Origin of the sequence: Micromonospora sp. NPDC047738, from assembly GCF_040642675.1 — a bacterium.
Classification (GTDB): Bacteria; Actinomycetota; Actinomycetes; order Mycobacteriales; family Micromonosporaceae; genus Micromonospora.
In genome coordinates, this window is record NZ_JBEYSO010000009.1 from 157,375 (window position 1) to 212,421 (window position 55,047).

Annotated in this window: 57 protein-coding genes (2 of these 57 cut by a window edge); 30 read left to right on the forward strand and 27 right to left on the reverse strand. The window is 72.9% G+C overall.

What is annotated here, in order from left to right; translation table 11 throughout:
• The 4 genes in view from ABZ783_RS17275 to ABZ783_RS17290 are tightly spaced (at most 42 nt apart) and all read left to right on the forward strand, a layout consistent with a single transcriptional unit that may run on beyond the window.
• Positions 1-333: the 3' end of an ABC transporter permease gene (locus ABZ783_RS17275; protein WP_357438916.1), read on the forward strand. 648 nt of this gene lie to the left of the window's left edge; only the last 333 of its 981 coding nucleotides appear in the window; the start codon falls outside the window, past its left edge; its stop codon occupies positions 331-333.
• A gap of 3 nt (positions 334-336) precedes the next feature.
• Entirely contained in the window at positions 337-1,392 is a 1,056-nt protein-coding gene (locus ABZ783_RS17280; RefSeq protein ID WP_357438919.1) for an ABC transporter permease, read from the forward strand.
• On the forward strand, positions 1,389-2,396 hold the full coding sequence (locus ABZ783_RS17285; protein WP_357438922.1) for an ABC transporter ATP-binding protein: 1,008 nt from the start codon (positions 1,389-1,391) through the stop codon (positions 2,394-2,396). Before ABZ783_RS17280 ends, ABZ783_RS17285 begins: the two co-directional genes overlap by 4 nt.
• A gap of 42 nt (positions 2,397-2,438) precedes the next feature.
• Entirely contained in the window at positions 2,439-3,905 is a 1,467-nt protein-coding gene (locus tag ABZ783_RS17290; RefSeq protein WP_357438925.1) for a GH1 family beta-glucosidase, read from the forward strand.
• Positions 3,906-3,996: 91 nt separating this feature from the next.
• Here the strand turns inward: ABZ783_RS17290 and ABZ783_RS17295 are convergent, their stop codons facing one another.
• Positions 3,997-5,295 (reverse strand): ROK family transcriptional regulator, encoded by a 1,299-nt coding sequence (locus ABZ783_RS17295; protein WP_357438928.1) that lies wholly within the window; start codon positions 5,293-5,295, stop codon positions 3,997-3,999.
• Positions 5,296-5,391: 96 nt separating this feature from the next.
• Here ABZ783_RS17295 and ABZ783_RS17300 point away from each other — a divergent pair, with 96 nt between their 5' ends.
• Positions 5,392-6,747, forward strand: coding sequence for a glycosyl hydrolase family 18 protein (locus ABZ783_RS17300; protein ID WP_357438931.1), 1,356 nt, complete (start codon positions 5,392-5,394; stop codon positions 6,745-6,747).
• 165 nt (positions 6,748-6,912) lie between these two features.
• Here the strand turns inward: ABZ783_RS17300 and ABZ783_RS17305 are convergent, their stop codons facing one another.
• The 4 genes from ABZ783_RS17305 to ABZ783_RS17320 all read right to left on the reverse strand — a co-directional run bounded on the left by ABZ783_RS17305 (position 6,913) and on the right by ABZ783_RS17320 (position 9,929).
• Positions 6,913-7,794, reverse strand: coding sequence for an NAD(P)-dependent oxidoreductase (locus ABZ783_RS17305; protein ID WP_357438934.1), 882 nt, complete (start codon positions 7,792-7,794; stop codon positions 6,913-6,915).
• Between the two features lie 91 nt (positions 7,795-7,885).
• On the reverse strand, positions 7,886-8,575 hold the full coding sequence (locus ABZ783_RS17310) for a class I SAM-dependent methyltransferase (RefSeq protein WP_357439274.1): 690 nt from the start codon (positions 8,573-8,575) through the stop codon (positions 7,886-7,888).
• A 2-nt stretch (positions 8,576-8,577) separates the two neighbouring features.
• Positions 8,578-9,258 carry a DUF2064 domain-containing protein gene (locus ABZ783_RS17315; protein WP_357438936.1) on the reverse strand — a complete coding sequence of 227 codons (681 nt, stop codon included), beginning with the start codon at positions 9,256-9,258 and terminating at the stop codon, positions 8,578-8,580.
• Positions 9,255-9,929, reverse strand: coding sequence for a glycosyltransferase family 2 protein (locus tag ABZ783_RS17320; protein WP_357438938.1), 675 nt, complete (start codon positions 9,927-9,929; stop codon positions 9,255-9,257). The genes ABZ783_RS17315 and ABZ783_RS17320 overlap by 4 nt, the downstream gene beginning before the upstream one ends.
• A 146-nt stretch (positions 9,930-10,075) precedes the next feature.
• Between ABZ783_RS17320 and ABZ783_RS17325 the strand changes: the two genes are divergently transcribed.
• Positions 10,076-11,464, forward strand: coding sequence for a hypothetical protein (locus ABZ783_RS17325; protein WP_357438941.1), 1,389 nt, complete (start codon positions 10,076-10,078; stop codon positions 11,462-11,464).
• Positions 11,465-11,520: 56 nt separating this feature from the next.
• Here the strand turns inward: ABZ783_RS17325 and ABZ783_RS17330 are convergent, their stop codons facing one another.
• Positions 11,521-12,582 (reverse strand): NAD-dependent epimerase/dehydratase family protein, encoded by a 1,062-nt coding sequence (locus ABZ783_RS17330; protein WP_357438943.1) that lies wholly within the window; start codon positions 12,580-12,582, stop codon positions 11,521-11,523.
• A gap of 255 nt (positions 12,583-12,837) precedes the next feature.
• Between ABZ783_RS17330 and ABZ783_RS17335 the strand changes: the two genes are divergently transcribed.
• From ABZ783_RS17335 to ABZ783_RS17345, 3 genes are all read left to right on the forward strand, one after another.
• Entirely contained in the window at positions 12,838-14,175 is a 1,338-nt protein-coding gene (locus ABZ783_RS17335; RefSeq protein WP_357439277.1) for a molybdopterin-dependent oxidoreductase, read from the forward strand.
• On the forward strand, positions 14,168-14,641 hold the full coding sequence (locus ABZ783_RS17340; protein WP_357438945.1) for a hypothetical protein: 474 nt from the start codon (positions 14,168-14,170) through the stop codon (positions 14,639-14,641). Before ABZ783_RS17335 ends, ABZ783_RS17340 begins: the two co-directional genes overlap by 8 nt.
• A gap of 410 nt (positions 14,642-15,051) precedes the next feature.
• Positions 15,052-17,244: a S8 family serine peptidase gene (locus ABZ783_RS17345; RefSeq protein WP_357438947.1), complete on the forward strand. Its 2,193-nt coding sequence runs from the start codon at positions 15,052-15,054 to the stop codon at positions 17,242-17,244.
• Between the two features lie 150 nt (positions 17,245-17,394).
• Here the strand turns inward: ABZ783_RS17345 and ABZ783_RS17350 are convergent, their stop codons facing one another.
• Positions 17,395-18,144, reverse strand: coding sequence for an SDR family NAD(P)-dependent oxidoreductase (locus ABZ783_RS17350; RefSeq protein ID WP_357438949.1), 750 nt, complete (start codon positions 18,142-18,144; stop codon positions 17,395-17,397).
• Between the two features lie 391 nt (positions 18,145-18,535).
• Positions 18,536-19,087: a GNAT family N-acetyltransferase gene (locus ABZ783_RS17355; RefSeq protein ID WP_357438951.1), complete on the reverse strand. Its 552-nt coding sequence runs from the start codon at positions 19,085-19,087 to the stop codon at positions 18,536-18,538.
• Positions 19,088-19,163: 76 nt separating this feature from the next.
• On the opposite strand from ABZ783_RS17355, the gene ABZ783_RS17360 reads away from it, so the two are divergent.
• On the forward strand, positions 19,164-19,799 hold the full coding sequence (locus tag ABZ783_RS17360) for a TetR/AcrR family transcriptional regulator (protein WP_357438954.1): 636 nt from the start codon (positions 19,164-19,166) through the stop codon (positions 19,797-19,799).
• A gap of 111 nt (positions 19,800-19,910) precedes the next feature.
• Here the strand turns inward: ABZ783_RS17360 and ABZ783_RS17365 are convergent, their stop codons facing one another.
• The 5 genes from ABZ783_RS17365 to ABZ783_RS17385 form a co-directional block, all read right to left on the reverse strand.
• Entirely contained in the window at positions 19,911-21,326 is a 1,416-nt protein-coding gene (locus tag ABZ783_RS17365) for an alpha/beta fold hydrolase (protein ID WP_357438957.1), read from the reverse strand.
• A 46-nt stretch (positions 21,327-21,372) separates the two neighbouring features.
• A complete protein-coding gene (locus ABZ783_RS17370; protein WP_357438959.1) occupies positions 21,373-21,855 on the reverse strand; it encodes an SRPBCC family protein in 483 nt (160 codons plus the stop codon).
• Positions 21,852-22,187: a helix-turn-helix domain-containing protein gene (locus ABZ783_RS17375; RefSeq protein WP_073835152.1), complete on the reverse strand. Its 336-nt coding sequence runs from the start codon at positions 22,185-22,187 to the stop codon at positions 21,852-21,854. The genes ABZ783_RS17370 and ABZ783_RS17375 overlap by 4 nt, the downstream gene beginning before the upstream one ends.
• Positions 22,188-22,504: 317 nt before the next feature.
• Entirely contained in the window at positions 22,505-23,728 is a 1,224-nt protein-coding gene (locus ABZ783_RS17380; protein WP_357438962.1) for an LCP family protein, read from the reverse strand.
• Between the two features lie 151 nt (positions 23,729-23,879).
• A complete protein-coding gene (locus ABZ783_RS17385; protein WP_357438965.1) occupies positions 23,880-25,016 on the reverse strand; it encodes a CoA transferase in 1,137 nt (378 codons plus the stop codon).
• 199 nt (positions 25,017-25,215) lie between these two features.
• Between ABZ783_RS17385 and ABZ783_RS17390 the strand changes: the two genes are divergently transcribed.
• Positions 25,216-25,956, forward strand: a complete 741-nt coding sequence (locus ABZ783_RS17390) for a zf-HC2 domain-containing protein (RefSeq protein WP_357439280.1) — start codon at positions 25,216-25,218, stop codon at positions 25,954-25,956.
• Between the two features lie 100 nt (positions 25,957-26,056).
• On the opposite strand, the gene ABZ783_RS17395 is transcribed toward ABZ783_RS17390, so the two are convergent.
• Positions 26,057-26,623 carry a sigma-70 family RNA polymerase sigma factor gene (locus tag ABZ783_RS17395; protein WP_357438966.1) on the reverse strand — a complete coding sequence of 189 codons (567 nt, stop codon included), beginning with the start codon at positions 26,621-26,623 and terminating at the stop codon, positions 26,057-26,059.
• Between the two features lie 403 nt (positions 26,624-27,026).
• Between ABZ783_RS17395 and ABZ783_RS17400 the strand changes: the two genes are divergently transcribed.
• On the forward strand, positions 27,027-28,241 hold the full coding sequence (locus ABZ783_RS17400; protein ID WP_357438969.1) for a hypothetical protein: 1,215 nt from the start codon (positions 27,027-27,029) through the stop codon (positions 28,239-28,241).
• A gap of 48 nt (positions 28,242-28,289) precedes the next feature.
• Here ABZ783_RS17400 and ABZ783_RS17405 read toward each other — a convergent pair whose 3' ends face one another.
• A complete protein-coding gene (locus ABZ783_RS17405; protein WP_357438971.1) occupies positions 28,290-29,378 on the reverse strand; it encodes a PIN domain-containing protein in 1,089 nt (362 codons plus the stop codon).
• Between the two features lie 146 nt (positions 29,379-29,524).
• Here ABZ783_RS17405 and ABZ783_RS17410 point away from each other — a divergent pair, with 146 nt between their 5' ends.
• Complete coding sequence (locus tag ABZ783_RS17410) at positions 29,525-30,373, forward strand: SAM-dependent methyltransferase (protein ID WP_357438974.1); 849 nt, start codon at positions 29,525-29,527, stop codon at positions 30,371-30,373.
• 64 nt (positions 30,374-30,437) lie between these two features.
• Here the strand turns inward: ABZ783_RS17410 and ABZ783_RS17415 are convergent, their stop codons facing one another.
• Positions 30,438-30,848 (reverse strand): DUF6069 family protein, encoded by a 411-nt coding sequence (locus ABZ783_RS17415; protein WP_357438977.1) that lies wholly within the window; start codon positions 30,846-30,848, stop codon positions 30,438-30,440.
• A gap of 147 nt (positions 30,849-30,995) precedes the next feature.
• On the reverse strand, positions 30,996-31,265 hold the full coding sequence (locus ABZ783_RS17420) for a hypothetical protein (protein ID WP_357438979.1): 270 nt from the start codon (positions 31,263-31,265) through the stop codon (positions 30,996-30,998).
• Between the two features lie 100 nt (positions 31,266-31,365).
• On the opposite strand from ABZ783_RS17420, the gene ABZ783_RS17425 reads away from it, so the two are divergent.
• Positions 31,366-31,578: a hypothetical protein gene (locus tag ABZ783_RS17425; protein ID WP_357438981.1), complete on the forward strand. Its 213-nt coding sequence runs from the start codon at positions 31,366-31,368 to the stop codon at positions 31,576-31,578.
• A 37-nt stretch (positions 31,579-31,615) separates the two neighbouring features.
• Here the strand turns inward: ABZ783_RS17425 and ABZ783_RS17430 are convergent, their stop codons facing one another.
• Genes ABZ783_RS17430 through ABZ783_RS17440 form a run of 3 tightly spaced genes read right to left on the reverse strand, consistent with a single transcriptional unit; the run spans position 31,616 to position 34,168 of the window.
• Complete coding sequence (locus ABZ783_RS17430; protein ID WP_357438983.1) at positions 31,616-32,410, reverse strand: ABC-2 family transporter protein; 795 nt, start codon at positions 32,408-32,410, stop codon at positions 31,616-31,618.
• Complete coding sequence (locus tag ABZ783_RS17435; RefSeq protein ID WP_357438986.1) at positions 32,407-33,207, reverse strand: ABC-2 family transporter protein; 801 nt, start codon at positions 33,205-33,207, stop codon at positions 32,407-32,409. The genes ABZ783_RS17430 and ABZ783_RS17435 overlap by 4 nt, the downstream gene beginning before the upstream one ends.
• Complete coding sequence (locus ABZ783_RS17440; RefSeq protein ID WP_357438989.1) at positions 33,200-34,168, reverse strand: ATP-binding cassette domain-containing protein; 969 nt, start codon at positions 34,166-34,168, stop codon at positions 33,200-33,202. The genes ABZ783_RS17435 and ABZ783_RS17440 overlap by 8 nt, the downstream gene beginning before the upstream one ends.
• 209 nt (positions 34,169-34,377) lie before the next feature.
• On the opposite strand from ABZ783_RS17440, the gene ABZ783_RS17445 reads away from it, so the two are divergent.
• From ABZ783_RS17445 to hypE, 12 genes are all read left to right on the forward strand, one after another.
• Positions 34,378-35,790: a hypothetical protein gene (locus ABZ783_RS17445; RefSeq protein WP_357438991.1), complete on the forward strand. Its 1,413-nt coding sequence runs from the start codon at positions 34,378-34,380 to the stop codon at positions 35,788-35,790.
• Positions 35,787-36,371 (forward strand): hydrogenase maturation protease, encoded by a 585-nt coding sequence (locus tag ABZ783_RS17450; protein WP_357438993.1) that lies wholly within the window; start codon positions 35,787-35,789, stop codon positions 36,369-36,371. The genes ABZ783_RS17445 and ABZ783_RS17450 overlap by 4 nt, the downstream gene beginning before the upstream one ends.
• Positions 36,364-36,720, forward strand: a complete 357-nt coding sequence (locus tag ABZ783_RS17455; RefSeq protein WP_357438995.1) for a hydrogenase maturation nickel metallochaperone HypA — start codon at positions 36,364-36,366, stop codon at positions 36,718-36,720. Before ABZ783_RS17450 ends, ABZ783_RS17455 begins: the two co-directional genes overlap by 8 nt.
• Entirely contained in the window at positions 36,720-37,259 is a 540-nt protein-coding gene (locus tag ABZ783_RS17460; RefSeq protein WP_357438998.1) for a hemerythrin domain-containing protein, read from the forward strand. The genes ABZ783_RS17455 and ABZ783_RS17460 overlap by 1 nt, the downstream gene beginning before the upstream one ends.
• Positions 37,256-38,377, forward strand: coding sequence for a hydrogenase expression protein HypE (locus tag ABZ783_RS17465; protein ID WP_357439000.1), 1,122 nt, complete (start codon positions 37,256-37,258; stop codon positions 38,375-38,377). Before ABZ783_RS17460 ends, ABZ783_RS17465 begins: the two co-directional genes overlap by 4 nt.
• Positions 38,374-40,173 (forward strand): nickel-dependent hydrogenase large subunit, encoded by a 1,800-nt coding sequence (locus ABZ783_RS17470; protein ID WP_357439003.1) that lies wholly within the window; start codon positions 38,374-38,376, stop codon positions 40,171-40,173. The genes ABZ783_RS17465 and ABZ783_RS17470 overlap by 4 nt, the downstream gene beginning before the upstream one ends.
• Positions 40,166-40,771: a hypothetical protein gene (locus tag ABZ783_RS17475; RefSeq protein WP_357439006.1), complete on the forward strand. Its 606-nt coding sequence runs from the start codon at positions 40,166-40,168 to the stop codon at positions 40,769-40,771. The genes ABZ783_RS17470 and ABZ783_RS17475 overlap by 8 nt, the downstream gene beginning before the upstream one ends.
• Positions 40,768-41,379, forward strand: a complete 612-nt coding sequence (locus ABZ783_RS17480) for a DUF5947 family protein (RefSeq protein WP_357439008.1) — start codon at positions 40,768-40,770, stop codon at positions 41,377-41,379. The genes ABZ783_RS17475 and ABZ783_RS17480 overlap by 4 nt, the downstream gene beginning before the upstream one ends.
• Before the next feature lie 14 nt (positions 41,380-41,393).
• Positions 41,394-41,597, forward strand: a complete 204-nt coding sequence (locus ABZ783_RS17485; RefSeq protein ID WP_357439011.1) for a hypothetical protein — start codon at positions 41,394-41,396, stop codon at positions 41,595-41,597.
• A 157-nt stretch (positions 41,598-41,754) separates the two neighbouring features.
• Positions 41,755-42,027 carry a HypC/HybG/HupF family hydrogenase formation chaperone gene (locus ABZ783_RS17490; RefSeq protein WP_073835171.1) on the forward strand — a complete coding sequence of 91 codons (273 nt, stop codon included), beginning with the start codon at positions 41,755-41,757 and terminating at the stop codon, positions 42,025-42,027.
• A gap of 11 nt (positions 42,028-42,038) precedes the next feature.
• Positions 42,039-43,166: a hydrogenase formation protein HypD gene (gene hypD / locus ABZ783_RS17495; RefSeq protein ID WP_357439015.1), complete on the forward strand. Its 1,128-nt coding sequence runs from the start codon at positions 42,039-42,041 to the stop codon at positions 43,164-43,166.
• Positions 43,163-44,314, forward strand: coding sequence for a hydrogenase expression/formation protein HypE (hypE, locus tag ABZ783_RS17500; protein ID WP_357439018.1), 1,152 nt, complete (start codon positions 43,163-43,165; stop codon positions 44,312-44,314). Before hypD ends, hypE begins: the two co-directional genes overlap by 4 nt.
• Before the next feature lie 48 nt (positions 44,315-44,362).
• On the opposite strand, the gene hypF is transcribed toward hypE, so the two are convergent.
• The 6 genes from hypF to ABZ783_RS17530 form a co-directional block, all read right to left on the reverse strand.
• A complete protein-coding gene (hypF, locus tag ABZ783_RS17505; RefSeq protein WP_357439020.1) occupies positions 44,363-46,642 on the reverse strand; it encodes a carbamoyltransferase HypF in 2,280 nt (759 codons plus the stop codon).
• 9 nt (positions 46,643-46,651) lie between these two features.
• Positions 46,652-47,317: an SIS domain-containing protein gene (locus ABZ783_RS17510; RefSeq protein ID WP_357439022.1), complete on the reverse strand. Its 666-nt coding sequence runs from the start codon at positions 47,315-47,317 to the stop codon at positions 46,652-46,654.
• Positions 47,314-47,595 (reverse strand): HypC/HybG/HupF family hydrogenase formation chaperone, encoded by a 282-nt coding sequence (locus ABZ783_RS17515; RefSeq protein WP_357439025.1) that lies wholly within the window; start codon positions 47,593-47,595, stop codon positions 47,314-47,316. The genes ABZ783_RS17510 and ABZ783_RS17515 overlap by 4 nt, the downstream gene beginning before the upstream one ends.
• Positions 47,592-48,206 (reverse strand): SIS domain-containing protein, encoded by a 615-nt coding sequence (locus ABZ783_RS17520; protein WP_357439027.1) that lies wholly within the window; start codon positions 48,204-48,206, stop codon positions 47,592-47,594. Before ABZ783_RS17520 ends, ABZ783_RS17515 begins: the two co-directional genes overlap by 4 nt.
• 10 nt (positions 48,207-48,216) lie before the next feature.
• Positions 48,217-48,594 (reverse strand): helix-turn-helix transcriptional regulator, encoded by a 378-nt coding sequence (locus ABZ783_RS17525; protein ID WP_357439029.1) that lies wholly within the window; start codon positions 48,592-48,594, stop codon positions 48,217-48,219.
• Positions 48,595-48,765: 171 nt separating this feature from the next.
• Entirely contained in the window at positions 48,766-50,028 is a 1,263-nt protein-coding gene (locus ABZ783_RS17530; protein ID WP_357439031.1) for an Ig-like domain-containing protein, read from the reverse strand.
• Positions 50,029-50,553: 525 nt separating this feature from the next.
• Between ABZ783_RS17530 and ABZ783_RS17535 the strand changes: the two genes are divergently transcribed.
• A complete protein-coding gene (locus tag ABZ783_RS17535; RefSeq protein ID WP_357439033.1) occupies positions 50,554-51,801 on the forward strand; it encodes a D-alanyl-D-alanine carboxypeptidase in 1,248 nt (415 codons plus the stop codon).
• A gap of 146 nt (positions 51,802-51,947) precedes the next feature.
• Here the strand turns inward: ABZ783_RS17535 and ABZ783_RS17540 are convergent, their stop codons facing one another.
• Positions 51,948-53,006, reverse strand: a complete 1,059-nt coding sequence (locus ABZ783_RS17540) for a S8 family serine peptidase (protein WP_357439035.1) — start codon at positions 53,004-53,006, stop codon at positions 51,948-51,950.
• A 92-nt stretch (positions 53,007-53,098) separates the two neighbouring features.
• Between ABZ783_RS17540 and ABZ783_RS17545 the strand changes: the two genes are divergently transcribed.
• From ABZ783_RS17545 to ABZ783_RS17555, 3 genes are all read left to right on the forward strand, one after another.
• Positions 53,099-53,521: an acyl-CoA thioesterase gene (locus tag ABZ783_RS17545; RefSeq protein ID WP_357439038.1), complete on the forward strand. Its 423-nt coding sequence runs from the start codon at positions 53,099-53,101 to the stop codon at positions 53,519-53,521.
• A 609-nt stretch (positions 53,522-54,130) separates the two neighbouring features.
• A complete protein-coding gene (locus ABZ783_RS17550) occupies positions 54,131-54,568 on the forward strand; it encodes a PPC domain-containing DNA-binding protein (protein WP_357439041.1) in 438 nt (145 codons plus the stop codon).
• Positions 54,569-54,750: 182 nt separating this feature from the next.
• Positions 54,751-55,047: the 5' end (the start) of a divalent metal cation transporter gene (locus tag ABZ783_RS17555; protein ID WP_357439044.1), read on the forward strand. It continues 987 nt past the right edge of the window; the window shows 297 of its 1,284 coding nt (coding positions 1-297); its start codon is at positions 54,751-54,753; its stop codon lies beyond the right edge, outside the window.

Consider the following 55,047-nt stretch of genomic DNA (forward strand, 5'->3'; position numbering starts at 1 on the left):
ACCGTGTCGTCCGAGGACTACATCACGGTCGCCCACGCGAAGGGCCTGTCGGAACGCCGGGTGGCCCTGAGCTACGCCGCCCGCAACGCGCTGCTGCCCAACGTCTCGGGCTTCGCGCTGTCACTCGGGTTCATCGTCGGCGGCACCCTGCTCGTGGAGATCGTGTTCTCGTACCCGGGTCTCGGCTTCCAACTCTTCCAGGCCGTCGGCTACAAGGACTACCCACTGATGCAGGGGATCTTCCTGATCATCACGATCTCCGTGCTGGTGGCGAACCTCATCGCCGACGTCGCGTACCTGCTTCTCGACCCGCGGACCCGAAAGAGTGGCTGAACGATGACGATCTCACCGTCGAGTATCGAGCAGGTCATCCCCGGCCAGGGCGCGATGGCCCAGCCGTCGGCCGCGCCGGGCCGGACGAGGCGGCGCCGGTTCCGCTTCCTGACCAACGCCAAGACCGCGACCGGCGTGGTCGTCCTGGCCGGCTACGGCCTCTTCGCGATCATCGGGCCGTGGGTGGCCCCGTACGACCCGGACGGTCGCAGCGGCGACATCCTGCAGGCGCCGTCGGCCAGGCACTGGTTCGGCACCACGCATCTCGGGCAGGACATCTTCAGCCAGATCCTGGTCGGCACCCGCAGCGTCGTCCTCGTCGGTCTGTTCGCCGGCGTCCTGGCGACGATGCTGTCCATCGTCATCGGCGTGACGTCCGGCTACCTCGGCGGGTTGGCCGACGAGGCGGGCTCGGCGCTGTCCAACGTGTTCCTGGTGATCCCGGCGTTGCCGCTGATCATCATCGTGACGTCGATCGTCGACCAGGCCAGCGACACGTTGGTCGCGCTCATCATCGGTTGCACCTCGTGGGCGTGGGGCGCCCGGGTGCTGCGCGCCCAGACGCTGTCGCTGCGCCGCCGCGACTATGTCGAGGCGGCGCGGGCCACCGGCGAACGGACCTGGCGCATCATCCTGTTCGAGATCCTGCCCAACCTCACCGCGATCATCGCGTCCGGCTTCGTCGGCACGGTGATCTTCGCGGTGATGTCGGAGATCACGCTCGCGTTCATCGGCATCTCGTCGGTCTCCTCGTGGAACTGGGGCACGATCCTGTTCTGGGCGCAGGGCCAGCAGGCCCTCGCCCAGGGCGCCTGGTGGTGGTTCGTGCCGGCCGGGCTGGCCATCGCGCTGCTCGGCACCGCCCTCGCGCTGATCAACTTCGGCATCGACGAGTTCGTCAGCCCTCGGCTGCGCAGCGGCGGCCGGGCCCGGATCCGTACCGCCGACGGGCGCACGGCGCGGATGCGGGTGGGCTTCACCCCCGTCCTGGCGCCGACCGCAGCCGTCCCGGCCCCGCGCCGGCGGCCCGCCGCCGCGAACGAAAGAGGGCACCGATGAGCGAACCGGTCCTGGAGGTCCGCAAGCTCCGCGTCGACTACGGGCTCGGCGACGAGGCGGTACACGCCGTCCGCGACGTCGACCTGACCCTGCACCGGGGTGAGGTGCTGGGGCTGGCCGGGGAGAGCGGCAGCGGCAAGTCCACCCTGGCGTACGGGCTGACCCGGCTGCTGCCGCCACCCGGCGTGGTCAGCGGCGGGCAGGTGATCTACCACCCGCTCGAAGGCCCCCCGGTCGATGTGCTGACCCTGACCCCGGCGAAGCTGCGGCAGTTCCGCTGGGCGGAGACGTCCATCGTGTTCCAGGGCGCGATGAACTCGCTCAACCCGGTGCACCGGGTCTCCACCCAACTGCTCGACGTGATCAAGGCGCACGAGCCGAGAAGCACGGCGGCGGGCCGGCTGGCCCGGGCGCGGGAGCTGCTGCGCCTGGTCGGCATCTCCGCCGACCGGCTGGACAGCTACCCGCACCAGCTCTCCGGCGGGATGCGGCAACGGGTCATGATCGCCATGGCGCTGGCGCTGGAACCGCAGGTCGTCATCATGGACGAACCGACCACCGCGCTCGACGTGGTGATGCAGCGGCAGATCCTCGGCCAGCTCGCCGAGCTGCGGCAACGGCTGGGCTTCGCGGTGCTGTTCATCACCCACGATCTGTCGCTGCTGGTCGAGTTCTCCGACCGGATCGCCATCATGTACGGCGGCCGGATCGTCGAGGAGGCCCCCGCGGCCGAGCTGTACCGGCGGGCCCTGCACCCGTACACCGACGGGTTGCTGCACTCCTTCCCGGCGCTGCGCGGCCCCCGGCGCGAGCTGACCGGCATCCCGGGCTCCCCGCCGGACCTGCGCGCCATGCCGAGCGGATGCGCGTTCCACCCGCGCTGTCCGAAAGCGTTCGGCCCGTGCGACAAGGAGTTGCCGCCGCTTTGCCCGCCCGACGACGACCGCCCCGGGCGCGCCGTCGCCTGCTGGCTGCATCCCGCCGCCGAGCCGGTCCCCCGCTGACCGCCACCGCCCGACCGAACACCCGTGACCGCGAGGAGAACCATGGACACCGACCTCACCCGCCCGGCGACCACCGACGGCTCCAGGTCGCGGCGCGGCGTCAGACGCGCCGAGCTGGAACCGTCGCCCGGGCAGGCCGACCCGATCGACACCCTCCCGCCGACCTTCCGGTGGGGGGTGGCGACCTCGTCGTACCAGATCGAGGGGGCGGTGGCCGAGGACGGACGCACGCCGTCCATCTGGGACACCTTCTGCCGCGTTCCCGGGGCGGTGGCGGGCGGCGACACCGGCGACGTGGCCTGCGACCACTACCACCGGATGCCACAGGACGTCGGGCTCATCGCCGACCTGGAGCTGGACACGTACCGCTTCTCGGTGGCCTGGCCGCGGGTGCAGCCGGGCGGGCGCGGGCCGGCCAACCCGGACGGGCTGGCCTTCTACGACCGGCTGGTCGACGAGCTGCTCGGCCGGGGCATCGACCCGTGGGTGACCCTCTACCACTGGGACCTGCCGCAGGAGCTGGAGGACGCGGGCGGCTGGCCGCACCGGGACACCGCGTACCGGTTCGCCGACTACGCCGAGCTGGTCTTCGCCGAGCTCGGCGACCGGGTGAAGACCTGGACGACGCTGAACGAGCCGTGGTGCTCGGCGATGCTCGGCTACGCGTACGGCCAGCACGCCCCGGGCCGGCGGGACCTGGGCGACGGGATCGCCGCCGCCCACCACCTGCTGCTCGGCCACGGGCTGGCGGTGCGGCGCCTGCGGGCGGCCGCGACCGGCCCGATCGAGCTGGGCATCACGGTCAACCTGGCCACCGCCGACCCGGCCACCAACAACCCGGCCGACCGGGACGCGGCCCGGGCCTCCGACGGGCTGGGCAACCGGCTCTACCTGGACCCGCTGTTCCACGGGCGCTACCCGGCGGACGTGGTGGCGGACCTGGCCGCCGAGGGCGTCCGGCTCCCGATCGAGGACGGCGACCTGGCGGTCATCTCGTCCCCGATCGACGTGCTCGGCGTCAACTTCTACTTCGGGCAGCTCTTCTCCGGGGTGGACGAGCGGGGCCGGGAGCGGGACGACGAGGGCCGGCCGGTGCGGCGGGTGGTCCGGCGGGACCTGCCGCGTACCGCGATGGACTGGGAGATCGTGCCGGCGTCATTCACCGACCTGCTGGTGCGGCTGAGCCGGGACTACCCGGGCGTGCCGCTGGTGGTCACCGAGAACGGGGCGGCGTTCGACGACCGGCCGGACGCCGACGGGTTCGTGGCCGACGACGACCGGGTGGCGTACCTGGCCGAGCACCTGCGGGCGGTGGCCCGGGCGCGGCAGGCCGGGGCCGACGTGCGGGGCTACTTCGCCTGGTCGCTGCTGGACAACTTCGAGTGGGCGTACGGCTACGACAAGCGGTTCGGCATCGTCCGGGTGGACTACGACACCCAGCGGCGTACGCCGAAGCGCAGCGCGCACTGGTACCGCGACACGGTGCGGCGGGTGCGCGGGCAGCGCTGATCCACGGCCGGGGCGGCCGCGCGGGATCCTCCCGGGCGGCCGTCCGGCGCGCCCGGGCTGGCCGCCGGGCGTCGTCGCCGGCCCGGCGGGCTCAGCGGGTCCGGGTCCGCGGGCGCGGCGCCGGGCGCGCCGGGGTCACCCGGGCGGCCGGCTCGCGCGGCACGCCGCCGTCGCGCAGCAGCCGGGCCATCGGCAGGGTGGCCGCGCCCATCGCGACCGCGTCCGGTCCGAGCCGGCACAGCTCGATCGAGGCCTGGGCGTACGGCTGGCGAAGCGCGTGCCGCGCGGTGGCCGCGCGGATCTGCGGCAGGTAGCGCTCGCCGAGGGCCAGGCCGGCCCAGCCGCCGAGCACCACCCGCTCCGGGTTGAAGAGGTTGACCAGGGTGGCCACCCCGGCTCCGAGGTAGCCGACGGTCTCGTCGAGCACCTTCGCCGCCGTCCGGCCGGTGGACCGGAGCAACTCGCCGAAGGCGCTCTCCTCGTCGCCGCCGGCGGCTGGGCGGCCCCGGTTGGCCTGCCGGAACCGGTCGAGTACGCCCTCCGCCCCGACGTACGCCTCCAGGCAGCCGAGGTTGCCGCAGCGGCAGCGGCGCCCGCCGTACACGATGGTGGTGTGGCCCCACTCGCCGGCGCTGCTGTGCGCGCCGCGGTAGCCGACCCCGTCGGCGACCACGCAGGCCCCCACCCCGGAGCCGACCAGGGCGATGACGGCGTGCCGGACGCCGCGGCCGGCACCGAACCACATCTCGGCCTGGCCGAGGGTCTTCGCGCCGTTGTCGAGGTGGACCGGGACGTCGGTGCCGGCTCGCAGCATCGCGCCGAGCGGCACGCCGTCCCAGCCGAGCGTCTGGGCATGCACGACGGCGTCGGCGGTGCGCTCGACGGTCCCGGAGACGGCGACGCCGAGGCCGAGCACGGCGGCCGGGTCGACGCCGGCCTGCTCGATCACCGCGTCCAGGCCGTGCAGCAGGTGGGTGGCCACGTCCTGCGGATCGGGCTCGGCCGCGGCGATCGGGTACTCGGCCTTGGCCAGGGCGGTCATCGCCAGGTCGAAGAGCTCGACCTGCACCCGGGTCTCACCGACGTCGGCGCCGACCAGGTAGCCGTAGCCGGGGGCGACGCGCAGCAGCACCCGGGGACGGCCGCCGTCGGACTCGACCGACCCGGCCTCCTCGACGAGCCCCTCGGCGATCATCTCGCCGACCAGGTTGCTCACGCTGGCCAGGCTCAGCGCGGTGGTCTGGCCGAGCTCGTGGCGGCTGAGCGGGCCGTCCAGCCAGATCCGGGTGAGCAGCAGCGACCGGTTGGCACGGCGCATGTCGCGCACGGTGGTGCGTCTGGCGTCCACGTCCGCCGCCGTCCTCTCCCCGGTGCCGTCGTCGGGCGGCACCGTTCACGCCATGAACCAAGCGCCGACAGCGTACTGCGCATTTACATTTAACAAAGTTAACTGATAGCCTCCGAGGCATCGATGAGGAGGTATGTCATGCGACTTCGACGCGGGCTGACCGCCCTGCTCGGCGGCGCCGTACTGCTCGCCGCCACGGGCGCCCTGACGGCCACCACCGGCCTCGCCGCGACCGCCGGCCAGACCGCGCTGGCGACCTGCTCCGGCGTACCGGCCTGGGCCGAGGGCGTCACCTGGACCGCCGGCAGCCGGGCCACCTACACCGGCCGGCTCTACCAGGCGCTGCAGACGCACACCCCGCCGCCCGGCGCCGGCTGGACCCCGCCGGCCACCCCGGCGCTCTGGTCCGACCTCGGCGCCTGCGACGGCGCCCCGTCCCCCACGCCGACCACGTCGTCCCCCTCCCCCACGCCGAAACCCACCCCGACCCCCACGTCGACGCCGTCGCCCACCCCGTCGAGCCCGCCGCCGGGCGGCGACACCTGCGCGCTGAAGTCCCGGCCGGCCGGCAAGGTGCTCCAGGGCTACTGGGAGAGCTGGGACGGCGCGGCCAACGGCGTGCACCCCGGGCTCGGCTGGATACCGATCACCGACTCGCGCATCCGGACGCACGGCTACAACGTGGTCACCGCCGCCTTCCCGGTGATCCGCGCCGACGGCACCGTGCTGTGGGAGAACGGCATGGACGCCGGGGTCAAGGTGCCCACCCCCGCCGAGATGTGCCAGGCCAAGGCCGCCGGCCTGACCGTCCTGCTGTCCATCGGCGGCGCGACCGCCGGCATCGACCTCGGCTCGACCGCGGTCGCCGACCGGTTCGTCGCCACCGTCGTGCCGATCCTCAAGCGGTACAACTTCGACGGCATCGACATCGACATCGAGACCGGCTTGACCGGCAGCGGGAACATCAACCAGCTGTCGACCTCGCAGGCCAACCTGGTGCGGATCATCGACGGGGTGCTCGCCCAGATGCCCGCCGGGTTCGGCCTCACCATGGCCCCGGAGACCGCGTACGTCACCGGCGGCAGCGTGACCTACGGATCGATCTGGGGCGCGTACCTGCCGATCATCAAGCGCTACGTCGACAACGGCCGGCTCTGGTGGCTGAACATGCAGTACTACAACGGCAGCATGTACGGCTGCTCCGGCGACTCGTACTCCGCCGGCACCGTGCAGGGCTTCGTCGCGCAGACCAACTGCCTCAACACCGGACTGGTCGTGCAGGGCACCACCATCCGCGTCCCGTACGACCGGCAGGTCCCCGGCCTGCCGGCGCAGTCCGGCGCCGGTGGCGGGTACATGACCCCGTCGCTGGTGGGGCAGGCGTGGAACACCTACCAGGGCGGCCTCAAGGGGTTGATGACCTGGTCGATCAACTGGGACGGGTCGAAGGGCTGGACCTTCGGCGACAACGTCAAGGCCCTCCAGGGTCGCTGACCCGGGCCCGGTCACCGACGGGGCCCCGGCGGGGGCGGGCGGGGCCGACGGAACACCGACACCACTGGCCACGTACTGGCTCGGCGGGGTGCTGGCCGTGCTGCTCTGCGCCCGGCTCGGCCTGCGCGTGCTCGCCTCGCCGTAGGAGAGCGGGCCGGTCCCGGGTCAGGCCCGCCCGGTGGGCTGGGACAGCGCCCGGGTGACCACGGTCAGGTCCGCCGCACCGAGCCCCTGGCCCACGACGCGCTGCCACTCCGCGGCCAGGCACTCGGCGGCGAGGAACCGGCCCTCCTCGACCTCCCGCAACACCAGGTTCACGTCCTTGAGCGCCAGGGTGAGGGGGTACTGGGTCGTGTAGTCGTCCCGGCCGATCCGGTCCAGCTTCTCGCCGGCCCAGGGCGACAGCAGCGGGCTGCCACGCAGGGCGCCCAGCACGGTCTCGCGGTCCAGGGCGAGGGCGTCACCGAGCGCGACCGACGCGGCGAGCCCCTCGGCGACGAAGGCCAGCAGCAGGTTGTTCACCAACTTCAGCCGGGAACCGGCGCCGACCGGCCCGACCCAGACGGTCTGCTGCCCGACCGCGTCGAAGACCGGGGCGACCCGGTCGCGGACCTCCGCCGGCCCGGAGGCGAAGACGACCAGCTTCCCCTGCTCGGCCGGGCCGCGGCTGCCGGCCACCGGGGCATCCAGCAGCACGACGTCGGGACGCTCCGCCGTGACCTGCCGAGCGAACCGTTCGGTGTCGGTGACGCCGATGGTGCTCATCTGGGCCCAGACCGCGCCCTCGGCCATCGCGGCTAGCATCCCCTGGTCGAAGGCGATGGAACCGATGGCGTCGGCGTCGGTCACCATGGTCACCACGACGTCCGCCCCACCGGCCGCGTCGGCGGGGCTGGCGGCCACCTCCGCGCCCTGGTCGCCCAGCCGGCGGGCCGGCTCGGGGTGGCGGTTCCAGACGACCGTCGGCAGACCGGCCCGCAGCACGTTCCCGGCCATGGGCGCGCCCATCCCGCCGAGCCCGATCATCGCCACCCGTGGCTGCGCCATCCGTCCCCCGTTCCACCTCACCGGCAGCGTAGGTCAGCGCGGGCGGCCGTGGCTCCGAACGACGAGATCCGCACGCGACCGGCCTGACCCGTCACAACGGACGGACCAGTTCCCCGAACCAGCGTCGGCCCACCGCGAACGTGTCCCGGACGGCCAGCCCGGCGGCGTGCGCCGTGTCGTGCACCGCCACCGTGTCCAGCCGGGCCCAGCGGAACGCCCCGCTCCGGCACACCTTCCCCTGCGGTGAGCGGGAGGCCAGTCTGGCCTGCCCACGCCACAGGCCGGGCCCGGGGGGTTCCAGCTCGACGACGACTGAGCCGCCGGTCCGGATCAGCTCCCGGCACCGGCCGAGCAGGAGGCTCGGGTCGCCGCCGATGCCGATGTTGCCGTCGATGAGCAGGACGTGTGCCCAGCGTCCCTCGCCGGGCAGCGGCCCGAACACGTCCCGGTGGAGGGCGACGGCACCGCGCGCCCGGGTGAGCCGTACCGCGTGCGCGGAGACGTCGACCCCGACGGCGACGTGCCCGGCGCGGGCCAGGGCGAGGGTGAGCCGGCCCGGGCCGCAGCCGATGTCCAGGGTCGGGCCCGCGCACCGGGCGACCACCGCGGCGGTCGCCGGCTCCGGCGGACCGTGCCAGCGCCGGACCGGCAGCGCGTTGCGCCGACCGTCGTCCTGCACGAGCCAGTGCGCGCCGGGCTGCGCTTCGAGGGCGGCGGCGAAGACGTCCTCACCCCCGCCCGCCGCGGCCACCCACCGGCCGTCCGTGCCGAGGGCGTGCAGTGTCACCGGTACCCGCCGGGCACCAGCGTGGGGTGCAGCGCCGATACCTGGTACGCGAACCGGGTCTCCGGCGCCTCGGCGGCCACCGCGAGCGCGTCGGGCCAGGTGTCGACGTCGCGCAGCACCGGCAGGGTCAGCGTGCGCAGCCCGCGCCGGTCGAGGGCGGACCAGGTGCACTCGCCGGTCTCCGGGGTGGACATCGGCACCGCCCGCAGCGCGTCGGCCTGGCGCGGATCGCGCAACCCCAGCGCCCACCATCCGCCGTCCACCGCCCGCCCGAGCACCGCGTCGGCCAGGTCCAGCCGCTGGAACGCCCCGAGCAAATGCCCGGCGGTCACCTGCGGGGTGTCCATGCCAATCTGCAGCACCGGCCGTCCGGGCCAGGCCGCTGCCACGTCGGCGTGGGCGTTGGCGATCCGGTCGGCCAGGTCCCGACCTCGCTGCGGCAGCACCGTCCAGCCGATGAGCGCCGCGGTCAGGCCGGCGCCGTCCTCGCCGTCGGCGAGGCGTCCGCGTACGGCCAGGACCGGCGCCACCCCGGGCACGGCCCGGACGGCGTCGAGGGTGTCCCGGAGCGCGGCGGCGGCGATCCGGGCGGCCTGACCGGGGGTGGCCGGTGGGCAGAGCCGGGTCTTCACGGCCCCCGGCACGGGCGCCTTGGCCATCACCAGCAGCACCGTCACCGGGGTCCGCCCACGCTGCGCAGGACTCCGGCGAAGTCGCGGGTGGCGCGCAGCGTGCCGCGTACCGAGCCGGAGACCTTGGAGCGGGTGCCGGCGGCCCGTGGGCCGTAGCTGACGTCCAGCTCCTGGATCCGCCAGCCAGCGGCGGCTGCCCGGATCAGCAGTTCGAGGGGGTAACCGAAGGCCCGGTCGGTGACGCCCAGGGCGAGCAGCGCCTCGCGGCGGGCCACCCGGATCGGGCTGAGGTCGCGCAGCGGTACACCCCGGTGCCGCAGCAACGCCGCGATGAGCGCCGTGCCGGCGCGGGCGTGCCACGGCCAGGCTCCGGCGGAGACGGGCCGCCGCCGGCCCACGGTCAGGTCGGCGGCGCCGCCGGCCACCGGGGCGACCAGGGCGGGAAGTTCGGCGGGGTCGAAGGATCCGTCGGCGTCGAGCACGCAGACCAGGTCCGCCTCGGCGGCCACCAGCCCGGTGTGCACGGCGGCGCCGTAGCCTCGGCGGGGCTCGGGCACCACCCGGGCCCCGTGCCGGGCGGCGACCTCCGCCGAGCCGTCCCGGGAGCCGTTGTCCACCACGATCGCCCGGTAGCCGGGCGGCAGCGCGGTGAGCACGCCGGGCAGGGCGGCGGCCTCGTCGAGGCACGGCAGGACCACGTCGATCGGTGTGGACATACCGACGACGCTAGGCCGCCACCTGGGCCGCGGCAGGCAGATCGGACCTTACGGATCTGTTACCGGCGAAGCGATTCTTACCGGACGGTGACGATCCGACGGTTCGCCGGTCACCCGTCCCGGGAAGGCCGTACCGTCCGGTCGGCATGAGAACGACCACGAGGCGACCCGTCGCGCCCGGGCGGGCGCCGACCCGCTGGCGACGCGCCGACCTGACGGTGCTGGGCGTCGAGGCGGCGCTGGTCGTGCTGGCCGCCGCGGTCGGCGCGGTCCTCAACGCCCGCGGCGTGGGCCTGCACGCGGACGCCGCCCCGCTGTACGCGACCTGGCGGCCGCACCTCGGCTGGGGCACCCCGGCGGCGGTGCTGGTCGCGGCCGGGGTGGTCGGCGTCGGGGTGCGGTGGGCCGGTGCGGCGCGCTGGGGCCCGCTGCTCGGCCTCGCCTACCTGGCCTCGGTGGCGTGGACGCTGTCGCTGGCCCTGGTCGACGGCTGGTCGGCCGGGTTGACCGAACGGCTCACGCCGCAGGCGGAGTACCTGCACGAGGTGCCCGGGATCCGGGACGTCCCCGCCACGCTGGCCGGGTTCACGGGACGGATCCTGGACTTCCGGCCCGACTCCTGGTCGACCCACACCGCCGGGCACCCACCCGGCGCGCTACTGGTCTTCGTGGGGCTGGACCGGATCGGGCTCGGCGGGGGCACCGTTGCCGCACTGGCCTGCGTGCTGGTGGGCGCGAGCGTCACCGTCTCGGTGCCCGTGGCGCTGCGCTCGCTCGGCGCCGACGCCGCGGCCCGCGCGGTCCTGCCGTTCCTGGTGCTGCTGCCCGGGGCCGTGTGGGTGGGGGCGTCGGCGGACGGGCTGTTCGCCGGCGTGGTCGCGGCAGGTCTGGCGCTGCTGGCGGTACGCGGCCGGCTGGCCCCGGCCGTCGGTGGGCTGGTGCTGGGTTACGCGCTGTACCTGTCGTACGGCTTCGTGCTGGTCGGCTTGCTGGCGCTGGTGGTGCTGGCACTGCGTCCGGCGGACCGGATCGCCGCGCTGCTGTCCGCGGTCGCGGGAGTCGCCGGGGTGGTGGTGGCGTTCACGGCGGCGGGATTCTGGTGGTGGGACGGCTACCAGCGGGTGGTGGAGCGCTACTACCAGGGCTGGGCGGCCGACCGCCCCTACGGCTACTGGGTCTGGGCGAACCTGGCGGCGCTGGTGCTGTCCGCCGGCCCGGCGCTCGGGCCGGCGCTGCGCCGGGCGGTGCCGGCCGGAGTCGCGACGGTGCGGCGGCGCGGCCCGGGTGCCCGGCTCGTCGGGCCGGTGGCCGCCGCCGGGCCGACGGTGCTGCTGCCGGTGGCTGCGGCGGCGGTGGTGCTCGCGGCTGACCTGTCCGGGTTGAGCAAGGCCGAGGTGGAGCGGATCTGGCTGCCGTTCGCGGTATGGCTGCTGGTCGCCACCGCGCACCTGCCGCCGGCGACCCGCCGCTGGTGGCTGGCCGGGCAGGCGGCGACCGCGCTCGCGGTCAACCACCTGCTGTGGACGGTCTCCTGACCTGCCGCGGGGCCCGGCGTCGCCCGCGCTGCCGCCACGACGGGCAGCGCGGCGGGTCAGGCGTGCACGGCCGCCGGCTCGCGCAGCGGGTCGGTGGCGAAGGCGGTGACCCCGTCGGCGAAGCCGACCCGCGCGGTGTAGCCGAGCAGGTCGGCCGCCCGACGCGGATCGGCGACGACGTGCCGCACGTCGGCGGCGCGGGCGCCACCGACGACCAGCGGCGCCGGCCCGGCCATCGCGGCGGCCAGGGCCGCGGCCAGGTCACCGACCGTCCGCGGCTCGCCGGAACAGACGTTGACCGGCACCAGCGGCTGCGGCGGCGGCGTGGTGAGGGCCAGCAGGTTGGCCCGCGCCACGTCGGTGACGTGGACGAAGTCCCGCCGCTGCCGGCCGTCCTCCAGCACCCGCGGCGGCCGGCCGGCCGACAGCTCGGAGCGGAAGATCGAGGCCACCCCGGCGTACGGGGTGTCGCGGGGCATCCGGGGCCCGTAGACGTTGTGGTAGCGCAGGGCCCACACCCCGCCCCCGGTCTGCCGCGCCCAGGCGGCGGCCAGGTGCTCCTGGGCCAGCTTGGTGGCGGCGTACGTGCTGTGCGGCTCCAGCGGGGCGTCCTCGGGCACCAGGGCGGGGCTGAGGATGCCGCCGCACTGCGGGCAGGTCGGGTCGTAGCGGCCGGCGGCTAGGTCGGCGGGGCGGCGCGGGGCGGGTCGCACGGTGCCGTGCCGGGCGCACTCGTAACGGCCCTCGCCGTAGACGACCATGGAGCTGGCGAGCACCAGCCGGCGCACCCCGGCCCGGTGCATCGCGGCCAGCAGCACGGCGGTGGCGTAGTCGTTGTGGCTGGCGTACCCGGGGGCGTCCGACGGGTCGAGGCCGTGCCCGACCATCGCGGCCTGATGGCACACCGCGTCGACGCCGGGCAGCAGCCGGTCGAGCAGGTCGGGGTCGCGGACGTCGCCGACGATCGGGGCGTGCCGCCGGGACCACTCGGGCAGTTCGCCGCCGTGTGCCTGAGGCAGCAGCGCGTCCAGCGCCACCACCTCGTGCCCGTCGGCGGCGAGCAGGTCGGCGACCTGCGACCCGATGAAACCGGCCGCGCCGGTGACGAGTACCCGCATGCCGGTCAGGGTAGGTCGGTAGGCGGTCGCGGCGGGTCCGGTCGGCCAAGCCGTAAGGACCTGGCAACATCGCGGCCCGCGGGCCGGTAAGCGTTCCGTAATTCGGCAAACCGGGTCCGGCCGCCGAGGCCGCCCGTAGCCTGCCGGAGAGGGATCGGGTCGGCCGGCCGCCGCCGGGCGTCCCGGCGTCGGCAGTCGCGAGGAGGACCGGTGGGCGCGGAGAGCTCTCCCCCGGCCGGGGGTCCCCCGGCCGGGTTGGGGCGCGTGCCACCCGGCCGGCCGGCCTACGGTTTCCCCCGGCGGTGGTGGGCGTTCCTGGCCGAGCATCCCCCGCCCGGCGCGGCGACCGTGAACCGGCGGTGGCGCAGCCCGCTGCGCGGCCCGTGGCTCACCGCCATGTACGGGGTGGTCCTGCTCGTCGGTCTACCGCTGGTGTTCCTCACCGGGCTGCTGGACTACCTCGCCTACTCCCCGCAGTTCGGCCAGGCGTTCCCGCGTGACGTCGGGTGGCTGCGGCTGCCGCCGTTCGACTGGCCGACCCGCCCGTCCTGGCTGTTCCGGCTCACCCAGGGCCTGCACGTGGGGCTCGGGATCACGTTGATCCCGATCGTGCTGGCCAAGCTCTGGTCGGTGCTGCCGAAGCTGTTCGACTGGCCGCCGGCCCGGTCGGTGGCGCAGGTGCTGGAGCGGCTGTCCCTGCTCCTGCTGGTCGGCGGGATCCTCTTCGAGATCGTCACCGGCCTGCTCGACATCCAGTACGCGTACCTGTTCGGCTTCGACTTCTACACCGCCCACTACTTCGGCGCCTGGGTGTTCGTCGCCGCGCTGGTCGCGCACGTGGCGCTCAAGCTGCGGCGGATGCGCACCGCGCTGCGGTCCCGTTCGCTGCCCGAGGAGCTGATCACCTACCGCGCGGCGACCCGGCCCGAGCCGCCGGACCCGGACGAACTGGTGGCCGCCCGGCCCGGGCCGCCCACGATGAGCCGGCGCGGCGCGCTCGCCCTGGTCGGTGGGCTGTCGCTGCTGCTCGCCGCCCTCACCGTGGGGCAGCACCTCGACGGCCCGTGGCGGCGGACCGCGTTGTTGCTGCCCCGGGGGCGGCAGCCCGGGGCGGGCCGGACCGGCTTCCCGGTGAACCGGACCGCGGCCGCCGCCGGCGTCCGGGCCGCCGACACCGGGCCGGGCTGGCGGCTCACCCTGCGCGCCGGCGGGCGTACCGTCGCGGTGGACCGCGCCGGCCTGCTGGCCATGGCCCAGCACACGGTCACGCTGCCGATCGCCTGCGTGGAGGGCTGGTCGACCGTGCAGACCTGGACCGGGGTACGGCTGCGCGACCTGGCCGTCCTCGTCGGCGCGGACGGGATCGCCGCCGCGCACGTGCGGTCCCTGGAGAAGGCGGGGCTGTTCAAGCAGGCGACCCTGCAGGCCAACCAGGTCCTCGACGCGGACTCCGTGCTCGCCCTGCAGGTCAACGGCGTCGATCTCTCCCTCGACCACGGCTACCCGGCGCGGGTCATCGTCCCGGCCCTGCCCGGCGTGCACTGCACAAAGTGGGTGGCGGAGATCGAGTTCCGGAGCCGTACCGGTGGGTGACCTGGCGGCCCGGTTCCGGGCGGCGTACGGGGCGCCGGCCGGGCACCTGCTGCTGCTCGTCGGCGCCTTCGCGGTCGCCGGTTGGGTGGCGCTGCGGCTCGCCGCGGAACCGACCGCCGGCCGGATGCTGGTCTGGTTCGTCGGCGCGGCGATCGCACACGACTTCGTGCTGTTCCCGATCTACGGGCTGGCGGACCGCGTGCTGCAGCGCGCGCTCGGCACCCACGGCGTGCCGGCGTCGGGTCCCGCATTGCTGAACCACGTCCGGGTGCCGGCCCTCGCCTCGGGCCTGCTGTTCCTCGTCTACCTGCCCGGCATCCTGCGGTTGGGCCGGCCAACCTACCTGGCCGCGTCCGGGCAGGACCAGCGGCCGTTCCTGGCCCGCTGGCTGCTCGTCACGGCCGCCCTGTTCCTGGCCAGCGCCGTCGGTTACGTGCTGCGCCGGTGGTGGGCGCGGCGCCGCTGAATCGTCGGCCGTCGTCGGCGAATGGGACCGGTTGGCGCTGTTCATTGCCGAATCGGTTGCCTACTGCGATGACGCGAGGCGATGCGCAATCTGCGTGTGTCCGGGCTGCGGCATTTCGCTGACGGGCGATAACGGACCGAACCACAGCATTTTCGGTGTCCACTCGCAGCTCGCCGGTCGAATCGGGTGTCCTACGAGGTTTTGCCTGCTGGGCCTCGCCTCGATCCGGTTTGGCGAGCACGCCCGATGCCCGGGTGCGGGCCGGCCGGTCAGGGGTGGTTCGGCCTCCGGCGATTACCGCAGAGGTAGACGGAAATGTAGCCGCCAACGCCTTGCTCCGATATGGGCGGAGGGATACGATCCCGCCGAAACGATCTTGGAGAGGGGCTGAAGTGTCGACCGCGAAACGTATGAAAACGGGGCTGATCGCGGCGCTGACACCGATAGTGGTGCTCGGCGTCGTCGCTCAGCCGGCGCGGGCGGACGTGTCCGCGCCGCCGATCAAGACCTACGAAGGAGATCCCGGCCGGCTCGGCGACCCGGCGAGCTGGCGCACCGCTGAGTTCAACCGGGACGCCGGCCTGGTGTCGATGGGAGCGGAGTTCGCCTACGCCGCCGGTTACTCCGGCGCCGGGATGAACATCGGCGTCATCGACTCGGGCGTCTTCGCCGGGCACGTCCGGGAGCACGGCAGCCTGGAGACGAACTACGCCGTCGGGGACCGCTACTTCTCGGTGGAAGCCCAGGGTGGCGAGACCGGTCCGACGTCGGGGTTCTACAACCAGGCGTACAACGACAGCCACGGCACGCACGTCACCGGGACCATCGGGGCGAGCCGCGACGGTGTCGGCGAGACGCAACCGGGCGGACCTGCCGCCAACATGCACGGGGTCGCGTTCAACAGCAACGTGTACATGGGCAACACCCACAAGACGGACGGCGTGCTCTACGGTCTCCTGCCGGCGACCGCGACCGCCGCCCAGAAGCCGGACGACGCCTACCTCGCCAACGTCTACCGGGCCGTGAACGCCGCCGAGACGGCGAACGGCAAGCCCGTCAGGATCATCACCAGCAGCTGGGGCAGCCAGCCCAACACGGAGAACTACAACACGTACGACACGCCGCCCGGCAGCCCCGCGGGCTTCGGTCTGAACACGGCGTGGCGCCTCTGGTCCACCCCGGACGGCGTGGTCGACGCGAACGGCAGCAGCGTCCGCTGGCTGAACGGCGCCATCGACGCCGCGCGCACCGGCACGGTCATCCAGTTCACCGCAGGCAACAGCGGCTACGTGAACCCGTCGCCGCGCGGCGCCGCGCCGTACTTCCTGCCCGAACTGGAGGGCAGCTGGTACACCACCTCGGGGATCAACCCCACGGTGGGGCGCACGTTCAACCCGGACGGGTCCGTCCTGGTGCCGGGTCAGCAGACGTTCAACCAGTGCGGCGTCGCGAAGTGGTCCTGCGTGACGGCGCCGAGCAACGGGATCAACAGCACCACCGTGTCGGTCGTCAACGGGGTGCCGGAAGCCCGCTACGGGAGTTCGTCGGGAACGTCGATGGCCGGGCCGCACTCGGCGGCCGCGCTGTCGCTGATCATGCAGCGCTTCCCGTACCTGACCAACGAGCAGGCGCTGTACACGATGTTCACCACCGGCCGGCAGAACAACACGATCAGTGACGCCTCCGGCGTCGCCGTGCCGAACCCCACCCGGGGCCAGATCGTGCAGGTTCCGGACAGCCGCAACGGCTGGCACACGGTCAGCCTGCGGGAGGCCATGAAGGGCCCGGGCCAGTTCCTGGGGCCGTTCGTCGTCGACACGCAGGGACAGAGTGACGTGTGGTCGAACGACATCTCCGACGTCGCGATCCGGGCGCGCCAGCAGGAGGACGCCGCCGAGGCGGCCGCCTGGGCGGCGACCAAGGTCGCCAAGGGCTGGACGCAGGGTCTGCCCGCCGACGCGAGCGACGCCGACAAGTCGGACTACGCCATCGGGACCCGCCGCGAGCAGGCCCGCAACGCCCGCGCCTACGAGGGCAGCCTCACCAAGCGTGGCGAGGGCACCCTGTTCCTCACCGGCAACGAGACCTGGCACGGGACCAGCACGGTCCTCGGCGGCAAGCTCTCGGTCGTCGGCTCGCACGCGAGCTCGATCGACGTGCGCGGCGGGACGCTCGGCGGCAGCGGCAGCGTGGCGGCGGGCGTCACCGTCACCGGCGGCGTGCTGCGGCCCGGTCTCGCGGCCGACGAGGCGGCGCAGATCACCGATGCCGCCGTCGCCCCGGGCAACGTCCTGAACATCGGCGGGAACGTGACGATCGGCAACGAGGGTCGCGTCGCCGTCACCATCTCCGGCGACCACGACTACACCAGCGTTCGGGCCACGGGCGCTCTGGCGCTGGCCGGAAACCTGGACCTGGACGTGCGCGGCCCGCTCACCCCGGGCACCGTGCTGACGATCATGAGCGGCAGCTCGATCAGCGGCAGCTTCCACGCGCTGCCCGAGAACCGGGTCCTGAACGCCGGCGGTCACCTGTTCCGGGTGTCCTACAAGGACAGCAGCATGACCCTGACCGTCCTGCGCGCGTTGCCGACCGCGCAGTAGTCCGTGTTCATGTCGTCCCACGCGGAGCTGAGGGACTGACCGGGACAGGACGGTAGACCGTGGGCCGCGACGCCGGAAACGGCCTCGCGGCCCACGCCGTCGAACAGGGCATCGAGCACCCGCCGGGCGGTCAGCGCCCCGCCGGGCGGGTCAGATGCCACCGTCGACGTGCAGCGTCTCCCCGGTGATGTAGGAGGACTGGTCGCTCAGCAGGAAGGCGACCGCGTCGGCGACCTCCTCCGGCCGCCCGTAGCGCCGCAACGCGATGATCTGGCGGTGGCGTTCGACGTACGCCTGCCGCTCCGCCGAGGAGTCCCGTGCCGCTTCCTCGGTCTCGATGGTGCCCGGAGCCACCACGTTGACCCGGATGCCCTGCGGGCTCAGTTCCTTGGCCAGCGAACGCATCAGCCCGACGAGGCCGGCCTTCGCCGCGGTGTAGTGCGCCCGCAGCGGGATTCCGACCGTGGCCGCCCGGGACCCGATGGCCACCACCGACGTGCCCGCGGTCATCAGCGGCAGTGCCTTGTTGACGAGGAGGTACGCCGCGGTGAGCGTGGTGTCCACCACCCGGTGCCACTCCTGGGGCGTCAGCTCGGCGAACCGCACCGGGCTGATCACCCCCGCGTTGTGCACCAGACCGTGCAGCGTACGGTGGCCGCTCCCGGCCTCGTCGACGAGCCGCTCGACGTCCTCGACGTCGGTCACGTCGGCCCGGATCAGCCGGTGGCTGCCCGGCGTCTCCTTGAGTTGGTGGGCGAGCGCCTCGACGTGCTCACCCTCGGTCCGGTAGCAGGCGACCACGTTCGCCCCGGCGGCGGCCAGTCCGAGGGTGATGCCCCGACCGATGCCGCGGGCGCCTCCGGTGACGATGACATTCTTGCCGGCGAGTTGACCGATCATGGCTCTCCCTCTTCTCGCGCTGGGGCGACCGACCGAGCTGTTCCCGCGACTGTCCGACCGGGAACGGGAACCTTCAGCACCGGGTGGCCGACGCGCCGGACCGTCGGCTGCGGTCCGCTCGATGATCTGCGTGGTCAGGCGCGTGTCGGCCTCGGTCTGTGCAGTGAGGTGTCGCTCCGCGACCGCGTCGTCCAGACAGGACCATCGGTCTTCAGCTCGAACTGTCGGCTAGCGCGGCTCGGTGTCGTCCGGCTTGTCCCGATGTTCCCAGAACACAGATATGAATGCCAGACGGAAAGGGTTTCGGTACTTTGCGGCCCTCGTCCGGGAGCCCAGTTGGTGCCGAGAGCGGCAGGTCACCTCGCCACGAGCCGCGGCGGCAGATGCGTGCTCATGGCCGGTCACCCGCACCCGCGGCGCTGACGGCTGGCCGCTGCCGCAGGTCGAGCGTCCAGTTCTGGCCGACGAGGTCGTGGCCGAAGCTGTGGTGCCGCTCCTCACCGGTGAGGACGAAGCCGACGGCCGCATAGATTCTGCGTGCGGACACCAGCACGTCGTTGGTCCACAACGTGACCTGCCGGTAGCCGGCCGCGCGAGCGAAGGCGACGCACGTCTCGACCAGGCGGGTGCCGACGCCGAGGCCACGCGCGGCCTGGGTGACCAGCAGGATCCGCAGCTTGGCCACCCCGGGCTCGCCGTCGGCGACACAGAAGACACATCCCACGCGTGCGCCGTCGACCTCGGCGATCCAGGCCGCCTCCCGGCTCGGGTCGTGGTCCGTGGCGTAGTCGGCGACGATCCTGGCCACCAGCGCCTCGAAGTCGGTGTCCCAGCCGAACTGCTGGTCGTACACCTCGCCGTGGGCCATCACCACCCAGCCCAGGTCGCCGGGGCGGTCCGCCCGGCGCACCACGACTCGCGGCTGACGGTCCTGCTGCGACATGGGCCACCCTCCCGGCTCCCTGGCCAACGGCTCCCGCCACTGACACAACTGTTTCAGTAGCGGGTACGCTACCCCCATGTCGCAGGACCCGACAACGCCGTCCCCCCGGCAGATCGAGCTGTTGGAGGCCGCCTACCGGTACGTGCTCGAGCACGGCCTGGCCGACCTGTCACTGCGTCCGCTCGCCGCGGCCATCGGCTCAAGCCCCCGGGTGCTGATGTTCCTCTTCGGCAACAAGGACGGCCTGGTGCGGGCGCTGCTCGCGCGGGCCCGCACCGACGAGCTCGCGATCCTGGACCGCCTCGGACAGGCCAGCCATGGCGCGCCCATCGGGCTGGTCCCGGCGGTCGAGCAGGTCTGGGCGTGGCTCGCTGCCGAGGAGCATCGGCGGCTGCTGCGGCTCTGGGTCGAGGCGTACGCCCGCTCCCTCGTCGAGCCCGACGGCGCGTGGGCCGGGTTCGCCCGCGCGACCGTGCACGACTGGCTCGCCGTCCTGGCCGCCTGCCAACCACCGCCCGAGCGGAACAGCGAGGCGGGCGCCGTCCGCCGCACCCTGGCCCTGGCGGTGCTCCGCGGCGCTCTGCTCGACCTCCTCGCCACCGGTGACCGGCACCGGGTCACGGCCGCCGTCCGACACCATCTCGCCCTGTTGCCTCATCCGCGGGGATCTGGCGAGCACGGCGGCTCCCGATACTCGCAGAACAAGACATGAAGCCAGACCGAGGGGTTCTCGGTACCCGGCCACGCCGGGCGGCTGCTCGCCGCCCGGCATACGGGATTGCCGACTGATTCCACCGGCGGAGTCCCCAGTGGGCTTCCGCGGCTACCGCGTCGGCCGCATGGCGCGGGGCGGGACGAACGTGGTGAACGCCGGTGGCATGGATGCGTCGGTGAAGGTCCGTCCGAGGTCCAGCACCAGCTGGTATTGCTCACCGAGAGCCCTCGCCGTCTCGTTCGTCGTCCGCGGGCCGGTGTCCGGCCAGCGGCCGGTCTCGATCCGGGTGAAGAGGGTGCGCAGCATGGTGATCTCCTCGGCTGCGCTGAACGAGCAGTGCCCACCCCGGTCGACGTAGAGCTGCCGCAGCTTGCCGGGGTCGCCGGCGCGCCGGACCTGGTCGGCGTACCAGCGTTCCTGGTGGGGCGGCGCGCCACCGTCGCCCGTCGTGTGCATGGTGACCACCGGCACCGGGGTCCGCCCGGACGGGATGCCGACGCGGAGCAGGTAGTCGACCGCGGCCGGGTCGGCGGCGATCCGCGGGGCGCCGGCGAGCCGGTCCAGGTCGGCCCGCAGGTCGAGCCCCGCCGCCCGGTCGGCCTGCCGCACCTGAGGGTGCTGTGCCGACCGGACGAGTTGCTGGCGGTAGTCCACCCCGACGTTCGAGGACGGGTTGCCCCCGGCCCGGCGCTCGAGGTCCAGCCGTCCCGGCGGGCCGAAGCCGAGGCTGTACGCGTACTGCAGCCACTCGGCCTGGTTGCGGGTCCGCTCGACGGGGTCGGTGGGGCGTGGCTCGTGCGCCGAGTACCAGCCGGTGACGTTGTTCAGCGCGGCGGCCAGCGCGATCCTGGCCCGGCCCTGCTCGGTGCCGAGCGCCTGCTGGATGGCGTCGGTGAGGGCCTGCGCGTCGGCCGCCGGGTCGTTGGGGCGTACCAGGTCGATGTCCTGGCCGGGCGCGAGCAGGGTACGGACCGCGAAGAGCACGTCCAGCCCGGTGTTGAAGAGGGCCTGGGTGTCGTACGCGCCGCACATCGTCGCCACGCCGGCGAACCGCCGCGGGTGGCGCTCGGCGAGCTGGACGGCGATCCCCCCGCCCATCGACTGCCCGGTGGCGATCGTGCGCCGGGGCACCCCGACGTGGTCCTCGAACCAGTCCAGCAACGCGATCTGGTCGCGCAACCCGCGCTCCACCGCGTAGCCGAAGCCGCCGTCCGCGAACTGGGAGGCGGCCATGGCGTAGCCGTGGTCGAGCAGCCAGGCCTCGGTCTCGGACCGGTCCGGCGGCCGATTGGTCAGGCCGATGCCGAAGGACGGGAAGCCCTCCGGAAGGTACCCGTGGCTGTACAGCAGCAGGGTGCCGTTCCAGCGGTGCGGCAGTTCGATCCGGAAGTCGGCGCCGTCGATGGTGCCGGTGATGGTGCGCCGGCCGGGTTCCGTGGTGGCCGCCGCGGTGGCGACCGCCGGGGGCGCGGCCACGCCCACCGCGGCCACCAGGGCGGCGGTCAAGGTCAGTCGTCTCGTCACGCGGGTCATCGCACGCATGGGCCTGCTCCACTCCCCTCGTCCTGGCTCAGGCGTAGAGCGGGGCGCCGGTCTCCAGCAGGGACTTCAGGTCGCTGAGGACCTCCGCCCAGCCACCGCCGGCACCCTCGACGTCGCCGTTGACCTGCGCCATGGTCTGCGGCGCGCCGGCGAGTTCGTGGATCACGGTGAGGCACGTGACCCCGTCGTGCCGCTCGGCGATCTCGTACGTCAACCGGGTGGCCGGCTCGTCGAGCCAGGTGGGCCGCCAGGTCTGCACCAGCCGGACCGGCGGGTCCACCTCGATCACCTCACCCTCGACCGGCACCTCGGGCATGCCGGCCTGCTGGTGCTCCTTGATGGCGAAGGCACGGTAGCGGCCGCCGGGCCGCAGGTCGTAGTCGGCGATGCCCTGGTAGCCGTACCGCCGGGTCCACTCGGGCTTGGTGATGGCGTCCCAGACGGCCTGCGGCGTGGCCTTGATGTACACCCGGTAGACCTTGGTAGTCCCGGTCGTCGTCGTGGTGGTCATGTCCTGTCCTCCGGTTCGTCGCGTTCGAGCTCGGCCTTGAGGTCCAGCAGCGCCCTGGTGTGGCCTTCCGTGTACTTGTCGATCCACCGGTCGTGGATCAGCCGGATCGGCACCGGGTTGAGGAAGTGCAGCTTCTCCCGGCCCTGCCGCCTGGTGACCACGAGGCCGGCGTCCTCCAGCAGGCGCAGATGCTTCATGACCCCGAAGCGGGTCATCTCCAGCTCGGACTCCAACTGCGTCAGCGTCTGGCCGTCGCGCACGAAGAGGGAGTCGAGCAGGGCTCGTCGGGTCGGATCGGCGAGTGCCTTGAACACCAGGTCCTCGTCGTTCACGGGAATCAGAATAGGTGACCGAATGGTCACATGTCAACGCCCGCCATTTGCGACGATTGCCGCCGACGCGCGGCGGGCCGGCCGAACGCGACGAGTACGTCCGGCGGTGCGCCGGCTGACGCGCCGGCCGCCGCGGCGCGATCATCACCCGGTACGCCCCGGTCGCCGCGATCGTGAGCGACTTCTACTGGGATCTGTTCGGCACGGGCCGGGCCACCCCGTATCCCGCCGAGCGGCTGCGTGCGCCCTTGGCGTCCGTGCTGGCCGCCGGCCCCGCCGCGGGGTAAGGCCGGTCCGGCGCCGCCACCCGGAGACGCTCAGTGGGCGGACGCCGGCTGCCCGGAGTCGGCCACCCAGGTCGGGTGGGCCTGGACGAACGCCGCAACGGTGTCGTCCCGGAACGCGTGCAGCAGTTGCATGCTGGTCGGGCTGAGGATCTCGGCGCTGCCGACCCCCGGGACGGTACGGCTGTTGAAGGTGCCGTTGTTGGTCTTGATCGTGGTGATCGCGTCGGGGCGGACACTCCGCATGGCGAAGGCCCAGTCCTCCAGCGGGATGCCACCGTCGTCGACGGTCATGGCCTTGCCGACCGCCGACAGCAGGCCGGGCAGCTTGGTCGGTGAGTTCAGGCCCTTGGTGATGACCTGCTGCAGCACCGCCTTGACGAACTGCTGCTGGTGGCGCTGCCGGCCGTAGTCGAAGTCGTGGTTGGCCAGCAGGTCCCGCTGCCGGACGAAGTCGAGCGCCTGGGACGGGTTCAGGCAGTGGTTTCCCTTGGTGTAGACGTTCGGGGTGACCCCGGGGATGCGGTGGTTGACCGTGCCGTCCGGATTGATCTTGTACGGCGCCGCCGTCTTCCCGGTCGCGTCGTCCTTCCCCAGGTGGATCGAGGTGGTGGTCTCGTCGACGTACATGCAGACCTGGCCGAGCGTCTGGACGATGTCCTTGAACCCCTGGAAATCGATGATGGCGCCGGCGTCCGGGGTGATGCCGGTGACGTCACGCACGGTCAGCGCGAGCAGCTCGAAGCCGTGCGACAGCGCGGGCGCGCCGGTGAGTCCCCGACCGCCGAACGCGAAGGCCGCGTTGATCTTGTTCTGCCCGCCGGCGTACGACGTCGCGCCGTTGTCATAGGCCGGGATGGTCACCAGTGAGTCGCGCGGCAGCGAGACCATGTATGCCTGGCTGTGATCGGCCGGGATGTGCATCAGGATGATCGAGTCGGCGCGGGTGAGCTGGCTGGGATCCTGGTTCGGGCGGGCGTCGACGCCCACGAGCAGGATGTTCTTCGCTCCGGTGATGTTCTGGTGCTGGCGCGGTGCCGCGGCGGCGCCGAGCAGGTTCTGCTGGGTGATCTTGCTGGTCGCGGTGTGCAGGAGGAACAGGCTGCCGCCCAGCGCCACGCCGCTGAGCGTCATCAGGGTCGCGCCGACCGCCACGCACCAGCGGGCCCAGCGCGGCCAACGCCGACGGGCCGGACCCGCGGGCGGGACCGGCTCCACGGGTGTGCGGTTGTCGGAACGCGCGGCGGCGTGCGGCACGAGTGCCTCCTCCGGACGGGGGCCAAACCGGACCAAATGTAGGCGCCCGATGAACGCAGCGTCACCCCACCCGGCTGTGAATCGCCTGGGAAGTCCACGAGACTGGCGGCCCGGCGGGCCGGCACCGGGGTAGTACGGCGTGGCCGACCGGTCACCCGGCCAGCCAGGCGCGGATCTCGGCGTCGTGCTCGCCCGGCCCGGGCGGCGGGAGGTGGTAGCGCGGCGGGGTCGCGGAGAAGCCGATCGGATGGCGGACGCCGGGTACGCCGTCGACGGTGACCACCGGGTCGAGCCCGAGTTGCCGCGCCAGCGCGACGCCGCCGTCGACCGTGTTGATCGGCGTGCACGGCACGCCCGCCGCGCGTAGGTCCCGGAACCACTCGTCGCTGCTCCGCTGGAGCAGCCGCGCGACCAGCAGGGGGCGCAGCACGGCACGGTGGGCGGTGCGGTCCTGGTTGCGCCGGAAGCGGGGGTCGTCGGGCAGGTCGGGCAGGCCGAGGACCTGGCACAGGGTCCGGAACTGGCCGTCGTTGCCGGCGATCACGACGAGTTCGCCGTCGGCGGTCGGCAGCGGCTCGTACGGGAAGATGCTCGGGTGGGCGTTTCCCATCCGGGACGGCACGACGCCGGCGGCGACCTGGGCGCTGGCGTGGTTGACCAGGCCGGACAGCGCGGAGGAGAGCAGGTTCACCTCGACGTGCTGCCCGGTCCCGGCCTGCTCCCGGTGGTGCAGGGCGGCGAGGATCCCGACGGCCGCGTGCAGGCCGGCGATCACGTCGAACACCGCCACCCCGGCCTTGCAGGGCGGACCGTCCGGCTCTCCGGTGAGGCTCATCAGCCCGGACGCCGCCTGCACCATCAGGTCGTACCCGGGCAGGTCGGCGCCGGCTCCCGCGCCGAAGCCGCTGATCGAGGCGTAGACGATCCGGTCGTTGGCGGCCGCGACGCTGTCGTAGTCGAGGCCGAAGCGGCACAGCGCGCCGGGCCGGAAGTTCTGGATCATGACGTCGGCGCGGTGGGCCAGTCGCCGGGCGAGCACCAGGTCCTCGGCGTCGGTGAGGTCGAGGGTGATGGCGCGCTTGTTGCGGTTGACGCCGAGGTAGTAGGTGGAGACGCCCTCGCGGACCGGCGGCATCCAGGTCCGGGTGTCGTCACCGCCGGGTCCCTCGACCTTGACCACGTCGGCGCCGAGGTCGGCGAGGAGCATGGTCGCGTACGGCCCGGCGAGGATCCGCGAGAAGTCCGCGACAAGCACGCCACGCAGCGGTCCGGCCCGCTCCTCCCCCATCGCGTCCGCCCCTCCTCCGTCCCGCCCCGGGTCGGGGCAGCGCACCAGGAGGACAACGATGGCACATGATCGACGAGTGAGCCCGGCCCGGACCGGCCGACGGGGCCCGAGCCGTCGGGCTGCTGGCCGTCGGCGGGCGGGTCAACGCGGTCGCCGGGGGGTCGGGAACCAGGTGGGCACCGCCGACGACTATCTGTACATGGCGTGTGAGCAGTGGCGGGAGATCCTGTCGGCGCAGCTGGACGGTGAGGCGTCGGCGGCCGAGACCGCAGCGGCCGAGGGGCACCTGGAGTCCTGTGCCGGCTGCCGGGGGTGGTTCGAGGCGGCGGTGGCGGTGACCCGGCGCGCGCGTACCCACGTGGTGCCGCAGGTCCCCGACCTGGTCGACGCGGTGCTCGCGGCCGCTCCCCCGGCGCCGGCCCGGTCCGGCTGGCGGGAGCGCGTGACGCTCGGGCTGCGGGGCCTGCTGGGGCTGCTGGGGGCGGTGCAGCTGGTGCTCGGGATGGCGCAGGTCGGCCAGGACGCCGTCGTCGGCCACGTGCACGTCTCCGGCCAGCACCTGTGGCACGAGTCGGCGGCGTGGAACGTGGCGGTGGGCGCCGGATTCCTCTATGTGGCGCTGCGCCGGTCCGCGCCGGCCGGGCTGCTGCCGATGCTCAGCGCCTTCGTCGCCACGCTGGTGCTGCTGTCGGTGAACGATCTGATCACCGGGCAGGTGGCGGTGCAGCGGCTGATCAGCCACGGGTTCCTGCTCGTCGGCTGGGTGGTCATGATGCTGCTGTCCCGGTCCCGGTGGCGCTCGGGCGGCACGCCGCCGCGGCAGGGCCGGTCGTCGGGCTCGCGGTGGTCGCTGCGGCTGGAGGAACAGCCGGAGGTGGCGCCGCTGCGGCTGCTGCCGCCGTACTCGGCGCAGGCCCGCGACAACCGCCGCGCCGCCTGACCGGCCGCGGCGGACGGCCCACGTGCCGGTGGACCGGGGCGCGACGACGCCGCGCCTGGGCCCGGCGGTGGCGCGAGCCCGGCCGGCAGACCTCGGCCGCTCAGACCACGCGGCTGCCCTGGGCGTCACCCCGCCAGGCGGCGACCAGGTCCTCGCGGGCCCGGGCGACCCGGGACCGGATGGTGCCGACCGGGCAGCCGCACACCTGGGCGGCCTCGGCGTAGGACAGGCCGACCAGCTGGGTGGCGACGAACGCCTCCCGCCGCTCGGGCGTCAGGGCGGCGATGAGCCGCCGCAGGGTCACGGCGTCGTCGCCGCCGGAGGTGACCGCCCCGGCCGCCTCGGCGGCCCGCTCCCAGTCGGTCAGCGCGGACACCCGCGGGCGGGTCGCAGCGGCCCGTACGTGGTCCACGGCGACCCGGCGGGCGATGGTGAACAGCCAGGTCCGGGCCGAGGACCGGCCGGCGAAACCGGGCAGGCTGCGCAGCGCGCGCAGGAACGTCTCCTGGGTCAGGTCGTCGGCCTCGGCCGGGCCGGCCAGGTGCGCGAGGAACCGCCACACCGGGACCTGCAGGGCCCGGACGAACGCGGCGGCGGCCTGCTGGTCACCCCGGCCGGCCTGGTGCGCCCACCGGGTGACCTGCGCGTCGTCGGCGTCGGCGCTCATCCGTGGCCGGCCGGCCGGTCCGCCGTCATCCTGATCGACGGTACGGGAGCTGGCCTCACTCGGTTCATACCTGCCATCCTCCTCCGACCGCACGGCCGACCGGTCACGGACCCGGCCGGGTCGCGCGCCCTGTATTGGTCGCTCCGCGGCGGCGAGAAGTTCCCGGGACGGCGCCGCTTCTTGGTCACGGCCCGGCCCCCGGCCCCACTCACGGGCCGATCGTGACCGCGACCGGCCCGACGCGCAGCACGCCGCACTCGTCCAAATCAGCCCCTTCCTGGAAGAATGGGACCGGTTACTCCCCGCCTCGTGTCCGTCACCTGCGGAAGCCGTTGTACGAGGTGTGACGGCGCAACGGTCAGTCATCGCCCCCAGGTCCGCCGCGAAACAGTCCCGCCGGCAGGTGGCGTGGGCGCAACGCGAGAACGACCGGCGGCGGCGCGCGTACGACGCCGAGGTCGAGGCCTGGCGCCGACGCGAGGAGCAGTTGGTGCGGCTGGGCATCGAGGCCGCCGGCTTCCTCGGATGCACCCAGCCCCGTACCGGCCTGCCGGTGGAACTCGACGACGACGAGGTCCTCTACCGCGTGCTGCCGAACGCGGAGCTGGTCGAGGCGGAGGCGCGGCACATCGCCGGACTGCCGGCGCCCGCCCTGGCGGTCGGGGCAACCCCGGTCGGGGCGACCGCCGGGCAGCCGTCCGGCCCCGTGCTGCCGAAGGGGTTGCGCGTGGTGGACGCCGGGATGGCGGTCGTGACCGACCGCCGGGTCGCCTTCGGCGGGCGTACCGGCCGGCGCGAGTGGACGTACCGCGACCTGCTGGGCCCCGGCCACCATCCGGAGGCCCCGGTCACCCTCCTGCACGCCGTGGACGGGCGCCGGCCGGCCGGCCTGCAGGTGCCCACCGCCGCAGCGGTGAACTTCCGCTTCTACCTCACCCTCGCCTTCGCCGCCGCCACCGGGCAGCGGGCCGCCGTGGCCCCGCAGATCGACGCCCTGCTGGCCGCCCACCGCGCCGCGCGCCCGCTGCCCCCGCCACCGGTGGCGCCCCAGAACGCGCCCACGGCCCTGCTGCCGCCGGAGCGGATGGCGGCCGCCGCCGCTGTCGTCGTCGCGGTGGCGTTCGCAGCGCTGACCAACGGCACGGCGACCCCGGGGACGACCGACCTGCCGTACCGGGCGGCGCCGGGTGTGAGCGCCGGCACCGGCGACCAACCCGAGGGCATCGGTGACATCTTCCCGAGTCCGTCCGCCCGGCAGGGGGCGCCCGGGGGTCGTCCGGTGCCCTCGCCGGCGGCCGTGTCCGTGGCACTGGCGACCGACGCGGCGCCAGCGGCGAGCCGTCCCGCCCCGCAGGCCACCGTGGGGCCCCGGTCGAAGCCGCCCGCCACCCCGGTCAGCGGAACCCCGCCGGCCGCGCGACCGGCGCCGGCCACCACCGCACCACCGGCCGCACCACCGGCCGGGCCCCCGGCCACGGCGCCGCCGTCGAGCGCCGCCCCGGCGCCCGCCCCGAGCAGCGCGGCGCCGTCCGCCGACCCGCCGGTGGTGCGGGTCTGCCTGGATCCCCTCCGGCTGCCGGTGGTGGACTCGCTGCTGTGCCCACCGACCGGCGACTGAGCGACCGGCACGGCGTCATGTCGCTCAGCGAGCGCCCGGGTCGCGAGGTCAGGAACTCGGCGGGGTGAGCAGGTAGTCGTCCGCCTCCGGGCTCCACCGCAGCTCGACGACCCCGCTGGTGGCCGCCGCCTTGCCGAACTGCAGGAAGCTGCGGTAGCCGAGCTTCTTCTCGCTGAAGTCCGGCCGGGCCCGGCGGAGCTGGTTCTTCAGGCCGGACAGGGCCACCGCCCCGTCGGCGCCGGCCAGGTCCGCGACGACCGAGCGCAGCAGCGCGAACGCCGCCTCGCGGTCGCCACGCTCGGGCAGCGCCACCTCGGGATCGCCCTTGGCGGGCCCCTCGGACAGCTCGATCACGTTGTGCTCGGCCAGGTAACGCAGGAGTTCGCCGAAGGTGCGGAAGCCGTAGTCGGACTCGCTGAACGTCGGATCCTTACGCAGCAGGGTCCGCTTCAGCCCGGAGGCGGTCACCTCGCCGCTGGAGCTGCCCTGGAGCCCCGCCACGGTCTGGGCCACGAGGACCGCGAGCCGGTCGACGTCGCGCACGGGTTCCTCCGCCGGCTGCGGCTCGGGCTGCGGCTCGGGCTGCGGCTCCACCGGCGGCCGCGCCTCCGGGCCGGGCGTCCGCCCGGGTCGGCCACGCCGCTCGGCGGGCGGGGGAAGGTCGACCCCTTCGAGGCGCTCGTAGTAGAGGAACTCGTCGCACGCGGGTGGTAGCAGCGCCGACGTGGACTTCTCCACCCCGACCCCGATGACCCGCTTGTTGAGCTCGCGCAGCTTGTGCACGAGCGGTGTGAAGTCGCTGTCCCCGGTGCAGATCACGAACGTGGAGATGTAGTCGCGTTCGAAGGCGAGCTCCACCGCGTCGACGGCCATCTTGATGTCGGCGGCGTTCTTCCGCGAGGCGCCCATCCGCTGGGGTATCTCGATGAGTTCGACGTGGGAGCGGGTGAGCATCCGGCGGTCCTCGTCGAAGTACGACCAGTCGGCGTACGCCCGGCGCACCACCACACGGCCCCGTTCGGCGAGGGCGTCGGCGATGGGCCGGAAGTCGAACATCCGGCCGCGGTGATGGTCGCGTACGCCCAGCGCCAGGTTCTCGTAGTCGAGGAACAGCGCGATGCGGTCTTCCTGATCCACACCGGCCAGCGTACGCGCGGTGGGAGGCTGCCCCGGGCGGCACGGCGAAGCCGTTCGGGTCGGTGCGCGGCCGCATCGGGGCCCTCGAGGCGCGTGTCCGGCCGCTACGATCGCGCATGCATGCCCGAGGAGCGCAGGAGGTCGCCATGGCGGACGTCAGGTCGGGAGGCCACCCCGCTTCGGAGGAGTCCGCAGCGTCGACCCGGATCGACCCGTCGGTGCCTCATCCCGCCCGCCGCTACGACTACTGGCTGGGCGGCAAGGACAACTTCGCGGCGGACCGGCAGTCCGGTGACGCCGTCGCGGCCGCCTACCCGGCGATCCGGACCACGGTCATCGAGAACCGGCGGTTCATGCAGCGGGCCACCCGCTACCTGGCCAACACCGCCGGCATCCGGCAGTTTCTCGACATCGGCACGGGGATCCCGACCAGCCCGAACCTGCACGAGATCGCCCAGGGCGCCGCCCCGGAGTCGCGGGTGGTCTACGTGGACAACGACCCAATCGTGCTCACGCACGCGCGCGCCCTGCTGACCAGCGCGCCCGAGGGCGCCACCGCGTACGTGGACGCCGACCTGCGCGACCCGGAGCGGATCCTGGGCCACCCCGACGTGCGCGCCACCCTCGACTTCGACCGGCCGCTGGCGCTGATGCTGGTGGCCGTCCTGCACTTCCTCACCGACGCCGACGACCCGTACGCGATCACCCGGCGGCTGGTCGACGCGCTGCCCTCGGGCAGCTATCTGGTGGTCTCGCACGCCACCACCGACCTGGTGCCGCGGGACGTCGCCGCCACCGCGGCACCGGTTACCACGACCAGCATGATCGACATGGCGTTCCGGAGCCGGGACCAGTTCGCCTCGTTCTTCGCCGGCCTCGAACTCGTACCGCCGGGCATCACCCCGGTCACCGAGTGGCAGCCGGACGATCCGGCGGAGCTGCGCACCGCGGTCGCCCAGGCCTCCATGTACGCGGCGGTGGCCCGCAAGCCCTGAGCCGGCGTGGGCCCCTACCCGGGCGCGACCGGGCGCCCGGTGAAGACCCGCCGGGTCGGTGGTTTCAGGACGTCCGGCGGCTGAAGATCGGAATCAGCACCGCGGCGACCGCGACGTGCATCAGCCCGAGGACGACCTTGGTCGCGCCGCTCGCCCCGACGGCGAACAGCGGCAGGAACGACGCCAGGAACACGACGACGGCGAGCGCTGTCCAGACAGCGGCCGCATGGCGGGTCAACCGGTCCAGCACCGAACGGGTGGCCCAACCGAGCAACGCCGCCACGAGTGTGAAGACCGTGATGATCGGCAGGCCGAGGACGCCGGGCGGTTGACCGTTGCGGGGATCGATGTGCAACTCGACGTCGATGAGCTGGGCGACGGCCCAGACCAGTGCGGCGGCGACGAGGGACCCGCCGACGGCGAGGGCGCCGGCGCGCAGCCGAGTGGTTCTCGAGGACACGGAGGTGGCGGTCATTGCTGGCTCCTTCGTGGACTGAGGCTGATCCTTGCCGGCCCGGCCGCCGGCAGCGCCGAGCCCGAAAAGCACGGTACCGGTCAATTGTGAATTCACATGGCTGGCACAAATCGGCATCTATGGCGGCAGGCGAGGGTCAGCCGGTGGTCAGCGACGGCGGGCGAAGGGATTCCGGCCCGTGGCCGTCAGGTAGAGCGGGAAGAACACCACCCAGATGAGCAGGCAACCCACGAACCACGCCTCCGGGCTTTCCAGCCGGGAGGGCCCCAGCGACACGGAGACCGGGTTTCCGCGTCGCAGCCGCTCCTTCGCGTCCGCGTAGACCCACACGTCGCTGGCGAGCACCACGAGCAGGACGAGGATCGACACCAGTACGGCAGCGGGCAGCCCGTTCATTCCGACCGATCTCCTGGTCACGCGGTTGCGTCGTGATCGTACCCGGGCCGGCCTGCCGGTCATCTCCGCCGGCCGCGCCGGCCACGGAGCGCGCTTGCGGGCCCGCCGTAGCGTCGACGACATGAAGGTGCTGGTGGTTTCTCTCGTCGTGGTCGCGGTGGGTCTCATCGGGCTGTTCGTCTTCGTCGGCTGGCGCGACCGGAAGCGCCTCTCGTCGCGGGAGGATGCGGAGGCGGCCCGGGACGCCAGGTCGACCCAGGAGCGGTACGCGGCGGAGCGCCACGGTGTCCAGGGCGAGGTGTGGCGGCGCGGCCAGGGTTCCTCCGGCATGTGAGCGGGCTCTCGCGGGACGTGTCGCCGGGCGGGTCACCCTAGGCGCTGGCGCCGGAGTAGGAGTGCAGCGAGCGGCGCCAGGCGAGGGTGGCCACGACGACCGCGCCGACCGCCACCGCCGGCGCGATCAGCAGCAGGTACGGGTCGAGCCGGCCCAGCAGGGCCGCCGCGGGGTACGTGGTGAGGAACGCCACCGGCACCACGGTGAGGACCGCCTGCACGGGGTTGCGGTACAGCTCCACCGGAAAGCGGGACAGTTCGACGAAGGCGTACGAGACCCGGCCGAGTTCCTCGGCGGCCACCAGCACCACGGCGAGCGCCATGAGCAGCACGGTCAGGGCGTACAGCAGCAGCACCGCACAGCCCAGCAGCAGCCCGAACGCGGCCAGCGCGACCACCGACACGCCGCGGCCGGACAGGACCACCCCGACGGTGGTCAGGGCCAGGCCCAGCACCGGATCCAGCAGGTGGTTGACCCGCACCTGCCGCAGGCTCACCAGCAGTTGCGCGTCGAACGGCTTGGTGAGCAGGAAGTCGAGGGTGCCCAGGCGGACGTAGTCGGTCATCCGCTCCAGATTGGGCTGCAACAGCGCCTGGCGCAGGCCGTTGAGGGTGAAGAACAGGCCGATCACGACGAGCACCTCGGCCTGCGTCCAACCGGCCACCGTCCCGGTGAAGCGGAAGTAGACCGACGCGCCGGCCGCCGCCCACACCATCCAGAAGGCGCTGAGCGCCACGTTCGAGAAGAAGTTGAGCCGGTACTCCACCTCGCCGGCCACCGCCGCCCGCCAGCAGATCGCGAGGACCCGGGCGTGCCGGTTCCAGCCGTTCACCCGGCCACCGCCTGGTAGCGGCGGACGCCGTGCCGCCAGATGGTCCGGTACAGCACGGCGAAGGCGGCGAGCCAGCCGAGCCCGACGGCGAAGCCGTACGCGGCCTCCCGCGCGTCGAGGCGGCCCATCAGCAGCTCCACCGGGAAACCCATCGCGGTGCGGAACGGCAGCACCACCGCGACGCTGCGCAGCCAGTCCGGCATCAGCGCCAGCGGCGCGACCCAACCGGAGGCGAACGAGCCGAGCCCCCACCACAGCAGCCACGCGTTGGACGTCTGGGTGCTCCAGAACCCGATCAACGCGAACGTCGACGCCATGAGCAGGCTGACCGCGTACGCGAGCACGAGCGCGGCGGCGACGGCGGCGAGCCGGACGGGACCGACCGGGTAGTCCAGGCCCGGCACCAGCAGCGCGGCGAGCACCAGCGCCGGCACCAGCACGGTCAGGAAGACCAGGCGGTGGCCGAGGTCGTTGGTGGCGTACTGGTGGAAGGGGTGCACCGGGCGCAGCAGTCGCACGGAGAGGTCACCGCTGCGCATGTCCGCGTCCCACTGCCAGACGACGTGGTCGCCGGAGAGGTTCCACAGCAGGGTCGCCGCCGCGTAGTAGGACAGGAAGTCGCCGGTGGTCCAGCCCTTCGGCGGGCCGCCCTCGGCGACGACGGTGAGCCACACCCCCATCAGCAGCAGCGGGAAGAAACCGGTGAGCAGCGAGAGCGCGACGCGACCCCGGTAGGTCGCCGCCACCAGCGTCGCGCTGCGCACCAGCGGCGGGTACGCGGTGAGGACGTCACGCATGCGCGAAGACCGCCCGGATGATGTCCTCCACCGGCGGGTCCTCGATCGCGACGTCCTCGACCGGCAGGGTGGTGAGCAGCCGGGCCGCGACCGCGGCGGTCTCGGCGCGCGGCACCGCCAGGGTGACCACGGCACCGTCCACCTCGGACACCTCGCCGAGGCCGACCCAGGTCTGTGCCGGTACCGCCTCGCGCAGGGTGACCCGGACCAGCCGGTGCGGCGAGTGGGCCTCGACCAGCGCGGCGAGGTCGCCGTCGAAGCGCAGGGTGCCGTGGTCGATGACCAGCACCCGGCGGGCCAGCGCCGTGACGTCACCCATGTAGTGGCTGGTGAGCAGGACCGTCGCGCCGTAGCGGGCGTTGTAGTCGCGCAGGAAGGTGCGCACCGCCGCCTGGCCGTTGACGTCCAGGCCGAGCGTCGGCTCGTCGAGGAAGAGCACGTCGGGCCGGTGCAGCAGGGCGCCGGCCAGTTCGCAGCGCATCCGCTCGCCAAGGCTGAGCACCCGGACCTGCTTGGTCAGCAGCGGTTCGAGGTCCAGCAGGGTGACCAGTTCGTCGAGCGCCGACCGGTAGGGGGCCTCGGCGAGGCCGTAGATCGCGCGGTTGACCTCGAACGCGTCGGCGGCGGGCAGGTCCCAGAACAGGGCGTTGCGCTGGCCCATGACCAGCGAGATCCGGCGCAGGAACGCGGGCTCCCGGCGGTGCGGGGTGTGCCCGAGCACCCGTACGGCCCCGGCGGTGGGGTGCAGCAGGCCGGTCAGGCACTTCAGGGTGGTGGTCTTGCCGGCGCCGTTGGGGCCGAGGAAGCCGACGACCGCGCCCGCCGGGATCGTGAAGCTGACCTGCTCGACGGCGCGGACGGTGACGTGCTCGCGCCGGACGAGCGAGCGGAGCGAGGCGCGCAGGCCGGGTGGTCGCCGGTGCACCCGGAAATGCTTGGCCAGGTCGCGCACCTCGATCATGTGGACGACCCTAACGGGGGGCGGCGACGGATCGACATCGAATATTCCGGATCGGCCACGGCGCCGGGTCGGCGTCGGCCCACCCGATCCGGTGAGCGCTGTCGTCACCTAGCGGCGGCGCGCACTTACGGCCGCCCGGCGGGACGGGATACACCGGGGGTGACCGCTCGCCGGAGCGGTCGCTGCCTGCCCGAAGGGGGTCGAGCACGGTGCGGACCGACCGCCCCAGCCCGCGCCTCGCCACCGTCGAGGCGGTCGCGGACGCGATCCTCTACGAGGGCTACCTGCTCTACCCCTACCGGCGGTCATCGGGCAAGAACCGGGTCCGCTGGCAGTTCGGTGTGCTGGTGCCCCCGGCGTGGGGCGCGGCGCACGGCCTGGTCGACCGTGGCGTGGCGGGCTCCGCCGAGTCGCCATGGCAGCAGACCGAGTGCCTCATGGAGGCGCCGGACACGGCGATGGTCCGCGTCCGGTTGCGGTTCCTGCACCTGCAACGCAAGGTGGCCGAGCGCCGGACGGCCGACGGCGGGTACCAGCCCGTCGACCGGATCGAGGTCGGTGACTGCACGGAGCTCAGCTTCGACGAGGCGGTGCCCCGGGAGTACGACGTCGAGGCGTCGGTCGGCGACCTGCAGCGGGGCCGCCGCCTCAACCTTCGGGTGCCGGGCGGGGAGGACGTCGAGCCGCTGGTCGACGACCGGGGTGAGCCGATCGGTCGGGTGGTACGCCGGCGCTGCCCGTTGTCCGCGTCGGTCACCGTCTCCGCCGCCCCGGCCGAGGCGCCCTTCCCGTTGCTGCGGCTCGCGATCCGCGTCGAGAACACGGACGGGAGCACCCCGCCGGACAGTGCCCGGGACGACGCGTTGCGCTGCTGCCTGCTGGCGGCGCACACGCTGGCCACGGTCAGCCGGGGACGGTTCCTGTCCCTGCTCGACCCGCCGGAGTGGGCGACGCGCGCGGCGCGGGAGTGCCGCAACGAGCACACGTTCCCGGTGCTCGCCGGCGAGCCCGGCACCGTCGACATGGTGCTCTCGTCACCCATCATCCTCTACGACCACCCGCAGATCGCGCCGGAGAGCCCGGGCGATCTGCACGACGCGACCGAGATCGACGAGATCCTCTCGCTGCGTACGCTCACCCTCTCCGATGCGGAGAAGCAGGAGGCGCGGGCCACCGATCCCCGGGCGGCCGCCATCCTCGACCGGGTCGACGCCATGCCGCCCGAGGTGCTCGAACGGTTGCACGGCGCCATCCGCGCCCTGGCACCCGTACGCCGGGACGGCGATGCCGGTGCCGAGGCGGACCGGCCGTGGTGGGAGCCGGGCGCCGACGCGGGGATCGCGCCGGAGACCGACACCGTGCTGGTCGCGGGCACCCTGCTGACCCAGGGCAGCCGGGTCCGGTTACGGCCCCGCCGGCGCGGCACGGACGCGCACGACATGTTCCTGGACGGCCGCACCGCCCGGGTGGAGCAGGTGCTGCTCGACGTGGACGGGTCACGGTTCCTCGCCGTGACGGTGGACGACGACCCGGGCGCGGAGCTGCACCAGTGGTACGGGCGGCTGCGCCACTTCCGGCCCGAGGAGGTCGAACCGTTGGCGGGCGACGTGACGGCGCCATGAGCGGCCCCGAGCACGGGCGGATCCTGGTTGCCGGGATCGGCAACATCTTCCTCGGCGACGACGCGTTCGGGGTGGAGGTCGTCCGGCGCCTGCGGGACGAGGTCCTCCCAGCGGGGGTGGATGTGTCCGATTACGGGATCCGGGGGATGCATCTGGCCTACGATCTGCTGGACGGCCGCCACGACGTGCTGGTGCTGGTGGACGCGTTGCCGTTGGACGAGCCGCCCGGGACGTTGGCCGTACTCCGGGTGGACCTGGACGACCCGGGCTGGACGCTGCGGCCGGCCGACGTGCTGGACGCGCCGGCCGCCGATGCGCACGGCATGGATCCCGAGTCGGTGCTGCGGCTGCTGCGCGGCCTGGGTGGGAGCGTCGACCGCGTCCTCGTGGTGGGTTGCCAGCCGGCCGCCCTCGACGAGCGCATGGAGTTGTCGGCCCCGGTGGCCGCCGCGGTCGATGAGGCGGTCCGGACGGTGGTCGGGATCGTCCGGGAGGAAGTCGCGCGGCTCGCCCGCGGCGAGGGTGCGGCACGAGGCACGCCCGCGGAAGGTAGCGAACGGGGGGTGAGCACGCATGCATGAGACGGGTCTGTCCCAGGCGATCGTGGACGCGGCGGTACGCCGGGCCGCCGGCCGTCGGGTCACCGGCCTGCGGGTGCGGATCGGTGGGCACCCGGTCGACCCCGAGGTCGTCACGCAGGGCATCCAGCTGGCCGCCGCCGGCACGGTCGCCGCGGACACTGCCGTCGACCTGGTGCTCGAACCGATGACCGTGGCGTGCCACGAGTGCGGTCGCAGTGGGCCGGTCGACGACCATCTCGCGATGGTGGCCTGCCCCCGGTGCGGGGGCGTCGACATCGCCGTGACCGGCAGCGACGACGTGGTGCTGGAGTCGATCACGGTGGAGAACGTCGAAGTGGGTGCGTTCTGATGGACGCCAACGACGTGCTCCGGCACGACCACCGCGTGGTGGAGCAGCTGTTCCGGGACTATCAGGCAGCGGAGTCCGACGCGCAGCGGCGCGGCGTCGTGGAGATCCTGGTTCGCGAGCTGTCGAAGCACGCCGCGCTCGAGGAGGTGCTCTTCTACCCGTTCGCCGCGCAGGTGCTGGCCGACGGACAGGTCGACCGGCACCTCGCCGGGCACCGGCCGATCAAGGAGCTGCTCCTCGAACTCGACCGCTGCCGGGCCGGCGACAACGCGCAGGACGAGCTGATGCAGCGGCTGGCGTCCGCCGTCGCCCGGCACGTGCAGGACGACGAGAACGAGCTCATGCCGCAGCTGTGCGCCCAGGCCGACGAGCAGGCCCTGCGCGAGCTGGGCCAGGAGATCGACCAGGGCAAGCAGCGAGCCCCGACGCGCCCGCACCCGCACGCGCCGGACAAGCCGCCGGCGCTCACTCTCGCGGCGCCGGTGGCGGCCATCTACGACCGGTTACGGGATCGGATGCAAGGGAGGCCACGCACATGAGTCAGAGCAGGGGCGGCACCGCGGTGATCCCGAAGGAGAGCGGGTTCGACGAGGTCACCATTCTCTGGATCTCCGAGGGCATGAGCTGTGACGGCGATTCCGTGTCGATGACGGCCTCCGGTCAGCCGGCGATCGAGGACATCGCCCTCGGGCTCATTCCCGGTCTGCCGAAGGTCAACCTGCACAACAAGGTGTTGTCACCGGCGGCCGGCGGCGAGGAGTTCCTGGCGCCGTACCGGAAAGCGGCCCGGGGGGAGATGACCGAGCCGTTCATCCTGGTCATCGAGGGCTCGATCCCGAACGAGAACATCAACGGCGACGGGTACTGGACGTCGTTCGGCAACGACGAGCAGACCGGCGAGCCGCTGACCTTGAACTGGTGGATCGACCAGCTGGCGCCGAAGGCGTGGGCGGTCGTCGCGGCCGGCACGTGCGCGACGTACGGCGGCATCCACGCCATGGCGGGCAACCCGACCGGATGCATGGGCCTGGCCGACTATCTCGGGTGGGACTTCCGATCCCAGGGCGGCCTCCCGATCGTCAACGTGCCCGGCTGCCCGATCCAGCCGGAGAACTTCATGGAGACCCTGACCTGGGTGCTCTACCACGCGGCCGGCTCGGCGCCGCCCCCGCCGCTGGACCACATGCTGCGACCGCAGTGGCTGTTCGGCAAGACCGTGCACGAGGGCTGCGACCGGGCCGCCTACTACGAGCAGGCGGACTTCGCCAAGGACTACAACTCGCCCAAGTGCCAGGTGAAGGTCGGCTGCTGGGGGCCGGTCATCAACTGCAACGTTCCGAAGCGCGGCTGGATGGGTGGGGTAGGCGGCTGTCCCAACGTCGGCGGCATCTGCATCGGCTGCACCATGCCGGGCTTCCCCGACAAGTTCATGCCGTTCATGGACATGCCGCCCGGAGGCAGCCTGTCCACCCTGCTCATCAAGCCGTACGGCGCGGTGATCCGCCGCCTGCGCGGCCTCACCAACGCCACCGCCAACCGGGAACCGAAGTGGCACCACAACGGCCCGGAACTCACCAGCGGCTACAACCCGCGGTGGCGTCCGTACGGTCCGGCGGACCCCCGTCGACAGGCAGCAGAGGAGAGGAACCGACCGTGACCGCGACAAAACCGAAGCCGGCCGCCGGCAAGAAACCCGGCGAACTGGTGGAGATGGCGTGGGATCCGATCACCCGGATCATCGGCAACCTCGGCGTCTACACGAAGATCGACTTCGCGAACCGGGTGGTCGCCGAGTGCCACACCACGTCGTCGCTGTTCCGCGGCTACTCGGTGTTCATGAAGGGCAAGGACCCACGCGACGCCGGCTTCATCACCAGCCGGATCTGCGGCATCTGCGGCGACAACCACACGACCTGCTCGGTGTACGCGCAGAACATGGCGTACGGCATCAAGACCCCGCCGCTGGCCGAGTGGATCATCAACCTCGGCGAGGCCGCCGAGTACATGTTCGACCACACCCTCTTCCAGGACAATCTCGTCTTCGTCGACTTCTGTGAGGCGATGGTCAAGCAGACCAACCCCAGCGTGCTCGCCCGCGCGGAGGCCACCGCGGCGCCGGGCCGGGACATCCACGGCTACCGGACGATCGCCGACATCATGCGGGCCTACAACCCGTTCGAGGGCGAGGTCTACAAGGAGGCGCTGAAGGTCAGCCGCACGACCCGGGAGATGTTCTGCCTCATGGAGGGCCGACACGTCCACCCGTCGACGGTCTATCCCGGCGGCGTCGGCACCATGCCGCAGCCGACGCTGTTCACCGACTACCTGACCCGGCTGATCAGCATCCTTGACTTCGTCAAGAAGGCCGTCGCCATGAACGACGACATCTTCGACTTCTGGTACGAGGCGCTGCCCGGCTACGAGGAGGTCGGCCGCCGCCGGGTCCTGCTCGGCTGCTGGGGCTCGTTCCAGAACCCCGACGTCGTCGACTACAAGTACGAGACCATGACGAACTGGGGGCGGGCGATGCACGTCACGCCCGGCATCGTCGTCGACGGCAAGCTGCTCACCACCGACCTGGTCGACATCAACCTCGGCATCCGGATCCTGCTCGGCAGCTCCTACTACAAGGACTGGGCCGGCCAGGAGGAACCGTTCGTCAAGTACGACCCGCTCGGCAACCCGGTCGACATCCGCCACCCCTGGAACCAGACCACCCTCCCGGATCCCGGCAAGCGCGACTTCAGCGACAAGTACAGCTGGGTGATGAGCCCTCGCTGGTTCGACAAGAACAGCGGCGAGCATCTCGCGCTGGACACCGGCGGCGGCTGCTTCGCCCGGCTGTACACCACGGCACTGGCCAAGATGGTCGACACCCCGTACGTCAAGTCGACCGGGCACAGCGTGCAGATCTCGCTGCCGAAGAGCGCGCGGCTGCCCGAGATGACGCTGGAGTGGAAGATCCCGAAGTGGTCGAACGCGCTGGAGCGGGACCGCTCGCGGGCCTACTTCATCGCGTACGCCGCAGCCATGTCGCTCTACTTCCTGGAGCGGGCGATGGAGCGGGTGCGCGGCGGCGACATGCGGGTCTTCGCCGAGTTCGACGTGCCGGACGAGGCCATCGGCTGCGGCTTCCACGAGGCCGTCCGGGGCCTCCTGTCGCACCACGTCGTGATCCGGGACCGCAAGATCGCCAACTACCACCCGTACCCGCCGACGCCGTGGAACGGCAGTCCCCGCGACAGCTACGGCACCCCGGGGCCGTACGAGGACGCGATCCAGAACACGCCCATCTTCGAGGAGAACGGCCCGGAAAACTTCAAGGGTGTGGACATCATGCGGGCGGTGCGCAGCTTCGATCCCTGCCTGCCGTGTGGGGTGCACATGTACGTCGGCGGCGGGCAGACCCTCAAGAAGATCCACTCGCCGATGTTCGGCGCGTCGCATGGCTGAGCAGCCGGACCACCCGCGGCTCGACGACACGGTCGTCGAGCCGCGGCTGGCCCGCCTGGACACCGTGCTCGGCCAGCTCGAACAGACTCCCGGCCGCACCGCCGAGCTGGCGCTGGAGGCCGTCGAGCTGCTGACCGAGGTGTACGGCGAGGCGCTGGCCCGGGTCACCGACCTCGCCGCCGACAGCCCTCGCACGCTCGACCGGCTCACCGGCGACGAACTGCTACGGCACCTGCTGCTGTTGCACCGCATCCATCCGGATCCGCTGGACCGGCGGGTGGCCCGAGCGGTCGACGACCTCCGGCCGCAGCTACGCGCGCAGGGCGCCGAGATCACGCTGGTCGGCGTCCAGGACGAGGTGGCCCGGATCAGCCTGTCCGCGAGTTCGTGTGGTGGTGCGGCCCTGCGCGACCTGGTCCGGCAGCAGGTCCTGACGTTCGCGCCGGAGCTGTCCGCCGTCGACGTGGTGGCGCCCGCGCCGCCTCCGGCGTTGATTCCGATCGCCAACCTGTGGCAACGGCCAGACCGGACCGATGCGGCAGCGCTGGGCGAGGCGGGGCCGGCCGCGGCGCCGCTGGCGTTGGGTGGCCCGACATGACGGCGGGCGCGCTGCAGCGGGCGATCCGCCGCGCGGGGCAGCGCGCGGCGGCCGAGCGCTGCGGGATGTGCGCCGGACCGGTCGCGCCCGAGCACCGGCACGTGTGGGACGAGCAGGACGGGGAACTGTTGTGCGCCTGCCGGCCGTGCTCCCTGCTCTTCGAGCGGGAGTCGGCCGGCGGGGGCCGGTACCAACTCGTCCCCGCTCACGGCCGGCGGTTGACCGACCTCTCCGCCGACGAGCTGGGGGTGCCGGTCGGTCTGGTGTTCTTCGTGAAGCAGCGCGACGGCCGGGTGCTCGGGCACTATCCGAGCCCGCTGGGCACGACCGAGTCGGAGATCGATGCCGACGCCTGGCGGGCGGTCGAGGCACGATCGCCCGCACTGGCCGAGCTGGCGCCCCGGGTCGAGGCGTTCCTGGTCTGGACGGGCACGCAGGCTGGCGGGGGCCAGCAGTGGGTGGTGCCGGTCGACGACTGCTACCGGCTGGTCGCGCTCATCCGGCGGCACTGGACGGGCATGTCCGGGGGAAGCGCGGTGTGGCGCGCGATCCCCGGGTTCTTCGAGGAGCTCGACCGACGGCACGGTCGGCACTCCGGCGACGACTGATGGAGGAGGCGGTAATGGGCGAGATCCGAGTGGGCGATCCCGACGTCGAACTCGACGCGCCGGCACACACCAAGGGCGTCGAGGAGGGCAACTCGCGACGGCGCAGGCAGGCCGGCCATCACGACGACGGGACGGTGGACGCGCGCCGCTCGACCGGCATCCGGCCGAAGAAGCACGGCCCGATCCTGCCGATCATGCCGAACCTGCCGCCAGGCTGAGCGGATCCGGGCCGGGCCCGAAGGAGGTGAGTCATGCGGAAGCTGCTGGCGCTGCTGGCCGGCGTCGCCGTCGTGGGGCTGTTCTGGAAGGAACTGCCCGCGCTGCGGCGCTACATCAAGATCGAGAAGATGTGAGCAGGAAGGGCCGAACGAGCCGATGTGTCTAGGTATCCCGGGCGAGATCGTCGAGATCAAGGCCGGTCACGACGATCTCGCCGTCGTCGACGTCGTGGGCGTCCGGCGGGCGGTCAACATCGGCCTGCTCGAGGCGGACCAGGTCGGCGTGGGCGACTGGGTGCTCGTCCACGTCGGGTTCGCCATGTCCAAGATCGACGAGGCCGAGGCGGCCGCCACGTTGGCGCTACTGACCGGCCTCGGACAGGCTTACACCGACGAGTTGCAGGCGCTCGCCGAATCCGACATCAGCTAGGGGATCACCAGATGCGTTTCGTCGACGAGTACCGCGACGCGGACAAGGCCCAGGCGTTGGCCACCCAGATCGCCGCACTGTGCGAGCCGGGACGGCAGTACAAGTTCATGGAGGTGTGCGGCGGGCACACGCACACCATCTACAAGCACGGGATCGAGGACTACCTGCCGGAGAACGTCTCGCTCGTGCATGGACCGGGCTGCCCGGTCTGCGTCATCCCGATGGGCCGGGTGGACGACGCCATCGCCATCGCCCACGAGCCGGGCGTCATCATGACCGCGTTCGGCGACATGATGCGGGTCCCCGGTGGGAACGGCTCGTTCCTGGACGCCAAGGCGGCCGGCGCGGACATCCGGATGGTGTACTCGCCGCTGGACGCCCTGAAGATCGCCCGGACCAACCCGGACCGCAAGGTGGTCTTCATGGCGATCGGGTTCGAGACCACCTCCCCGTCCACGGCGATGACCGTGCTGCGGGCGGCCGCCGAGGGTGTCGACAACTTCTCGGTCTTCTGCAACCACGTCACCATCCTTCCGGCGATCAAGGCGATCCTCGACTCGCCGGACCTGCGCCTGGACGGCTTCCTCGGGCCCGGGCACGTCTCCACCGTCATCGGCTGCCGGCCGTACGAGTTCATCGCCCGCGACTACGGCAAGCCGCTGGTGTGCGCCGGGTTCGAACCACTGGATCTCCTGCAGTCGGTCTACCTGCTACTCAAGCAGCTCGCGGAGGGCCGCTGCGAGGTCGAGAACCAGTACACCCGGGTGGTGCCCTGGGACGGCAACCTGCGGGCGCTGGAGGCGATCGGCCGGGTCATGCGGCTGCGCCCGTACTTCGAGTGGCGCGGCCTCGGCTTCATCTCGCACTCCGCCCTGCGGATGCGGGACGAGTACGCGGCGTACGACGCCGAGCGGATCTTCGAGGTGCCCGGGGTACGCGTCGCGGACCCGAAAGCCTGCCAGTGCGGCGAGGTACTCAAGGGAGTGCTCAAGCCGTGGGAGTGCAAGGTGTTCGGCACCGCGTGCACACCGGAGACACCCATCGGCACGTGCATGGTCTCCTCCGAGGGCGCGTGCGCGGCCTACTACAACTTCGGCCGCTTCGCGCGGCAGCGGCTGACGGAGGCGAGCGCGGTATGACGGCCGAACGCACCGCCGGCTGGGCCGAACGCGCGGTGGCCGAGGCCGAGGCGACGACCGGTCGCCGGTCGGGGCGGCTGTCGCCGGAGGAGCAGGTGCTCCAGCGGATCGAGCGGGCCCGCCAACGCGCGCCGAGGATCCGGGAGAGCCGACTCACGCTCGCGCACGGCGCGGGTGGGAAGGCGACGCACAGCCTGGTCGAAGGGCTGTTCGTGGAGGCGTTCCGCAACCCGACGCTGGAGGCGCTCGACGATGCCGCCGTGCTCTCCGTGGGCACCGGCCGGCTGGCCTTCACCACCGACTCGTACGTGGTGTCGCCGCTGTTCTTCCCCGGCGGCGACATCGGCGACCTCGCCGTCAACGGCACGGTGAACGACCTCGCGGTCAGCGGCGCCCGGCCGCTGTACCTGTCGGCCGGGTTCATCCTGGAGGAGGGCTTTCCCGTCGCCGACCTGCGGCGGATCGTCGCCTCCATGGCTGCCGCGGCGGAGCGCGCCGGGGTCCAGGTGGTCACCGGCGACACGAAGGTGGTGCAGCGGGGCAAGGCCGACGGCTGTTACGTCAACACCGCCGGCGTGGGTGTGCTGGAGCGGCCGGTGACGCTCGGCACCGCCCAGGTCCGCCCCGGTGACGCGGTCGTCGTCTCCGGGCCGATCGGCGACCACGGTGTGACCATCATGCTCGCCCGCGGCGAGCTGGACATCGCCGCCGACCTGACCTCGGACACCGCGGCGCTACCCGGTCTGGTGGCCGCGCTGCTCGACGCGGCGCCCGGGGTGCGGCTGCTGCGCGACGCCACCCGGGGCGGCGTGGCGACCATCCTCAACGAGGTGGCGCAGGCGGCCCGGGTCGCCGTCGTCGTCGACGAGGCCGCGGTGCCGGTACGTCCCGCCGTGACCGGCGCCTGCGAACTGCTCGGCATCGACCCGCTCTACGTGGCCTGCGAGGGGCGCCTGGTGGCCGTGGTGGACGGCGCGCAGGCGGAGGCCGCAGTGGCGGCGCTGCGCGGCCACCCGCTCGGCGACGGCGCGGCGGTCATCGGCCGGGTCACCGCCGACCCGCCCGGGATGGTGCTGCTCCACACGGCGTTCGGCGGCACCAGGGTGGTCGACATGCTGGTCGGGGATCCGCTCCCGCGGATCTGCTGACGGCGGCCGTCGCATCAGCCGGCGGGCACAGGTGGCTGCGGCGCGAGGTCAGGTGGCCGGCACGGCCCGGGCCGCGGCCACCGCGGCCTGGCCGAGCGAGATCCCACCGTCGTTGGGCGGCACCCGGGAGTGCACGAGCACCCCGAAGCCGTCGCGCTCCAGCCCGCTCACCACGCGGTCGAGCAGCAGCACGTTCTGGAAGACCCCACCGGAGAGCGCGACCGTGGCCAGACCGGTGCGCTCCCGGACGGCTCCGGCCGCCCCGACCACGGCGTCGGCCAGGCCGTGGTGGAAACGGGCGGCGATCCTACCGGGGTCCACCCCGGCGAGCAGGTCGTCGACCACGTACCGGACCAGGTCGCGGCCGGCGTCGAGGAGCGGCACCGGGCCGGTCGCCCCGACCGGGTAGCCGCCCCGCTCGTCGGGATCGGCCCGCTGCTCCAGGGCGATCGCCGCCTGACCCTCGTACGTGACCCGGTCGTGCAGGCCGAGGATCGCCGCGACGGCGTCGAACAGCCGGCCGGCGCTGGAGGTGGGCGGCGAGTTCGTCCCGGTGCGCCCCAACGCCACCACGGTGGGCCAGTGCCGCTCGTGCCGGCGCCGCACGGCCAGGTCGGGCACGGCGTCGCCGTAGATCTCGTGGAGATGGGCGGCGGCCATCCGCCATGGCTCGTGCACCGCGGCGGTGCCGCCGGGCATGGGGACCGTGGCCAGGTGGCCGACCCGGTCGAAGCCGGTCAGGTCCGCGACGAGCAGCTCCCCGCCCCAGAGGGCGCCGTCCGGGCCGTAACCGAGACCGTCGAAGGCGACGCCGATCACCGGTCCGGGTTCGGCGTTGTCGGCCAGGCAGGACGCGATGTGGGCGTGGTGGTGCTGGACGCCGAGCAGCTCGACGTCCTCGCGCTGCAGCGCGTACTTGGTGGACAGGTACTCGGGATGCAGGTCGTGGGCGACGACCTCCGGCCGGACGTCGAAGAGCCGGGTGAAGTGCGCGATCCCGTCGGTGAACGCCCGCAACGTCTCGTAGTTCGCCAGGTCGCCGATGTGGTGCGACACGAACGCGCGCCGCCCCTTGGCCACGCAGAAGGTGTTCTTGAGCTCCGCGCCGCAGGCCAGCACCGGCCGGTCGAACCGCCAGGGCAGGGTGATCGGCGCGGGCACGTAACCACGGGACCGCCGCACCGGCAGCTCGCGGCCCCGGAACACGCGTACCACCGAGTCGTCGGTGCGGACGTGGATCCGCCGGTCGTGGGTGAGGAAGGCGTCGGCGATCGGGGCCAGCCTTCGGCGCGCGTCGTCGTCGCGGTGCGCGATCGGCTCGTCGGAGACGTTGCCGCTGGTCAGCACGATCGGCAGGCCGAGCCGGCCGAGCAGCAGCTGGTGCAGCGGCGTGTACGGCAGCAGCACGCCCAGGTCACGGTTGCCCGGTGCCACCGACCCGGCGACCGGGGCGTCGGCGCGGCGGGGCAGCAGCACCACGGGACGGCGGGCGCCGGTGAGCACCGGCACGGCCGCCGGCGCCACGTCGACCAGGGCGCGCGCCGCCCGCAGGTCGGCGGCCATCACCGCGAATGGTTTCTCCTCGCGGTGCTTGCGGGCGCGCAGCGTCGAGACGACCCGCTCGTCGTCGGCCCGGGCGGCCAGGTGGTAGCCGCCGAGGCCCTTGACGGCGACGATCCGGCCGTCCCCCAGCCACCGGACGGCGGTGTCCAGGGGGTCGCCGGAGATCGGGGCGCCGTCGGCGTCGACGAGCCGGAGGGTTGGACCGCAAGCGGGGCAGCACACCGGCTCGGCGTGGAAGCGGCGGTTGCCGGGGTCCGCGTACTCGACGGCGCAGTCGGCGCAGAGCGGGAACTCGGCCATCGTGGTGGTGCGGCGGTCGTACGGGACGTCCTCGACGATGGTGAACCGCGGGCCGCAGTTGGTGCAGTTCGTGAACGGGTAGCGGTGGCGCCGGTCCGCCGGATCGGACAGCTCGGCGAGGCAGTCCGGGCAGGTGGCGGTGTCGGGGGAGATCAGGGCTTCCCGGCCGGTGCCGGTGACACTGGTGACGATGGTGAAGCCGGGCTGGCCGGTAGGCGGGACCGCCTCGGTGGTGAGCCGTTCGACCTGGGCGAGGGTCGGCGCGCGCCGGCTGAGGTCGGCCACGAAGTCGGCCAGCCGGTCCCCGTCGCCTTCTACCTCGACGAAGACGCCGGCGGTGTCGTTGCCGACGAACCCGGCCAGCTCGTACTCGGTGGCCAGCGCGTGCACGAACGGCCGGAAGCCGACGCCCTGCACGATGCCCTCGACGCGGACATGCACCCGCCGCGCACTGGTCAGTCCCATGGTTCCGGGTCAGCGGTCGTCGGCCAACGCCTGCTGGGTGAGTTCCCAGAGCACGTGGTAGACCGTCGTCTGCGCCTCCTGGACCCGGTGCACCGAGGGTGACGGCACCACGAACAGGTGGTCGACGAATTCGGATTCCGCCATCCGGCCGCCGTCGTACCCGGCGATGCCAATGGTGAGCATGCCGCGCCGGGCCGCCTCCTCGAACGCCCACAGGACGTTGGTCGACCCTCCGCTCGTGGACAGCCCCACCACGATGTCGCCGGCGCGGCCGAACGCCGCCACCTGGCGGGCGAAGACCACCTCGAACCCGACGTCGTTGGAGAGTGCCGTGATCAGCGCGACGTCGTGGGTCAGCGAGATGGCCGGCAACGGGCGGGCGGCCGTCGTCGGGTGCAGAAACAACTGTGCGAGGTCCTGCGCGTCGGTGCTGCTGCCGCCGTTGCCCAACGCGAACAGCGTGCCGCCGGCGCGGAAGGCGTCGGCGCACCGGCGGGCGCAGTCGACCAGCCGCTGCCCGTGCTCGGCGACGAGGGATTCGCGGAGGGCGACGATCTCCGCCGCCTTCTCCGCGGTGGACCTCGCCACCGCGGCGAGCACCGCGTCCACGTCGGTCGGCCGGGTGTCGAGGAACGGGTAGAGCGATCCGATCGCACCCTCGACGCCCGCGCTCATGCCGGCACTCCGCTGCGCTCCGTGCCGTCATGAGGCACCACGGCGGACTTCTCCACCACGGCGATCGCCTCCTTGGCATGTACGAGCACCACGTCGCCTGGTCCCGCCTCGACCAGGGCCACACTGACTTCCTCCGGTCCGGCGTCCGTGTCGACCACGGCCAGGCCGTCGGCCAGCAGGTCCCGTACCCGGACGGCGACGGCCACGTCGGAACAGGTGATGCACACGTCGCCGTGGCATGCCGGCACGGCTTGTGCCGGCGGTGGGTGCGCGGTCACCGGACCACCTCCGGTGCCAGCAGTCCGGGCTGCTCGAAGAACACGTGCACCAGCTCCCACAGGATGTGGTAGGTCGTCACGTGCACCTCCTTCACGATGCACGGATCGTCGGAGCGGGCCACCACGACGTGGTCGGCGACGGCGTCCCGGGCGAGGTCGCCGCCGTCGCCACCGAACAGCCCGACGGTGAGCAGGCCGAGGTCGCGGGCCGTCACCAGGCCGCGCCGCACGTTGGCGCAGCGACCGTCGACGGACAGGCCGAGCGCGATGTCCTGCGGGGCGGCGAGCAGGCGCAGCTGGGCCGCGAACACCTCGTCGAAGCCCTCGGCACGGGCGATCCCGGTGAGGGTGGCGGCGTCGTTGGTCAGCGAGATCGCCGGCAGTGCCCGCTTGCCCACGATGACCGGGTGGACGAACTCCACCACGACATGCTGGGCGTCGGTCGCCGGCCCGCCGTTGCCGAAGACGATCAGCTTTCCGCCGCGGTGGAAGCGTACGGCCATCTCGTAGCAGGCCCGCGCGATCCGCTCCGCGTCATCGGCGAGCGCCTGCCCCGGCTCCACCCGGCGGGCGAACGCGCGGTCAACTGCCGGTATCACGGGCGACTCCATGCTCCTCCGTTCAGTGGCGGGCGGCGGCGTACCGCTCAGGGCGGCCGGCCCGCGTCCCCTCGAAGGCGCCCGCCGCGCGCCGCAGGCAGGCACCGATGACCTGGTCGAGCTGCGCCAGTCGGAGCGTCCAGGACCGGAGATCGTGGCGGCCCTTCGCGGTGAGTTCGTAGCACCGGCGCGCCGGTCCGGCCCCGGTGGTCTCCCACACGGAGATCACCGACCGGTCGCGTTCCAGGCCGCGCAGAACCCGGTAGACGTGGCCGGGTTCCACATCGGGCATCCCCATGGCGCGGAGCCGGTCGATCAGGTCGTACCCGTGACCGGGCCGTTCGAGGATCAGGAGCAGGAGGAACGGGTGTAGCAGACCGCGCAGCTCAGGTCCGTGCATGCCAACCCCTCCCCCGACGCAGGGCATCCCTTCTGTGGCAGCTAAACACACTTACTACAGCAATACGGAGGATTGCCCGGTTCCCGGCGACCCACGGCAAGCGCCGCGGCCCGCGGCCGGATGCTCCGGCCGCGGGCCGCGGTGCCATCGCGCGAAGGGCGTACGCCCGGATCAGCCACCGCTGTTGGAGCGGGCGGGGGCGGGCGCCGACCCGCCGGCCACCACGCCCGGGTGCGGCGTGGCACTGACCGTCGGCTTCAACCCGGCCGGTACGGGCAGCGCGCTGCCCTTGGCGAACTCGTCCCAGCCGACGTTCCAGGCGGTCCAGCCGTTGCCCTGATCCAGCGTCACCTCGGTGCCCTTCACCGTCACCAGATCACCGACCTGCGTGATCCGCATCAGCCAGTCGGCATTGGCGTTGGAGACGTTGGTGCAGCCGTGCGAGACGTTGATGTTGCCCTGGTCCCCCTCGGACCATGGCGCGGCGTGGATGAACTCGCCGCCGTTGGTGAGCCGCTGGGCGTCCTCGACGTCGACGATGTAGCCGCCGTTCGGGTCACCCATGGTGTTGAAGGTCGTGTACTCGAACTTCTCCATGATCACCATGTTGCCGCTCGAGGTAGGCGTGCTCGGCTTGCCGAGACTGACCGGGACCTTTCGGAGCAGTTTGCCGTCCTCGTAGACCGACATCTGCTTGCTGGCGTTGTCGATGTCGAGCGAGACCTGCCGGCCGATCTTCGAACTCGCCGAGCGGTCCGCGTCCCCGATGGCGTCCTTGCCGATCGGCAGGCCCTCCAGCGCGCTCCGCACGCTGATCTTGGTGCCCGGCTTCCAGAAGTCGGGTGCCCGGTATTCGACCTGTTTGCCGTCGGCCAGCCACGACCAGGTGCCCGGCTGCGGCGGATCCGTCTTCACGAACAGTCGCCGCTGCACGTCCGCCCTGGCCTCTTTCGGAATTTCCGGGTCGAACGTGACGACTACCGGCATGGCCGTCCCGTACGTCTGGTCCGCGGTGAAATTCAGGACACTGGTGACTGCCGTTCTGGTCGATTTGGCCATCGTCGTGAACGTCGTCTTCTGCGTGGTCGTCCGCCCCTTGTCACCGGTCGCGGTCACCTCCGCCGTATACGTCCGCGAATTCTGCAACGGACGCATCGGCACCCAACTCGACCCGTCCTCCCGCGGCTCGGCCGGCACCTGCGCGCCCTTGTCGTCGGTCAACCGCACCGCGGTGATCTTCCCACCCTTGACGGCGGTCCCCACCTCGGCGCTGATCGGCACGTCCCGCGACTGGTCGCCGGGCGTCACCGTCAGTTGCGGTGGCGCCGCGTGCGCCTGCTTACCGGGCAGGCGGTCGGCGGTGCACCCGACGAGGACCAGCGGTGTGGCCGCGATGGTCACCGACAGCAGCCTCAATCGCCGCCTCAGCTCCATATTGTCCCCCCGTTCATGGCTTTCCCTCCGCCCACATTCTCACTGGGATGCAAAGGCATATGCGCGATTTCGGCAGACTGCTCGGATCAGGCTCACGGAAACATCTCCCATGGTTTTACCTACCGGCAGAAATGGGCCGACAGTTTCGGTTCGCGACGCATTCCGACGGAAAGAGCGAACTACTGCTCGCCCATCCCGTCCCGACCCGCTGCGCCCGGCGTTTCCGCTTGCGCGACCTCGGTCCGGAAGCCGCACCCGATTCCCGGAGCTCCGGATCGGGTCCGACTCGGTCGCCGTGCGCCGGTTCATCGGGAACACACTCACCGGGCGGCTCGGCGCACCGACCCCCGGCGCCACTGTGCTTTAGACTGCCACGAAACCGGACCTTCAGGAGAAAGCTTCACGAACGTGCACAAGACGACCCGAACGTGGGCGGCCATCCCGATACCCGGATTCTCGCCGCCCCCGGGACCAGTTTCGGCAACCCGACCGGCCCCGCCTTGTCGGCGATTACGGTGCATTGACGTGACCATCTTTCGCATTGCCGCCGTCGCGTTCAGCGTTTTCCTGACCGCGCCCGCCGTGGTGGTCGGGTCACCGACGCGGGCCGAAGCCGCACCGTACGTGCCCTGCCCGGCGGTGAAGCCGCCGATGCCGCCACCCGCCGCACCGGCTCCGCCACCGGTCGGTCCCGGCGATCAGGCGGTCGGTGGAGATTCGCTGGCCACGACGGGTCTGGCCATTCCCGCGGGTGCACCGATGGCGCCGGCGGTGACCGCCACCTCGTGGCTCGTGGCCGACCTGAACACCGGCGCCGTGCTGGGTGGCTGCGGCCCGCACGAGCACCGCACGCCGGCCAGCGTGCAGAAGATGCTGCTGGCCGCCGCGCTGATGCCCCGCCTGGACCCGACCCAGATCGTGGAGGTGACCCGGGCGGATCTGCAGGATCTCGATCCGGCCAGCTCCCTGATGGGGGTGGTCCCGGGCGGCCACTACTCGGTCGAGAGCCTGTGGCTGGGGCTGCTCCTCAAGTCGGGGAACGACGCGGCCAACGTGCTAGCCCGCGTGGGCGGCGGCTCCGCCGGCCGGCCGGGCGGCGTACAGGCGATGAACGACGAGGCGCACCGGCTGCAGGCGAACCAGACCCACGCGGCGACACCCTCCGGCCTGGACGGCCCCGGTCAGTACACCAGCGCGTACGACCTGGCGCTGATCGCGCGGGCCACCTACGCCCGCGAGGACTTCCGCCGGTACATCGCCACCCGGGTGGCGCAGATTCCGGCCGAGGCGGGAACCGAGGGCTTCGCCATCACCCACGACAACACCCTCCTGGACCACTACCCCGGGACGCTCGGCGGGAAGACGGGCTTCACCGACCTGGCCCGGCAGACGTACGTGGGTGTGGCCGAACGCAACGGCCGGCGACTCGCGGTGACCCTGCTCGGCGCAGAGACCGCACCGCTGGGGAGTCTGGGCGAGGCGGCAGCGCTGCTCGACTGGGGCTTCGCCCTCTCCCCCGACGCGTCCGTCGGCCGCCTGGTCACCCCCGACGAGAAGAAGGACGACCATCCGCTGGTCGCCGGCAAGAGCGAGCGGCAGGGCCGCACCGGGATCCTGTCGGCGTTCTCGCTGCCGGTCGTCCTGGGCCTCAGCGCCGCCGTCGTACTGGTCGTCCTGGCCCTGGCCGCCGGGCGGTGGCGCAAGGCCGTGCGCCAGTCAGCCGGCCCGCCCGCCGGACGATCGGGGCGTGACCGGGTCGGGTCGGAACCGTAGTACACCGCCGGGCCGGCCACCACGGAGCGGTGTCCGGTGGACGTTGGCCGGCAGCCACCCGCATCGCCCCGAGCCTGCGAAGACGTCGACAGCCGACGAGCCCGGCACCCACGCCAGGTGCGCGGCGGGCTCGTCGGCGGCCGGCGTCAGGCGCGCGGCGCGGCCACGGCAGCCTGGGCGTCGACGATGCCCCAGCCGTACAGCGGCGAGTAGACGCCGCGCAAGCCGAGCACCGGGGTGCGGGCGGTGGACATCAGTACCGAGTACACGTTGGCGAGGCTGCGCCCCTGGGCGAAGAGCAGGGCCGCGACCCCCGACACGGCGGGCGTCGCCATCGACGTCCCGGCGTACGCGTCGTAGTCGCCCTGCCCGCAGCCGCTGGCGCCGGCACCCACGGGCACACTGGACCACACGTCGTCGTCGCAGTTGACGAGGCCGGCGCCGCCCGGAGCGGCCACCGCCTTCAGGTCGGTCTTCACGCCCAGGTTGGAGTACCAGGCCTTGACCTCGTTGCGGTCGGTGGCGGTCACGCAGAGGGCGCCGTCCTCCCAGGCCGGTGTGTCGCACAGCGGTGCGGTCTCGTTGCCGGCGGCGGCGATGACCGCGACGCCCTTGGTCTGCGCGTAGGCGATCGCCGCGGTGGCGTCGGACTCGAGCCCGGTGAGGGTGAGGGCCTGCGAACCCGGCAGCGCCCCGAGGCTGAGGTTGATCACCTTGGCGCCGTGGTCGGCCGCGTAGCGAATGCCCGCGGCGATGTCGGCGAAGCTGCCACTGCCCGCCTCCAACACCTTGATCGGCATGACCTTCGCATCCGGGGCCACCCCGGCGACCCCGATACCGTTGCCGGTGGCCGCGGCCGCGATGCCCGCCACGTGGGTGCCGTGCTCGTCGCCGGCGTCGGCCGCCCCGTTGGGGCCCCGCCAGTCGCCGTTGCCGCAGGAGGTGGGGCCGCAGCCGACGAAGGTGGCACCGGGTACGAGCTTGGCGCTCAGGTCCGGGTGGCTGAGGTCGACGCCGGTGTCCACCACCGCGATCACCACCCCGGCACCGGTGCTGGTCGCCCAGGCCTGCTCGGCGCGGATCTGCCGCAGCCCCCACTGCTTCTCGGACAACGGATCGTTGGTGGCCGCCTGCACCGGTGTGGCGGCGACGGCCACGAGCGCCGCGGCCACGGCGGCAGCGGTGAACAGTCGGGTGATCGACATGAGACCTCCTCAGATGGGGCTTCATCCCGATATCGGTGACGAGGTTCGATGCGTAACAGCCGGTGTCACCGCACCCGGTTACGCTCGCGGGCATGGGAGATCCGTTCCGGGTACGCATCACCGTCCGCGGCTACGAACTCGACACCCAGGGCCACCTGAACCAGGCCGTCTACCTGCAGTACGCCGAGCACGCCCGGTGGGAGTGCCTGCGCGCCGCCGGCATCTCCCAGGATCGGCTCATCGCCAGCGGGGTGGGACCGGTCGCCCTGGAGGTCACCCTGCGCTACCTACGGGAGCTGCGCGGCGGGGACGAGGTCGACGTGTCCTGCGGGTTCCGTTGGGGCGAGGGCAAGACCTTCCACCTCGACCAGGACTACACCCGCCCCGACGGCACCCCGGTGGCGACCCTGACCGGAGTGGGTGGGCTGATCGACCTGTCCGCCCGGCGACTGGTGCCCGACCCGCGGGAGCGATTCCGGGCGCTGGCCGCCGACCCGGGGCCGCTCAACCTGTGACGCCGCGGGTCTCCCGGGTGGCGGCGAGCGGCACCGTCAGGTCCACCTGGGTGCCCAGCCCGGGCCGGGTGTGCACGACGCTGGTGCCCCGCACCGCTGCCAGGCGACCGTGGATCGAATGGGCCATCCCGAAGTTCGGGGCGCACGATGCGGGATCGAACCCACGGCCGTGGTCGACGAAGCTGGCCCGGATCGCGTCGCCGTCGAGGTCGACGGAGCACCGCGCTGGTGACGCCGGAATGCTTGGCGACGTTGGTCAGCGCCTCGTCGACGGGGCGGTGAGGTCGTCGATCCGACGGGCATCAACAAGGGTCAGAAGGTCTGCTACTGACGACGGGCCGCGGTGGCCCGGCCGGTGACCCGCCGGCCGGGCCACCTTGCCGTCACCGCACGTCGGGGCCGCGCACTCACGGGTGCGGGACGCCGTGACCGCGCCGTTCCTGCCACCCGCGACGGCGCACACGGGCAGCCCGGAGTCGCCGGCGATTGCCGCACCCCAGAGCTGCCCGCTGCCTACGCTTCGAGGGAGAGCTCCGCCGGCCGGGCCGCGGCGCACGCGCCTTCGGGGTGGCCGGAGACCAGGAGTTGGTCCGCACAGGGAGATCGCGAATGAGACTGCGGGAGGTACGCCACCAGACCGGACGGGTGCTGGTGGTGGTCTGCGACAAGGAGGAGGAGGCGGTCACCACCATCGGCGCGGCGCTGCGGGAGCACGGGCTGGTCGCCGCCCGGGTGTCCGCGGTGGGCGGGTTCGCCGAGGCCGAGGTCGGCTGGTTCGACCGGAACGCCGGTGACTACCGCCGCATCCCGGTCGCGGAGCAGGTCGAGGTGCTCTCGCTGCTCGGCGACGTCGCCGCCAAGGACGGCGAGCCCGCCCTGCACGTGCACGCGGTGCTGGGACGGGCCGACGGCAGTACGGTCGGTGGGCACCTGCTGCGCGGCCGGGTGTGGCCGACGCTCGAGGTCATCATCTCGGAGGTGGCACCGGAGCTGGCGAAACGGGTGGATCCGGAGACCGGTCTGGCCCTGATCTCCGCGGCCCGTTGAGCCGCGGGGTCACCGCGTCCGCAGCCGGGTCGCATACCGCGTGCTCCACCGGCACCCGCCGTCCCGTCGCCTGCTCGCGGGCACCCGCTTACCCGTTGCGCACCGCCCCACGTCCACCGGACCGACCCCGGGCTTTCGCGAACTTCGGCCCGGGCGCGCCGCCGCGCTGCCAGATTTGACGGATGGGCGATCGCCGGGGTGTCCGAGGCCGGGGTGGCCGGGCGCGCCGGGCGGCGGCGACCGCCGCCGGGTCCAGGTTGCGGTCGCTGGGCCCGGGCCTGGTGTCGGGGGCCGCGGACACGGATCCGACCACGGTGGCGGCGTTGGTCGTGGTCGGGGCGACCACCATGTTCGGGCTGGCCTGGCTGACCCTGCTGATGATGCCGGCGCTGGTGGTGGTGCAGGTGCTCGCCACCCGGGTGGGCGTGCTGTCGGGGCGGGATCTGCAACGGGCGGTCCGCGACGGCTACGGCCGGGCG

What these genes read in the sequence shown, in the direction of transcription:
- ABZ783_RS17280 (WP_357438919.1), top strand. Translation starts at nt 337, where the DNA reads ATGACGATCTCACCGTCGAGTATCGAGCAGGTCATCCCCGGCCAGGGC.
- ABZ783_RS17285 (WP_357438922.1), top strand. Translation starts at nt 1,389, where the DNA reads ATGAGCGAACCGGTCCTGGAGGTCCGCAAGCTCCGCGTCGACTACGGG.
- ABZ783_RS17290 (WP_357438925.1), top strand. Translation starts at nt 2,439, where the DNA reads ATGGACACCGACCTCACCCGCCCGGCGACCACCGACGGCTCCAGGTCG.
- ABZ783_RS17300 (WP_357438931.1), top strand. Translation starts at nt 5,392, where the DNA reads ATGCGACTTCGACGCGGGCTGACCGCCCTGCTCGGCGGCGCCGTACTG.
- ABZ783_RS17305 (WP_357438934.1), bottom strand. Translation starts at nt 7,794, where the DNA reads ATGGCGCAGCCACGGGTGGCGATGATCGGGCTCGGCGGGATGGGCGCG.
- ABZ783_RS17320 (WP_357438938.1), bottom strand. Translation starts at nt 9,929, where the DNA reads ATGTCCACACCGATCGACGTGGTCCTGCCGTGCCTCGACGAGGCCGCC.
- ABZ783_RS17325 (WP_357438941.1), top strand. Translation starts at nt 10,076, where the DNA reads ATGAGAACGACCACGAGGCGACCCGTCGCGCCCGGGCGGGCGCCGACC.
- ABZ783_RS17330 (WP_357438943.1), bottom strand. Translation starts at nt 12,582, where the DNA reads ATGCGGGTACTCGTCACCGGCGCGGCCGGTTTCATCGGGTCGCAGGTC.
- ABZ783_RS17345 (WP_357438947.1), top strand. Translation starts at nt 15,052, where the DNA reads ATGAAAACGGGGCTGATCGCGGCGCTGACACCGATAGTGGTGCTCGGC.
- ABZ783_RS17350 (WP_357438949.1), bottom strand. Translation starts at nt 18,144, where the DNA reads ATGATCGGTCAACTCGCCGGCAAGAATGTCATCGTCACCGGAGGCGCC.
- ABZ783_RS17355 (WP_357438951.1), bottom strand. Translation starts at nt 19,087, where the DNA reads ATGTCGCAGCAGGACCGTCAGCCGCGAGTCGTGGTGCGCCGGGCGGAC.
- ABZ783_RS17360 (WP_357438954.1), top strand. Translation starts at nt 19,164, where the DNA reads ATGTCGCAGGACCCGACAACGCCGTCCCCCCGGCAGATCGAGCTGTTG.
- ABZ783_RS17370 (WP_357438959.1), bottom strand. Translation starts at nt 21,855, where the DNA reads ATGACCACCACGACGACGACCGGGACTACCAAGGTCTACCGGGTGTAC.
- ABZ783_RS17385 (WP_357438965.1), bottom strand. Translation starts at nt 25,016, where the DNA reads ATGGGGGAGGAGCGGGCCGGACCGCTGCGTGGCGTGCTTGTCGCGGAC.
- ABZ783_RS17390 (WP_357439280.1), top strand. Translation starts at nt 25,216, where the DNA reads ATGGCGTGTGAGCAGTGGCGGGAGATCCTGTCGGCGCAGCTGGACGGT.
- ABZ783_RS17395 (WP_357438966.1), bottom strand. Translation starts at nt 26,623, where the DNA reads ATGAGCGCCGACGCCGACGACGCGCAGGTCACCCGGTGGGCGCACCAG.
- ABZ783_RS17410 (WP_357438974.1), top strand. Translation starts at nt 29,525, where the DNA reads ATGGCGGACGTCAGGTCGGGAGGCCACCCCGCTTCGGAGGAGTCCGCA.
- ABZ783_RS17415 (WP_357438977.1), bottom strand. Translation starts at nt 30,848, where the DNA reads ATGACCGCCACCTCCGTGTCCTCGAGAACCACTCGGCTGCGCGCCGGC.
- ABZ783_RS17425 (WP_357438981.1), top strand. Translation starts at nt 31,366, where the DNA reads ATGAAGGTGCTGGTGGTTTCTCTCGTCGTGGTCGCGGTGGGTCTCATC.
- ABZ783_RS17435 (WP_357438986.1), bottom strand. Translation starts at nt 33,207, where the DNA reads ATGCGTGACGTCCTCACCGCGTACCCGCCGCTGGTGCGCAGCGCGACG.
- ABZ783_RS17440 (WP_357438989.1), bottom strand. Translation starts at nt 34,168, where the DNA reads ATGATCGAGGTGCGCGACCTGGCCAAGCATTTCCGGGTGCACCGGCGA.
- ABZ783_RS17450 (WP_357438993.1), top strand. Translation starts at nt 35,787, where the DNA reads ATGAGCGGCCCCGAGCACGGGCGGATCCTGGTTGCCGGGATCGGCAAC.
- ABZ783_RS17455 (WP_357438995.1), top strand. Translation starts at nt 36,364, where the DNA reads ATGCATGAGACGGGTCTGTCCCAGGCGATCGTGGACGCGGCGGTACGC.
- ABZ783_RS17460 (WP_357438998.1), top strand. Translation starts at nt 36,720, where the DNA reads ATGGACGCCAACGACGTGCTCCGGCACGACCACCGCGTGGTGGAGCAG.
- ABZ783_RS17465 (WP_357439000.1), top strand. Translation starts at nt 37,256, where the DNA reads ATGAGTCAGAGCAGGGGCGGCACCGCGGTGATCCCGAAGGAGAGCGGG.
- ABZ783_RS17475 (WP_357439006.1), top strand. Translation starts at nt 40,166, where the DNA reads ATGGCTGAGCAGCCGGACCACCCGCGGCTCGACGACACGGTCGTCGAG.
- ABZ783_RS17480 (WP_357439008.1), top strand. Translation starts at nt 40,768, where the DNA reads ATGACGGCGGGCGCGCTGCAGCGGGCGATCCGCCGCGCGGGGCAGCGC.
- ABZ783_RS17485 (WP_357439011.1), top strand. Translation starts at nt 41,394, where the DNA reads ATGGGCGAGATCCGAGTGGGCGATCCCGACGTCGAACTCGACGCGCCG.
- ABZ783_RS17490 (WP_073835171.1), top strand. Translation starts at nt 41,755, where the DNA reads ATGTGTCTAGGTATCCCGGGCGAGATCGTCGAGATCAAGGCCGGTCAC.
- hypD (WP_357439015.1), top strand. Translation starts at nt 42,039, where the DNA reads ATGCGTTTCGTCGACGAGTACCGCGACGCGGACAAGGCCCAGGCGTTG.
- hypE (WP_357439018.1), top strand. Translation starts at nt 43,163, where the DNA reads ATGACGGCCGAACGCACCGCCGGCTGGGCCGAACGCGCGGTGGCCGAG.
- hypF (WP_357439020.1), bottom strand. Translation starts at nt 46,642, where the DNA reads ATGGGACTGACCAGTGCGCGGCGGGTGCATGTCCGCGTCGAGGGCATC.
- ABZ783_RS17510 (WP_357439022.1), bottom strand. Translation starts at nt 47,317, where the DNA reads ATGAGCGCGGGCGTCGAGGGTGCGATCGGATCGCTCTACCCGTTCCTC.
- ABZ783_RS17520 (WP_357439027.1), bottom strand. Translation starts at nt 48,206, where the DNA reads ATGGAGTCGCCCGTGATACCGGCAGTTGACCGCGCGTTCGCCCGCCGG.
- ABZ783_RS17525 (WP_357439029.1), bottom strand. Translation starts at nt 48,594, where the DNA reads ATGCACGGACCTGAGCTGCGCGGTCTGCTACACCCGTTCCTCCTGCTC.
- ABZ783_RS17530 (WP_357439031.1), bottom strand. Translation starts at nt 50,028, where the DNA reads ATGGAGCTGAGGCGGCGATTGAGGCTGCTGTCGGTGACCATCGCGGCC.
- ABZ783_RS17540 (WP_357439035.1), bottom strand. Translation starts at nt 53,006, where the DNA reads ATGTCGATCACCCGACTGTTCACCGCTGCCGCCGTGGCCGCGGCGCTC.
- ABZ783_RS17545 (WP_357439038.1), top strand. Translation starts at nt 53,099, where the DNA reads ATGGGAGATCCGTTCCGGGTACGCATCACCGTCCGCGGCTACGAACTC.
- ABZ783_RS17550 (WP_357439041.1), top strand. Translation starts at nt 54,131, where the DNA reads ATGAGACTGCGGGAGGTACGCCACCAGACCGGACGGGTGCTGGTGGTG.